The organism is Nocardia sp. NPDC003963, assembly GCF_053605105.1.
Genome location: NZ_JBSGIP010000002.1, coordinates 57502 through 115172 on the forward strand (window position 1 = coordinate 57502; position 57671 = coordinate 115172).

52 protein-coding genes (2 of these 52 only partly in view) are annotated in these 57671 nt (G+C 68.3%); 13 read left to right on the forward strand and 39 right to left on the reverse strand.

Annotated features, from left to right (window positions below; translation table 11 throughout):
- Positions 1-847: the 5' portion of an alpha/beta fold hydrolase gene (locus tag ACWEWT_RS08895; RefSeq protein ID WP_452557758.1), read on the reverse strand. Its footprint begins 122 nt before the window's first position; only the first 847 of its 969 coding nucleotides appear in the window; the start codon lies at positions 845-847; its stop codon lies beyond the left edge, outside the window.
- Positions 848-901: 54 nt separating this feature from the next.
- On the opposite strand from ACWEWT_RS08895, the gene ACWEWT_RS08900 reads away from it, so the two are divergent.
- Positions 902-1750 carry an SDR family NAD(P)-dependent oxidoreductase gene (locus tag ACWEWT_RS08900; RefSeq protein ID WP_452557759.1) on the forward strand — a complete coding sequence of 283 codons (849 nt, stop codon included), beginning with the start codon at positions 902-904 and terminating at the stop codon, positions 1748-1750.
- A gap of 9 nt (positions 1751-1759) precedes the next feature.
- Here the strand turns inward: ACWEWT_RS08900 and secG are convergent, their stop codons facing one another.
- The 3 genes from secG to ACWEWT_RS08915 all read right to left on the reverse strand — a co-directional run bounded on the left by secG (position 1760) and on the right by ACWEWT_RS08915 (position 5224).
- Positions 1760-1993, reverse strand: coding sequence for a preprotein translocase subunit SecG (secG, locus tag ACWEWT_RS08905; protein WP_062995774.1), 234 nt, complete (start codon positions 1991-1993; stop codon positions 1760-1762).
- Positions 1994-2136: 143 nt separating this feature from the next.
- Complete coding sequence (locus ACWEWT_RS08910) at positions 2137-3744, reverse strand: MFS transporter (RefSeq protein ID WP_452557760.1); 1608 nt, start codon at positions 3742-3744, stop codon at positions 2137-2139.
- A 148-nt stretch (positions 3745-3892) separates the two neighbouring features.
- Positions 3893-5224: an MFS transporter gene (locus tag ACWEWT_RS08915; protein WP_452557761.1), complete on the reverse strand. Its 1332-nt coding sequence runs from the start codon at positions 5222-5224 to the stop codon at positions 3893-3895.
- A 144-nt stretch (positions 5225-5368) separates the two neighbouring features.
- Here ACWEWT_RS08915 and ACWEWT_RS08920 point away from each other — a divergent pair, with 144 nt between their 5' ends.
- Complete coding sequence (locus tag ACWEWT_RS08920) at positions 5369-6157, forward strand: META domain-containing protein (RefSeq protein WP_452557762.1); 789 nt, start codon at positions 5369-5371, stop codon at positions 6155-6157.
- Positions 6158-6207: 50 nt separating this feature from the next.
- Here ACWEWT_RS08920 and ACWEWT_RS08925 read toward each other — a convergent pair whose 3' ends face one another.
- On the reverse strand, positions 6208-6750 hold the full coding sequence (locus tag ACWEWT_RS08925; protein ID WP_452557763.1) for a type VII secretion system-associated protein: 543 nt from the start codon (positions 6748-6750) through the stop codon (positions 6208-6210).
- A gap of 146 nt (positions 6751-6896) precedes the next feature.
- On the opposite strand from ACWEWT_RS08925, the gene ACWEWT_RS08930 reads away from it, so the two are divergent.
- Positions 6897-7922, forward strand: a complete 1026-nt coding sequence (locus ACWEWT_RS08930; protein ID WP_452557764.1) for a hypothetical protein — start codon at positions 6897-6899, stop codon at positions 7920-7922.
- An 85-nt stretch (positions 7923-8007) separates the two neighbouring features.
- Here the strand turns inward: ACWEWT_RS08930 and tpiA are convergent, their stop codons facing one another.
- The 7 genes from tpiA to uvrC form a co-directional block, all read right to left on the reverse strand.
- Positions 8008-8793: a triose-phosphate isomerase gene (tpiA, locus tag ACWEWT_RS08935; protein ID WP_452557765.1), complete on the reverse strand. Its 786-nt coding sequence runs from the start codon at positions 8791-8793 to the stop codon at positions 8008-8010.
- Positions 8794-10017: a phosphoglycerate kinase gene (locus ACWEWT_RS08940; protein WP_452557766.1), complete on the reverse strand. Its 1224-nt coding sequence runs from the start codon at positions 10015-10017 to the stop codon at positions 8794-8796.
- An 8-nt stretch (positions 10018-10025) separates the two neighbouring features.
- The gene (gene gap / locus ACWEWT_RS08945) at positions 10026-11045 is read right to left on the reverse strand and encodes a type I glyceraldehyde-3-phosphate dehydrogenase (RefSeq protein ID WP_452557767.1); all 1020 of its coding nucleotides are present in this window, start codon (positions 11043-11045) and stop codon (positions 10026-10028) included.
- Between the two features lie 161 nt (positions 11046-11206).
- Positions 11207-12184 (reverse strand): DNA-binding protein WhiA, encoded by a 978-nt coding sequence (gene whiA / locus ACWEWT_RS08950; RefSeq protein WP_174372421.1) that lies wholly within the window; start codon positions 12182-12184, stop codon positions 11207-11209.
- Positions 12181-13242, reverse strand: a complete 1062-nt coding sequence (locus ACWEWT_RS08955) for a gluconeogenesis factor YvcK family protein (RefSeq protein ID WP_452558079.1) — start codon at positions 13240-13242, stop codon at positions 12181-12183. Before ACWEWT_RS08955 ends, whiA begins: the two co-directional genes overlap by 4 nt.
- On the reverse strand, positions 13242-14117 hold the full coding sequence (rapZ, locus tag ACWEWT_RS08960) for an RNase adapter RapZ (RefSeq protein WP_452558080.1): 876 nt from the start codon (positions 14115-14117) through the stop codon (positions 13242-13244). The genes ACWEWT_RS08955 and rapZ overlap by 1 nt, the downstream gene beginning before the upstream one ends.
- A gap of 223 nt (positions 14118-14340) precedes the next feature.
- Positions 14341-16401, reverse strand: coding sequence for an excinuclease ABC subunit UvrC (uvrC, locus tag ACWEWT_RS08965; protein ID WP_452557768.1), 2061 nt, complete (start codon positions 16399-16401; stop codon positions 14341-14343).
- Positions 16402-16642: 241 nt separating this feature from the next.
- Here uvrC and ACWEWT_RS08970 point away from each other — a divergent pair, with 241 nt between their 5' ends.
- Both ACWEWT_RS08970 and ACWEWT_RS08975 read left to right on the forward strand, forming a co-directional pair.
- On the forward strand, positions 16643-18595 hold the full coding sequence (locus ACWEWT_RS08970) for a gamma-glutamyltransferase family protein (RefSeq protein WP_452557769.1): 1953 nt from the start codon (positions 16643-16645) through the stop codon (positions 18593-18595).
- A gap of 68 nt (positions 18596-18663) precedes the next feature.
- A complete protein-coding gene (locus tag ACWEWT_RS08975; protein WP_452557770.1) occupies positions 18664-20013 on the forward strand; it encodes a DUF1254 domain-containing protein in 1350 nt (449 codons plus the stop codon).
- Positions 20014-20095: 82 nt separating this feature from the next.
- Here ACWEWT_RS08975 and ACWEWT_RS08980 read toward each other — a convergent pair whose 3' ends face one another.
- The 4 genes from ACWEWT_RS08980 to ACWEWT_RS08995 form a co-directional block, all read right to left on the reverse strand.
- Positions 20096-20596, reverse strand: coding sequence for a PH domain-containing protein (locus ACWEWT_RS08980; protein ID WP_452557771.1), 501 nt, complete (start codon positions 20594-20596; stop codon positions 20096-20098).
- Positions 20597-20599: 3 nt separating this feature from the next.
- A complete protein-coding gene (ribH, locus tag ACWEWT_RS08985; RefSeq protein WP_452557772.1) occupies positions 20600-21079 on the reverse strand; it encodes a 6,7-dimethyl-8-ribityllumazine synthase in 480 nt (159 codons plus the stop codon).
- A gap of 28 nt (positions 21080-21107) precedes the next feature.
- Positions 21108-22352, reverse strand: coding sequence for a bifunctional 3,4-dihydroxy-2-butanone-4-phosphate synthase/GTP cyclohydrolase II (locus ACWEWT_RS08990; protein WP_452557773.1), 1245 nt, complete (start codon positions 22350-22352; stop codon positions 21108-21110).
- A 77-nt stretch (positions 22353-22429) separates the two neighbouring features.
- A complete protein-coding gene (locus ACWEWT_RS08995; RefSeq protein WP_452557774.1) occupies positions 22430-23050 on the reverse strand; it encodes a riboflavin synthase in 621 nt (206 codons plus the stop codon).
- A 665-nt stretch (positions 23051-23715) separates the two neighbouring features.
- Between ACWEWT_RS08995 and ACWEWT_RS09000 the strand changes: the two genes are divergently transcribed.
- Positions 23716-24177, forward strand: coding sequence for a hypothetical protein (locus tag ACWEWT_RS09000; RefSeq protein WP_452557775.1), 462 nt, complete (start codon positions 23716-23718; stop codon positions 24175-24177).
- A 41-nt stretch (positions 24178-24218) separates the two neighbouring features.
- Here ACWEWT_RS09000 and rpe read toward each other — a convergent pair whose 3' ends face one another.
- Entirely contained in the window at positions 24219-24887 is a 669-nt protein-coding gene (gene rpe / locus ACWEWT_RS09005) for a ribulose-phosphate 3-epimerase (protein ID WP_452558081.1), read from the reverse strand.
- A 483-nt stretch (positions 24888-25370) separates the two neighbouring features.
- Between rpe and ACWEWT_RS09010 the strand changes: the two genes are divergently transcribed.
- The 3 genes from ACWEWT_RS09010 to ACWEWT_RS09020 all read left to right on the forward strand — a co-directional run bounded on the left by ACWEWT_RS09010 (position 25371) and on the right by ACWEWT_RS09020 (position 29032).
- The gene (locus tag ACWEWT_RS09010) at positions 25371-25793 is read left to right on the forward strand and encodes an ATP-binding protein (RefSeq protein WP_452557776.1); all 423 of its coding nucleotides are present in this window, start codon (positions 25371-25373) and stop codon (positions 25791-25793) included.
- A gap of 116 nt (positions 25794-25909) precedes the next feature.
- Positions 25910-26683: a SigB/SigF/SigG family RNA polymerase sigma factor gene (locus ACWEWT_RS09015; protein WP_452558082.1), complete on the forward strand. Its 774-nt coding sequence runs from the start codon at positions 25910-25912 to the stop codon at positions 26681-26683.
- Between the two features lie 198 nt (positions 26684-26881).
- Positions 26882-29032 carry a molybdopterin oxidoreductase family protein gene (locus ACWEWT_RS09020; RefSeq protein ID WP_452557777.1) on the forward strand — a complete coding sequence of 717 codons (2151 nt, stop codon included), beginning with the start codon at positions 26882-26884 and terminating at the stop codon, positions 29030-29032.
- 504 nt (positions 29033-29536) lie between these two features.
- Here the strand turns inward: ACWEWT_RS09020 and ACWEWT_RS09025 are convergent.
- The 20 genes from ACWEWT_RS09025 to ACWEWT_RS09120 all read right to left on the reverse strand — a co-directional run bounded on the left by ACWEWT_RS09025 (position 29537) and on the right by ACWEWT_RS09120 (position 53093).
- Positions 29537-29893, reverse strand: coding sequence for an MmcQ/YjbR family DNA-binding protein (locus tag ACWEWT_RS09025; RefSeq protein WP_452557778.1), 357 nt, complete (start codon positions 29891-29893; stop codon positions 29537-29539).
- 67 nt (positions 29894-29960) lie between these two features.
- On the reverse strand, positions 29961-31301 hold the full coding sequence (locus ACWEWT_RS09030; RefSeq protein WP_452557779.1) for an RsmB/NOP family class I SAM-dependent RNA methyltransferase: 1341 nt from the start codon (positions 31299-31301) through the stop codon (positions 29961-29963).
- A 575-nt stretch (positions 31302-31876) separates the two neighbouring features.
- Entirely contained in the window at positions 31877-32797 is a 921-nt protein-coding gene (gene fmt / locus ACWEWT_RS09035) for a methionyl-tRNA formyltransferase (protein ID WP_452557780.1), read from the reverse strand.
- On the reverse strand, positions 32797-33339 hold the full coding sequence (gene def, locus ACWEWT_RS09040; RefSeq protein WP_452557781.1) for a peptide deformylase: 543 nt from the start codon (positions 33337-33339) through the stop codon (positions 32797-32799). Before def ends, fmt begins: the two co-directional genes overlap by 1 nt.
- A 304-nt stretch (positions 33340-33643) precedes the next feature.
- Complete coding sequence (locus ACWEWT_RS09045; RefSeq protein ID WP_452558083.1) at positions 33644-34612, reverse strand: esterase/lipase family protein; 969 nt, start codon at positions 34610-34612, stop codon at positions 33644-33646.
- A gap of 119 nt (positions 34613-34731) precedes the next feature.
- Positions 34732-35406, reverse strand: coding sequence for a PadR family transcriptional regulator (locus ACWEWT_RS09050; protein ID WP_452557782.1), 675 nt, complete (start codon positions 35404-35406; stop codon positions 34732-34734).
- Positions 35407-35757: 351 nt separating this feature from the next.
- Positions 35758-38118 (reverse strand): primosomal protein N', encoded by a 2361-nt coding sequence (locus ACWEWT_RS09055; RefSeq protein ID WP_452558084.1) that lies wholly within the window; start codon positions 38116-38118, stop codon positions 35758-35760.
- Positions 38119-38303: 185 nt separating this feature from the next.
- Positions 38304-39515: a methionine adenosyltransferase gene (gene metK, locus ACWEWT_RS09060; protein WP_452557783.1), complete on the reverse strand. Its 1212-nt coding sequence runs from the start codon at positions 39513-39515 to the stop codon at positions 38304-38306.
- Between the two features lie 264 nt (positions 39516-39779).
- A complete protein-coding gene (gene coaBC / locus ACWEWT_RS09065; protein WP_452557784.1) occupies positions 39780-41000 on the reverse strand; it encodes a bifunctional phosphopantothenoylcysteine decarboxylase/phosphopantothenate--cysteine ligase CoaBC in 1221 nt (406 codons plus the stop codon).
- Between the two features lie 46 nt (positions 41001-41046).
- Positions 41047-41325, reverse strand: coding sequence for a DNA-directed RNA polymerase subunit omega (rpoZ, locus tag ACWEWT_RS09070; protein WP_452557785.1), 279 nt, complete (start codon positions 41323-41325; stop codon positions 41047-41049).
- A gap of 61 nt (positions 41326-41386) precedes the next feature.
- Positions 41387-41959 (reverse strand): guanylate kinase, encoded by a 573-nt coding sequence (gmk, locus tag ACWEWT_RS09075; RefSeq protein WP_452557786.1) that lies wholly within the window; start codon positions 41957-41959, stop codon positions 41387-41389.
- A gap of 20 nt (positions 41960-41979) precedes the next feature.
- On the reverse strand, positions 41980-42300 hold the full coding sequence (gene mihF, locus ACWEWT_RS09080; RefSeq protein ID WP_039825551.1) for an integration host factor, actinobacterial type: 321 nt from the start codon (positions 42298-42300) through the stop codon (positions 41980-41982).
- A gap of 937 nt (positions 42301-43237) precedes the next feature.
- Positions 43238-44059, reverse strand: coding sequence for an orotidine-5'-phosphate decarboxylase (gene pyrF / locus ACWEWT_RS09085; protein WP_452557787.1), 822 nt, complete (start codon positions 44057-44059; stop codon positions 43238-43240).
- A 10-nt stretch (positions 44060-44069) separates the two neighbouring features.
- Entirely contained in the window at positions 44070-47426 is a 3357-nt protein-coding gene (gene carB / locus ACWEWT_RS09090) for a carbamoyl-phosphate synthase large subunit (RefSeq protein ID WP_452557788.1), read from the reverse strand.
- The gene (carA, locus tag ACWEWT_RS09095; protein ID WP_452557789.1) at positions 47426-48544 is read right to left on the reverse strand and encodes a glutamine-hydrolyzing carbamoyl-phosphate synthase small subunit; all 1119 of its coding nucleotides are present in this window, start codon (positions 48542-48544) and stop codon (positions 47426-47428) included. Before carA ends, carB begins: the two co-directional genes overlap by 1 nt.
- Positions 48541-49038, reverse strand: a complete 498-nt coding sequence (locus ACWEWT_RS09100) for a PH-like domain-containing protein (protein WP_452557790.1) — start codon at positions 49036-49038, stop codon at positions 48541-48543. Before ACWEWT_RS09100 ends, carA begins: the two co-directional genes overlap by 4 nt.
- Positions 49038-50423, reverse strand: a complete 1386-nt coding sequence (locus ACWEWT_RS09105; RefSeq protein WP_452557791.1) for a dihydroorotase — start codon at positions 50421-50423, stop codon at positions 49038-49040. Before ACWEWT_RS09105 ends, ACWEWT_RS09100 begins: the two co-directional genes overlap by 1 nt.
- A gap of 59 nt (positions 50424-50482) precedes the next feature.
- Positions 50483-51439, reverse strand: a complete 957-nt coding sequence (locus tag ACWEWT_RS09110; RefSeq protein ID WP_452557792.1) for an aspartate carbamoyltransferase catalytic subunit — start codon at positions 51437-51439, stop codon at positions 50483-50485.
- Positions 51436-52074, reverse strand: a complete 639-nt coding sequence (pyrR, locus tag ACWEWT_RS09115) for a bifunctional pyr operon transcriptional regulator/uracil phosphoribosyltransferase PyrR (RefSeq protein WP_452557793.1) — start codon at positions 52072-52074, stop codon at positions 51436-51438. The genes ACWEWT_RS09110 and pyrR overlap by 4 nt, the downstream gene beginning before the upstream one ends.
- A 176-nt stretch (positions 52075-52250) precedes the next feature.
- Entirely contained in the window at positions 52251-53093 is an 843-nt protein-coding gene (locus ACWEWT_RS09120) for an SAM-dependent methyltransferase (RefSeq protein WP_452557794.1), read from the reverse strand.
- A 101-nt stretch (positions 53094-53194) separates the two neighbouring features.
- On the opposite strand from ACWEWT_RS09120, the gene ACWEWT_RS09125 reads away from it, so the two are divergent.
- The gene (locus tag ACWEWT_RS09125) at positions 53195-53758 is read left to right on the forward strand and encodes a TetR/AcrR family transcriptional regulator (protein WP_452557795.1); all 564 of its coding nucleotides are present in this window, start codon (positions 53195-53197) and stop codon (positions 53756-53758) included.
- A 52-nt stretch (positions 53759-53810) separates the two neighbouring features.
- Here the strand turns inward: ACWEWT_RS09125 and ACWEWT_RS09130 are convergent, their stop codons facing one another.
- Positions 53811-54680, reverse strand: coding sequence for an alpha/beta hydrolase (locus ACWEWT_RS09130; RefSeq protein WP_452557796.1), 870 nt, complete (start codon positions 54678-54680; stop codon positions 53811-53813).
- A gap of 397 nt (positions 54681-55077) precedes the next feature.
- Between ACWEWT_RS09130 and ACWEWT_RS09135 the strand changes: the two genes are divergently transcribed.
- The 3 genes from ACWEWT_RS09135 to ACWEWT_RS09145 all read left to right on the forward strand — a co-directional run bounded on the left by ACWEWT_RS09135 (position 55078) and on the right by ACWEWT_RS09145 (position 57281).
- Positions 55078-55674, forward strand: a complete 597-nt coding sequence (locus ACWEWT_RS09135; RefSeq protein WP_452557797.1) for a TetR/AcrR family transcriptional regulator — start codon at positions 55078-55080, stop codon at positions 55672-55674.
- Positions 55675-56071: 397 nt separating this feature from the next.
- On the forward strand, positions 56072-56515 hold the full coding sequence (locus ACWEWT_RS09140; protein WP_452557798.1) for an STAS domain-containing protein: 444 nt from the start codon (positions 56072-56074) through the stop codon (positions 56513-56515).
- A 145-nt stretch (positions 56516-56660) separates the two neighbouring features.
- Complete coding sequence (locus tag ACWEWT_RS09145) at positions 56661-57281, forward strand: alpha-ketoglutarate-dependent dioxygenase AlkB (protein ID WP_452557799.1); 621 nt, start codon at positions 56661-56663, stop codon at positions 57279-57281.
- Positions 57282-57287: 6 nt separating this feature from the next.
- Here ACWEWT_RS09145 and ACWEWT_RS09150 read toward each other — a convergent pair whose 3' ends face one another.
- Positions 57288-57671, reverse strand: partial view of a helix-turn-helix domain-containing protein gene (locus ACWEWT_RS09150; protein ID WP_452557800.1) — the 3' portion only. 183 nt of this gene lie beyond the right edge of the window; 384 of the gene's 567 nt are visible here — the last part of the coding sequence; the start codon falls outside the window, past its right edge; its stop codon occupies positions 57288-57290.

The window sequence follows — 57671 nt, forward strand, 5'->3', positions numbered from 1 at the left end:
ACGCCCGCATCGTGGCGAGCGGATCGCGGCCGCTGAAACCTTCCATATCGGGATCGTTCTCGCCGTAGACGAAGTACACCGGCACCGTGGGTACCGCCTCGGCCCAGTCGGCCGTGAGTTCCCAGTTGCGGTCGATCGCGCGGTACCAGTTCAGGCCACCGGTGAAACCGGCGCTCTCGAAATCAGTGGCCAGCGTGTCGAATTCGGCCTCCGACAGCCAGGGCCAGGGCAGTTCCGGAGCCACCGGGAGGGCGTCGATGTAGCGGGTTCCCGGCGGGTTCTGCCAGACGTCGAGGTAGTGGAAATCGCCGCTCAACGCGTAGTAGACGCGGGAGAGGAACTCCCGCGGCCGCTCGGCCAGATGTGCGTCGGCGACACCGGGTTCCTGGAAGTACTGCAGATGCAGGAAATGCCGCTCGGCCATCTTTCCCCAGTAGTACCCGGGTGGTTTCGGGGCGCGTGGCGCGAAGGGATTGTTCAGGATCACCAGTCCGCGTACCCGCTCCGGCGCGCGTAGCGCGAGCTCCCACAGCAGCGCCGCGCCGAAATCGACACCCACGAAAACAGCCTGGTCGGCGTCGATATCGTCGAGCAGCGCGAGCAGATCGCCCACCACGGCCTCGTTGGTGTAGTCGTCGATCGATTCCGGTGCCCCGGTCCGGCCGGCACCGCGCAGGTCGGGGGCGATCGCCCGGTACCCGGCGGCGCCGGCCGCGGCGAGCTGGCGATGCCAGACATACCAGGTGTGTGGGAATCCGTGGCAGAAGATCACCGGGTGACCCCGGCCCTGTTCGGCTACGTGCATCCGCACGCCGCCGGTGTCGACGAACCGGTGTGTCGGCTCCACCGCACCTCCCGAATACTAGAACGCGTTACAGTTTCACGGTAACGTCCCGGGACTGTGAGCGGAACACCACACCCCCTGAAGAACCGCATCGCGGTGGTCACCGGCGCGAGTCGCGGTATCGGTAAAGGTATCGCGCTGGAGCTGGGCGCCGCCGGTGCGACCGTCTACGTGACCGGACGATCGGACAAGCCGGGCAGGCTCCCGGGCACCGTGGCCGAAACGGCCGCGCGGATCGACGAACTCGGCGGCACCGGCGTCCCCGTCGTCTGCGATCACGGTGACGACGATGCCGTCGCCGCTCTCTTCGAGCGGATCCGCGCCGACCACGACCGGCTCGATATCCTGGTCAACAACGTCTACAACTCCCCCGCCGCCGCCCGCTGGCTCGGCCGCAAATTCTGGGAGGTCCCGCCGAAGGCCTGGGACGAAACCTTCGAGATCGGCGTCCGGTCGCACTATGTGGCCGCCGTGTACGCCGCGCCGCTGCTGTCGAAGGGTGACGGGTTGCTCGTCAACGTCTCCTCACCCGGCTCCCGGCGGTATATGCACAATGCGGTGTACGGGGTCGCCAAAACCGCGCTCGACCGGATGACCGCGGATTTCGCCCACGATCTGGCCGATACCGAGGTCACCGCGGTCTCGATCTGGCCGGGGATCGTGGACACCGAACTCCTGCAGATGGCGCCCGCCGACGCGGAGGGCAACCGCGTGGTGACACTGCCCGGGGAAGGCAGCTTCGACCTGAATCAGGCGGAGAGCCCCCGGTTCGCGGGCCGGGCGGTGGTGGCGCTCGCCACCGACCCCGAACGCCGGAAGCGGTCCGGACAGGCCTGGAAGGTCGCCGATCTGGCCGGCGACTACGGATTCACCGATGTGGACGGGCGGGTCCCCCGCCACGACTGATCCGCCGGATCAGGCGAACTTGATCTCCAGCCCGATCCCCAGGATCGCGATGAACCAGACCAGGCCGGTGAAGATGGTGATGCGGTTGAGGTTCTTCTCGGCAACGGTCGACCCGGACAGGCTCGACTGCATCCCACCACCGAACAGGCTGGACAGACCCCCGCCCTTGGCCCGGTGCAGCAGCACCAGCAGCACCAGCAGCAGGCTGGTGACGATCAGGAGGATATCCAGGAACATCCGCATGCCGGACAGTCTAGAGGGTGGACCCGGACGAAACGTATTCGCAGTCCCCGCACGACCCGCAACCAGGCCGTGGCGCCCCGTCGTGCCCCCGTAACGGCCGGCGCACGGCCCCGGCACAACCGGAGCGAATGCGGACGTACCCGCTAGGCCCGCGGTTCCACCGATACCAGGTGGGTGAGCGTCTCGTCGTGCGCGAATTCCGATACCGCCCGCTCACGCATCAGATCCTGGGCGGTCAGCCGCACCTTGTGCTGCTGCATATGTTCCGACCAGGAGCGCACCACGAACGCCTCGACATAGCGGTCGGTACTGCCCACATCGCGGTACACCCGCCATTCCATCGCCCCGGTCCGCTGCCGTGAGCGACCCACGAAGCTCATTGCCGCGAGGAATTCCGGCACCTTGTCCGGGGGCACGTCGTAGTCCTTGAGAACCAGTACCGGGCCGTCGTCGGGGTCGGGTTCGACGACGAGCTGTGGTTCCGGCCAGTACGCGTGCGGTGTCAGATCGAAGCCGGGCGCGAACTGCCGCAGCGGCAGCCAGATGGTGCTCAGTGCGCATACGCCCAGACCGGCCGCCGCCACCAGGAGCGCGGTGACCGCGCCGTAGGCCCCCGCGACCAGCCCCCACACCACCGATCCGATCGCCTGTCCGGCCATGAAAACCAGCAGGTACACCGACAGTCCACGGGCCCGTACCCAGCCGGGGAGCAGCAATTGCATGGTGGCGTTCATGGTGGACAGGGTCAGCAGCCACGACGCGCCCGCGAAGACCAGCAGGAGCAGGACCAGCGCCTCCACCCGCAGCAGCGCGGTGCCGCAGCAGGCGGTACCGAACACCACCGCCGCCACCGCCACCTGCTGAGTCGGAGTGAGCAGCGCGCGCACCCGAGCCAGGCCGAGCGCACCGAGTACCGCGCCCACCCCGAGCGCGCCGAGCATCAGGCCGTACCCCGAGGAGCCGAGCCCCAGCTGGTTGCGGGCGATCACGGGCAGCAGCGACCACAGCGCGCTCGCCGGTGCCACGAACAGGGCAGTGCGCAGCAGGACGCGCCGGATCGCGGGCGCGGATTTGATGAAGCGGGTCCCCGCCTGCAGTGCCGCGAGCGGGCGTTCACTGGGCAGTTCCCGGGTCACTCGCGGCCGCCGCCAGAGCAGCAGGGCCCCGACGATTGCGGCGAACGAGACGGCATTGAGCGCGAATACCAGCGCGGGACCCGAGAGGGCCACGAGTACACCGGCGATAGCGGGCCCCACCGCGCGGCCGATATTCATATTCATACTGCCGAGCGCGGCGGCGGAAGGAATCTGGTCCCGGGGCACCAGCTCGGGTTGGATGGCCTGCCAGGCCGGTCCGACCAGCGCTTGGCCGCAGCCGAGCAGGAACAGCAGGGTGAGCAGGACCGAGGGGGTGGTGTGCCCGGCGGCGGTGGATACCGCCAGGGTGATCGCCAGGACCGCCATCGTGGATTGGGCTCCGAGCAGCAGGCGCCGGCGGTCGAGTAGATCGGCCAGCACGCCGGACGGGATGGCCAGGATCATCACCGGCAGCGTCGTCGCGGTCTGGACGAAGGAGACCAGCGCGGCGGCATTCGGTTCGTCGACCAGCACCCATTGCGCCCCGACCATCTGCATCCAGGTACCCAGATTGGAAACCAGCTGCGCGATCCACAACGCACGATAGACCCGCGACCGCAACGGCGCCCAAGTGGAAACAGGTTTCGATACGGCTGTGGTCACTCGGGACAGCATAGCCTCGCGCTCTGACCGGTCCGCCGCCCGAAGGGGCCCGTGACCGGTTCCCGGCAGGCCACGGACCGGGCGCATCGTGGCCCCGCGACAACACCCGCGGCGCCACGAGCGGGCGATCCGCACAGTGGCGCTGCGGCGAACCTTACGATCAGGCGGTGAGCCGGTCGTCTTCGCTGATGAAGAGCGTGGCGATCACGCTCACCACCGCGGTGGCCACCAGGTATCCGCAGGCCAGCCACGGCGTCGAACCACCCGCCGCGATCAGAGCGGTGACGATCATCGGGGTGAGGCCCGACGCGTAGATTCCGGAGAACTGGTAGACGAACGACAGGCCGGTGTAGCGCACCTCGGCCGGGAACAGTCCCGCGTACAACGTGCCCTGCGCGCCGTAGAACAGCGCATGCGCCACACCGAACACCGCGAGGATCGCGAGCGCGAAGACCACGATGTTCCCGGTTTCGAAAAGCGCGAACACCGGATACACCAGCAGCCCGTAGGCGGCGATACCGGCGATGTAGACCCGGCGCGGCCCGTATCGGTCGGCGAGCAGACCCGAGACCGGGATGAGCGCCGCCATCACCAGTGCGGCGACGGTAACCGCCACCAGCACCGGAACTTGCTCGAAACCGAGCTGCCCGGTGGCGAAGGTGATCGCGAAAACGCCCCACGTGTTGAATGCCGCGCCCTCGCCCCAGCGCGAGAGCAGCCCGAGCACGGTGTTGCGCCGGGACCGCACGTTACGGAACAGCTCGACCACGGGCACTTTCGATATCCGGTTGAGCCGGTTCACCTCTTGGAACGCGGGGGTTTCGTCGATCTCGAGTCGGACGACCAACCCGATCACCACCAGCACCAGGCTGGCGCCGAACGCGATCCGCCATCCGTAGTCGAGGAACGCCGCTTCGCTCAGCGTCGTCCGCAGCAGCGCGAACACACCGGTGCCCAGGGCGAGCCCGAGCGCCAGACCGACCTGCGGGTAGCTGCCGAACAATCCCACCTTCTTACGTGGGCTGTGTTCGACGGCCAGCAGCACCGCACCGGCCCATTCACCGCCGAGCGCGAACCCCTGCAGCATGCGCAGCAGCAGGAGCAGGATCGGCGCCGCGACACCGATCGCGGCGGCGGTGGGCAGGACACCCATCAGGGCAGTGGAAACACCCATGATCGCCATGGTCAGCGCCAGTGTTCGCTTCCGGCCGATCCGGTCACCGATATGCCCGAAGACCAGGCCGCCGATCGGCCGCATCACGAAACCGACCGCGAAGGTCGCGAACGACAGCATGGTTCCGACGAACGCACTGTTGTTCGGGAAGAAGAGCTTGTCGAACACCAGGCTCGCCGCGGTGGCGTAGAGGAAGAAGTCGTACCACTCGACGGTGGTGCCGATCAGGCTCGCCGCGACCGCTTTCCGGGTATCGGCGGCGGCGAGCCCACCCTCGGCCGTACGGGTGGGCGCAGGCCCCGTTTCCAGTAGTGACATCGTGTTCCCTTCGCTCCCGCATCGACGCCGAGCGAGGATATGGGGACAACAGCCCAGGTAGGAAGCGTTGTAATCAACGAGATTCGAGCGACGGGCGGGTCGGGCCGCACCAGTCGTGGCGACCTGCCGGGTAGCATCGCCGTCATGCCGGGACGAGCGCTCCGATTCGGTGCGGCGATATCGCTGCTCCTGCTGGCCGCGACAGCATGCTCGCACAACGAGCCGGCGCCGCCCGAACCCACTCCGATGGGCCGTACCTATATATCCACCGAGGTCACGGGTACGCCCATCCCCGGCGGCGGTCCGCTCACTCTGACGTTCGCCGACGACCGGATCTCGGCGGCGGCCGGATGCAACACCCACAGTGGTGCGGTGGATCTGCGCGACAACGTCCTGCACGTCTCCGACCTCGCCAGTACCCTCGTCGGCTGTCCGGGCGATCGCGCCGGATCCGATGCCTGGATCGGCGATCTGCTGCGCGCCGATCCCACCTGGCAGCTCGATCGGGATCGGCTGACCCTGACCGGCAAGGAGACGACGGTTGTACTGGTGGACAAGAAAGCGCTCCGACCGGACCGCCCGATCCGCGGTACGGAATGGGTGGTGACCACCCTGCTCACCCCTGACGCGCAGATCTCCTCGGTGACCGTCGACCAGGTACGGCCCACCCTCACCATCGGCGCCGACGATGCACTCACCGGCTTCGCCGGCTGCAACCGACTCTCCGGCCGCGCCGTGGTCACCGAGACAACACCCGGGGCCGATATCGCCTTCACCGCCGCCACCACGCGGATGATGTGCGCGCCGGAGATCATGGAAGTCGAACAGGCGGTCCTGGCCACCCTGGACGGTACCGCGCAGGCCACAGTCGACGCCGATACCCTGACCCTGCGCAACCCGAACGGTCACGGCCTGACGCTACGCGCGCAGTAACAACACTCGATCCACTCGGATGCCGGGCGACGGGGCCCACCGAGCGGTTGTTACCGGTTCTCCTCGTCGACCGGCGCCGAACTCAGCGCCGCGGCGTGCAACCGCAGCGGCGCCGCGCCTGCCGGGTTGAACAGGACATCCATACCGGGCGGGATCGCGGCCGGGAGATCCCGGCCCTGGATCGGCAGCCACCGGTCGACATCGATACGGTCCTTCTGCAGTTCGGCGGTGGCGACGACGACGCACGCTGTCTTGTCGGGGGCCCTGCCCGGCAGCGGGTGACCGGACTCGTCGCAGCCGATCTCCACCACCGACTCCCGTAGCATCCGCAGCAGATCGGTACCGAGCGGTTCGCCGGCCGCGATCCGGCGTAGCACGGCATCGAGCGGGTCCGTCGGCACGTCCGGTCCGCTGGGACGGTAGTGCGGGTTCGGCCGGAACGGTCCGGGACGCCCGTCCGCGCGCAACTCCCACCCGCCCACCACGGCCCCCACCGGCGGCGGGCCGGACAGGACGGTACCGTCCCACCCGGGGTCGATCAGGACGAACCAGTTGTTGTCATGCGCGACTGCCTCCGGTGGTATCTCACCCACGGGTATACGTCCTCGGATCTCGTTGTATGCCGGCCCTGCCCCACCACCACAGCAACCCCACGCGAGTGGCGGACCCCTTACAGGCCAACAAAATTGGCAAATTCTAGCATTTCACTTCCTGGGTGGGAACCCCTCATAATCGACGCATGAACGGGCCGCACGACAGGCCGATCCCCAGCCTCAGGGCGGCCGCGACGATGCGGGAGGCGGCCGAAGCGATCGCCCGCGCCACCGAGAAGGAGATCCGGGGGCTCCACGAGCGGTACACGTCCTACAGCGGAACAGTGCGCAATGCCGGATCGGGTCTGGAGAACGCGGCCACGCCGGGTCCCTCTCTCTCCCAGATCGTTTCGGATCCGGGTTCGCGTGGACCGTGGCTGATCGGGTGGGACGGGCGATACCGGCATTTCACCTTCGAATCCCGTCAGATCCGCAGTATGCCGCTCGTGGATCACACCGGGCGGGTCATCGGGGTCTCTTTCCCGACCAGAGTCACCGGCCAGTCCAAACCCGACCGCGAGCACTACGCCGCATGGTCGCGGATGCCCGACCGGCGCAGCGATACCGAATTCGTCCCCGAGGCCCGGAGAGCAAGTGGGCGGAACCGGGAGAGCTGGGAAGAACTCGGACCCCCGGTCCGTGCCCCCTGGGCCGACAGCGCGCGCGACGGGCTGCTCTATGTCCACGCCCACGCGACCCGACGCGGTTTCGAGATCGAAGCCAATGTCGGAACCGACGACGCCCCGGACTGGCGGATACTGCTCGCTCCCGGCCGCTTCTTCGGACATGTCCTGGCCGCGAACCGGCACTTCCGGGAGGCTTCCCTGGCCTCGCCCCGCCGGCCGGCGCTGATGCTGGCCTGCGATGCCGGAAATCCCGAATACGGGCACGCGGCGCAGGCCGCGGAGGTACTGCACGACGCGGGCATGCGCCACGATGTCTACGCGACGGTCGGGGTCAACCGGGCACGGGTGATCGAAGAGGACGGCGTGTCATGGCTCGGCGTGGAGGTGCCGGACGGCACTTCGCCCACCGACGCCGTGGTCACCATCCGCGCACCCGACGAGGCTGTATCGGCGGCGGCCGAGCACGATCCGCCCCTCTCCTCGGTGGTCGCCGTGCCCGCCGAATTGCGCGAGGGGACCCGGGTACTACCGGCGAACCCGAGCTGATATCGAACGACCGTCCCACGCGCGCGGGAGCAGACGACGAGGCCCGCCGGTCGGAAACCGGCGGGCCTCGTCGAGGATCGATCGATCAGGGCAGTGGTCCACCCGCCGCGATGGCGGACAGGGTGGCGAATTCGTCGCCCTTGAGCGACGCCCCGCCCACCAGGGCCCCGTCGATATCGGTCTGCTTGCTCAGCTCGCCGACATTCTTCGCGTTCACCGAGCCGCCGTAGAGCACGCGAACGGTCTCGGCGACCTGCGCGCCGGCCAGCTGCACCAGTTCGCCGCGGATCGCACCGCACACCTCCTGCGCGTCGGCAGGTGTCGCGACTTTGCCGGTACCGATCGCCCAGACGGGTTCGTAGGCGATCACCACCTTCGCGATCTCCTCGGCGGACAGGCCCTTCAGCGAACCCCGCAACTGTTCGAGGTTGTACTCGACATGGGTACCCGCGTCGCGCACGTTCAGCCCCTCACCGATGCAGACGATCGGTGTGATGTCGTGCTTCAGTGCCTGCTTGGCCTTCGCCAGCACGGTGGCGTCGTCCTCGTTGTGGTACTGGCGGCGCTCGGAATGCCCGACCACCGCGAACGCGCAACCCAGCTTCGCCAGCATGGCCGCGCTGATCTCACCGGTGTAGGCGCCCGATTCGTGCACCGATACATCTTGCGCACCGTAGGTGACGCGGAGTTTGTCGCCCTCGACCAGCGTCTGCACACTGCGGATATCGACGAACGGCGGGATCACCGTGACATCGACCTTGTCGAAGTACTTGTCGGGCAGCGCGAACGCGATCTTCTGCACCAGGGCGATGGCCTCGAGGTGATTGAGGTTCATCTTCCAGTTGCCCGCGATCAGCGGTTTCCGGGCCATCTATGCGCCCTCCGCTTCCTCGAGCACGCTGATACCGGGCAGCGTCTTCCCTTCCAGGTACTCCAGCGAGGCACCGCCGCCGGTGGAGATATGCGAGAAATCGCTCTCCGGGATACCGAGCGCCCGCACGGCCGCGGCGGAATCGCCGCCACCGACCACGGTGAACGCGCCCTTGCCGGTGGCCGTGGCAATGGCCTCGGCGACCCCGCGGGTTCCGGCCGCGAACTTCTCGAACTCGAACACGCCCATCGGGCCGTTCCAGAACACGGTGCGCGCCTCGGTGAGCAACACCGCGAAACGCTCCACCGATTCGGGGCCGATGTCCAGGCCCAGCCAGCCGTCCGGGATCTCGTGCGCCGGAACGACCTTCGACTCCGCGTCGGCGGAGAAGGAATCGGCGACCACGATATCGCGCGGCAGATGGATGACATCGGCGTAGCGATCCAGCAAACCCTTGCAGGTATCGATCATCTCCTCCTGCAAGAGCGAGGAGCCGACCGAAAGCCCTTCGGCGGCAAGGAAGGTGAAGCACATGCCGCCACCGATGACCAGGGTGTCGACCTTGGGGGCCAACGCCTCGATCACGGCCAGCTTGTCCGACACCTTGGACCCGCCCAGCACCACCGCGTACGGGCGGTCGGTGGATTCGGTGAGCTTGGCCAGCACCTCGGCCTCCGCCGCGACGAGCGTGCCCGCGTAGTGCGGCAGCAGTTTCGCCACGTCGTACACCGAGGCCTGCTTGCGATGCACCACACCGAACCCGTCGGAGACGAACGCGCCGTCGTCACCGACCAGTTCCACCAGCGCGGCGGCCAGTTTCGCGCGCTCGGCGTCGTCCTTGCCGGTCTCCCGCGGATCGAAGCGGATGTTCTCCAACAGCAGCACATCACCGTCGGTCAGGCCCTCGGACCGCGCCAGCGCGTCCTGACCCACCACATCACCGGCGAGCTGCACATTGCGGCCCAGTTCGGCGGCGAGCCGGGTCGCCACCGGAGCCAGTGACAGGGCCGGGTCCGGGGCGCCCTTCGGACGACCGAGATGCGCGGTGACGACCACCTTCGCACCGGCTTCCACCAGCGCCCGGATGGTCGGCACCGATGCCACGATCCGGCCCGGATCGGTGATCTGCCCGTTGTCCAGCGGAACGTTGAGGTCGGAGCGCACCAGCACCCCGCGCCCCTCGACGCCCTCGGCGAGGAGATCTTCCAGAGTTTTGACAGTCACGCCGTTCCTCAGAGGGATTTGCCGACGAGGCCGATGAGGTCGGCGAGGCGGTTGGAGTAACCCCACTCGTTGTCGTACCAGGAGTAGACCTTCACCTGGTCGTCGATCACCTTGGTGAGCGGCGCGTCGTAGATCGACGAGTGCGGGTCGGTGACGATATCGCTGGACACGATCGGGTCCACGCTGTACTTCAGGATGCCCTTCAGCGGCCCCTCGGCAGCGGCCTTGAACGCGGCGTTGATCTCGTCGACGCTCGCCTTCTTGGCGAGATCGGCCGTCAGGTCGGTGATCGAGCCGGTGGGAATCGGCACCCGCAGCGAGTAACCGTCGAGCTTACCGTTGAGCTCCGGCAGCACGAGGCCGATGGCCTTGGCCGCACCGGTGCCGGTCGGCACGATGTTCACCGCGGCGGCGCGGGCCCGGCGCAGATCCTTGTGCGGGCCGTCCTGCAGGTTCTGGTCCTGCGTGTAGGCGTGAATAGTGGTCATCAGACCCTTGACGATGCCGAACTCGTCGTGCAGGACCTTGGCCAGCGGGCCGAGGCAGTTGGTGGTGCACGAGGCGTTGGAGATGATGTTCTGGCTGCCGTCGTACTTGTCGTCGTTGACACCCATCACGATGGTGATGTCCTCGCCCTTGGCCGGGGCGGAGATGATGACCTTCTTGGCGCCGGCGGCCAGATGCCCCTTGGCCTTGGTGGCGTCGGTGAAGATACCGGTGGACTCGACCACCACGTCCACCCCCAGATCGCCCCACGGCAGCGCCGCCGGGCCTTCCTTGATGGCCAGCGCCTTGATGCGCTGATCGCCCACCACAATGGTGTCCTCACCCTCGAGCGACACATCCTGGGGCAGCCGGCCCAGGATCGAGTCGTACTTCAGCAGGGTGGCGAGGGTCGCGTTGTCGGTGAGGTCGTTGACCGCCACGATCTCGATATCGGTGGTGCCGAGCGCCTTCTGCGCCTCCACCGCCCGGAAGAAGTTGCGTCCGATACGGCCGAAGCCGTTGATACCTACCCGGACAGTCACGTTATCGCTCCTCAGCTGTCAAGCGGATCGTTCCGATGCCCTGTTCACCCTAATGCCTCGCGGTCACCTCTCCGACAGGCACCTGGCGTTGGTGAGCACCGGGTATCCACGCACCGGCCGGACGGATGATCGACGGCCGTCCGGCCGGGCCGCGGAAGACCTCAGGCGTCGTCGAGAAGCTCCGCCGTGACCGCCGATTCCGTATCCGGCACCCCCAGTTCTTTCGCCCGCCGGTCGGCCATCGACAGCAGGCGCCGGATCCGGCCCGCTACCGCGTCCTTGGTCATCGGTGGATCGGCCAGCTGGCCGAGTTCTTCGAGGGAGGCCTGCCGGTGCTCGACCCGCAGCTTCCCCGCCGCGGCCAGGTGGTCCGGTACGTCTTCGCCGAGCAGTTCCAGGGCCCGTTCCACCCGGGCCGCCGCGGCGACCGCGGCGCGCGCCGAGCGGCGCAGGTTGGCGTCGTCGAAATTGGCGAGCCGGTTGGCGGTGGCGCGGACTTCCCGCCGCATCCGCCGTTCTTCCCAGGTGAGCCGGGTGTCCTGGGCGCCCATGCGGGTGAGGAGGGCGCCGATCGCCTCACCGTCGCGGACCACGACCCGGTCGGTGCCACGCACTTCCCGTGCTTTGGCCGAGATCCCGAGCCGCCGTGCGGCACCGACCAGCGCCAGGGCGGCTTCGGGTCCGGGGCAGCTCACCTCGAGGGCCGAGGAGCGGCCGGGTTCGGTGAGCGAACCATGGGCCAGGAAGGCGCCACGCCACGCGGCTTCCGCGTCCGCGACGCTACCGCCGACGACCTGGGCGGGTAGGCCGCGCACCGGACGGCCACGCACATCCAGCAGACCGGTCTGCCGGGCCAGCGCTTCGCCCTCCTTCGCGACCCGGACCACGTAGCGGGAGGATTTGCGCAGGCCACCGGCACTGAGCACATGCACATCCGACCCGTATCCGTAGAGTTCGAAGATCTCCCGCCGTAGCCGCCGGGCGATGGAACCCATATCGACTTCGGCTTCCACTATCACCCGCCCACCGACGATATGGAGGCCGCCGGCGAAACGCAGCAGGGCGGACAGTTCGGCTTTGCGCGCACTCACCTGTGTTACGGCGAGCCGGCTCAGCTCGTCTTTCACTTCGGCTGTCATCGCCACGAGACGTGCTCCTTTCCACCCAACCCGGACCGCACATCCTGACCCATGTGCCGTCCCTCGACTCGAAACCCCGGCAACTGTGGCCGAGGCTCGTGGATCAGTTGATCCAGTGCGGCGGCGAGCTTTCCGGAGTCGTGCCGGTCGGTTCCCGCGTCGGCGACATCGGAAAAGACTACTCGCGCCCGTAATTGACCGGCAGCTCTGGCCACATGCTCACGCTCCCGCCCTTCCGGCACACACCCGGAATCGACCAGAACCTCGTCGACCGCGAAATCCGGTGCGTGCTGGGACAATACATGCAGATGCCGTTCGGCGGAGAACCCCGCGGTCTCACCCGGCTGCGCGGCGAGGTTCAGGATCAGCACTTTACGCGCCCGGGTGCGCACGAGTGCGTCGCGCAACCCCGGTACCAGCAGATGCGGTATGACACTGGTGAACCAGGAACCCGGCCCGAGGATCACCGCGTCCGCCCGTTCGATGGCAGCGGTGGCTTCGCCGCAGGACGGCGGATCGGCGGGCAGCAGCCGCACCCGCCGCACCTTGCCCGGTGTCGTGGCGACCGCGACCTGGCCACGGATACAGCGGCTCACCCGTGGATCGGCTTCCAGCCCGGATACATCCGCTTCGATATCCAACGGGATATTCGACATGGGCAGCACTCGACCGCTGATACCCAGTAGCTCACCCACCTTGTCGAGCGCGGCCACCGGGTCGCCGAGTACTTCGGTGAGACCGGCCAGCAACAGGTTGCCGACGGAATGCCCGGCCAGCGCGCCGGTACCGCCGAACCGGTGCTGCACGGTGCGGGTGAGCACCCCGTCGGCGTCGGCGGCTAGCGCCGCGAGCGCCATCCGCAGATCTCCGGGGGGCGGTACCCCCAGTTCGGCGCGTAACCGCCCGGACGAGCCGCCGTCGTCGGCGACCGTCACCACCGCACTGATCCGGCGGGTGATCCGCCGGATCGCGGACAGGGTCGCGTACAGGCCGTGGCCGCCGCCGAGCGCGACGACCGCGGGACCGGATGGGTCTGCGGATTCGTTCTCCGAGTTCATCATTCACGCCCCAGATCCCGGTGCAGCACTCGTACCGCGTCCACCGGCCCGTCCGCGCCCTCCTCGATCCGGCTACCGGTGATCTTGCCGAGGGCCTCGGCGATCGCGACGCTGCGATGTCTACCGCCGGTGCAGCCCACTGCGACCGTCATGTAACGCTTCCCCTCTTGGCGATAACCCTGGGTGGTCAGCTCGATCAGGTGGTCACAGGTCCGCAGATAGTCGTCGGCGCCCGGACGCGACAGCACATAGTCGCTGACCACCGTTTCCTGACCGCTGTGCTGACGGAGTTCAGGTACCCAGTGCGGGTTGGGCAGGAAACGCACATCCAGCACCATGTCCGCGTCCAGCGGGACACCGTACTTGAATCCGAACGATTGAACGGTCAACTGCAGCGCCGCCGGCGTGCCGCCGCCGTAGACCTCCTCCAATTTCCGGTGCAATTGGTGGATGGACAGTTCGGTGGTGTCGATGACCACATCCGCGGCGGCCTTCATACCGGCCAGCCGGACCCGTTCGGCCGCGATCCCCGCCGAGAGCGTCCCGTCGGCGCTGTCGTTCTGCAGCGGGTGGCGGCGCCGGGCGAAACCGAACCGGCGGATCAGCACATCGTCGGACGCCTCGAGGAACAGGATCCGGGTGGGCACCCCCCGCGTACGCAACTGCTCGATGACCGCCGGCATATCGCCGGTGAAGAAGCGGCTGCGCACATCCATCACGATCGCCAGCCGCCGGATCGGCGGATCGGCGGAGGAACCCAGCTCCACCATGCGGCCGATCAGTTCCGGCGGCAGGTTGTCGGTGACGTACCAGCCCAGATCCTCGAGTACCCGCGCGGCCGTGCCCCGCCCCGCACCGGACAGGCCGGTCACCATCACGACTTCGACCGGGGTGCCCGCGCCGGATCCGGCACCCGGCACCACCTTCGTACTGTTGTTCGATTCGACGCGAGTCATGTACCACCCGGATCTTGTTCGGGAATGCGTTTCGGTCACCTTGCTGTAGGGCCGCGTCCCGGCTGCTACCGCGGGACGCAGGAACAAACGTACGTGACCGGCGCCGGTCGCCGCGCAGTTGCGGCGGGCGCCGCGCCGGACGCTATCGCTCGTGCAATGCCGCCAGTACCGCCTCGGCGGTGGCGCGACCGATACCGGGAACCTCGATGATCTCTTCGACGGTGGCCTCCTTCAGCCGCGCGACCGAGCCGAAATGGGTCACCAGCGCGGTCCGCCGGGTTTCACCGAGGCCGCGGACGGTGTCCAGCGCAGAGGCCGTCATCCGCCGGGACCGTTTGCTCCGATGGAAGGTGATGGCGAAGCGGTGTGCTTCGTCACGTACCCGCTGGAGCAGGTAGAGGGCCTCGCTGGTGCGCGGCAGCACCACGGGATCGGGCTCACCGGGGACCCACACCTCCTCCAGTCGTTTGGCCAGGCCGACGACGGCGATATCGGTGATGCCGAATTCCTCGAGCACCTCCGCGGCGGCCGCGACCTGAGGTGCGCCACCGTCGACGACGTAGAGGTTCGGCGGATAGGCGAATCTGCGCGGCCGGCCGGTCTTCGGATCGATACCGGGCCGGGTCACGATCTCCGCCTCGGCGTCCACCGGCTCGGCGCCGGCACCGTTCTCCACGGCGGGCGAGCCGAACTCCTCGACCGGCACCGAACCCGCGAGATCCGCCTGTTCGGTGGTATCGCGCTCGCGCCGCAACCGCGCGAAGCGGCGCCTGGTCACCTCCGCGATACTGGCGACATCGTCGGAGCGCCCGTCACCGGCGGCCTCGCGGATGGCGTAGTGGCGGTAATCGGATTTCTTGGGCAGTCCGTCCTCGAACACCACCAGCGAGGCCACCACATCGGTGCCCTGTACATGGCTGATATCCACACATTCGATCCGCAGCGGGGCGGTATCGAGATCGAGGGCGTCCTGGATGTCCTGGAGCGCCACCGAACGCGACGTCAGGTCACCGGCCCGGCGGAGTTTGTGCTGGGCCAGGGCTTCCTTCGCATTACGTGCCACGGTCTCGGCGAGGGCTTTCTTGTCACCACGCTGCGGGACCCGCAGCCGCACCGACGCACCCCGCAGCGTCGACAACCAGCGCTGCACCTCCTCGGCGTCGGCCGGTAGTTCGGGGACCAGTACCTCCCGCGGCACCACGGCCGCGGGCTGCTCGCCGGCGGTCTGTTCGGCCACCGCGGCCTGCTCCCCGTAGAACTGGGTGAGGAACTGTTCCACCAGCGCGGCCAGCTCACCACCGTGTTCGGCGGTATCGGCGGCGTCACCGGATTTGTCCACCACCCAGCCGCGCTGGCCGCGCACCCGGCCGTCCCGCACATGGAAGATCTGTACGGCGACCTCGAGGTCGTCCCCGGCGAAGGCGATCACATCGGCGTCGGTGCCGTCGCCCAGGACCACCGCCTGTTTCTCCAGCGCCCGGCGCAGCGCCTGCACATCGTCGCGCAGCCGCGCCGCGGTCTCGAAATCGAGGTCCTCGGCGGCGGTCTGCATCCGGCGTTCCAGATCCTTGACCATCCGATCGGTGCGACCGGCCAGGAAATCGCAGAAATCGTCGACGATCTGCCGATGCTCGGCCGCGGAGACACGTCCCACGCACGGGGCCGAACATTTGTCGATATAGCCGAGCAGACAGGGCCGGCCCATCTGGCTGTGCCGTTTGAAGACCCCGGCCGAACAGGTACGCGCGGGGAAGACCCGGAGCAGGAGATCCAGGGTCTCCCGGATCGCCCAGGCATGAGCGTAGGGGCCGAAATACCGGACCCCTTTCTTCCGCGCCCCCCGGTAGACGAACAGCCGCGGATACTCCTCGTTCAGGGTGACCGCCAGCACCGGATAGGACTTGTCGTCGCGGTAGCGGACGTTGAACCGCGGATCGAATTCCTTGATCCAGTTGTATTCGAGCTGCAGCGCTTCCACCTCGGTGGACACCACGGTCCATTCGACGCTCGCGGCGGTGGTGACCATCTGGCGGGTCCGTGGATGCAGCGCGGTGATATCGGCGAAGTACGAGTTGAGCCTGTTACGCAGGCTTTTCGCCTTACCCACATAGATGACCCGGCCGTAGGAGTCCCGGAATTTGTAGACACCGGGTTCGAGCGGAATTGAGCCGGGCTGCGGCCGGTACGTCGCGGGATCTGCCACGTATCCAGCGTAGTAGCGGCCTCGGACACACTCGGCCGCCGGTCGGCGGGCTCCGGGGACAGCGGGAGGACGAACGGGGCGGCCGGCCCCGGCGCGGGGCGGATCACCGGGTCGCGCCGGACCACCTGCCGGGGCGGCCGCGTCGCGCCGCCGCATCCGCGGCCCGGCGGTTCCGTACGCGAATCCCCCGGGCCGGGCGCGTTCGGCCGCCACTGCCGCCCGGTCCCGCTAGAGTTCGAATATGCGCCCGATACAACGGATTCGGTACGCGCTGGCAGTAACGGCGCTGCTCGTGGCAGGCTCGCTCAGCGGATGTTCCGACGATACCGGGTCCGCCGGCCCGTGTACCCCGATGCCGAACGGCACTCCGGTGACCGCCGCACCGCAGGCGGGCTCGGCCGCCCCCACCTCCCGGGATCTCGCGACGAACCCGGAGATCGCCTCGGGTTACCGCAGCGAGATGACCGCCGTCCGCACCAGCGGCTACGCCGTATCCACCGCGAACTCCCACGCGACCCGTGCTGCCTGCGAGGTGTTGCGCGCCGGCGGTACCGCGGCGGATGCGCTGATCACCGCGCAGACCGTGCTGGGGCTCACCGAACCGCAGGCTTCCGGGCTCGGCGGTGGCGCGTTCCTGCTCTACTACGACGCCGAGCACGAGACCCTGGACGCCTACGACGGCCGGGAGACCGCACCGGCGCAGGCCACCGAGAACTATCTGCGCTGGATCAGCGATACCGACCGTACCGAACCGAAACCGGATACCCGGGCCAGTGGTCGGTCGGTCGGTGTTCCGGGTGTGGTCCGTATGCTCGAGCTTGCCCATTCCGAGCACGGTCATATCCCGTGGCGGGAACTGTTCGACCCGGCCGTCTCGATGGCCGATCAGGGGTTCGAGATCAGTCCGCGACTGGCCGGCCAGATCGCGGATTCCGCGGCCGAACTGGCCCGCGACCCGGCCGCGGCCGAATACTTCCTGAACCCGGACGGCTCGCCGCGGGCCGCGGGCACCGTACTCACCAATCCGGCCCTGTCGAAGACATTGAACACCGTGGCCACCGAGGGGGCGGACGGGTTCTACACCGGAACGATCGCCCAGGACATCGTCGCCGCGGCCGGTTCACCGGCCGGGGGGCGCACCCCGAGCCTCATGGAAGCGGCCGACCTCGACTCCTACCGGGCGGTGAAACGCACCCCGCTGTGCACCGGCTACCGCGGGCACGAGATCTGCGGAATGCCGGGCCCGTCCTCCGGTGGTATCACGGTGGCCGCCACACTGGGCATCCTGGAGAATTTCGATCTCCCCGCCATGCCACCGGAGCGGTTGGACCGGAACGGCGGTGTCCCGCAGGCCGAGGCGGTCCATCTCGTCGCCGAGGCCGAACGCCTGGCCTACGCCGATCGTGACAAATTCGTCGCCGATCCGGATTACGTTCCGCTGCCCGGCAATTCACCGGAAACCCTGGTGAACCCGGAGTACCTGGACACACGGGCCGAACTCATCGACCCGCGCAAGACGATGGGCACCGCGCAGCCCGGTGATTTCGGGGCCGCGCCGGTGGGTATCGGCCCCCAGCAACCCGAGCACGGCACCAGCCATATCTCGGTGGTCGACTCCTACGGCAACGCCGCGGCCATGACCACGACGGTGGAATCCGCGTTCGGCTCCTTCCATATGGTCGACGGGTTCCTGCTGAACAATCAGCTGACCGATTTCGCGACCGATCCACTCGGCGCCGACGGAAAACCGGTCGCGAACCGGATAGAACCGGGTAAACGCCCACGCAGTTCCATGAGCCCGACCCTGGTGTTCGAAGGCGGGGACGGCGCCGAGCGGGGTGCGCTCACCCATGTGGTCGGATCGCCGGGCGGTTCGGTCATCATCCAGTTCGTGGTGAAAACCCTTGTCGGCATGCTGGACTGGGGGCTGGACCCGCAGCAGGCGATATCCGCGGTGGCGTTCGGTGCGGCGAATACGCCCGTCACCAATATCGGCGGCGAGCATCCGGCGATCGACGCGACCGACGACGGCGCCCACGATCCGCTGGTCACCCGGTTACGCGAACGCGGCCATCAGGTATCGGTGGACCCGCAGACCAGCGGGCTCAGTGTGCTCGGCCGCGACGGTGACACCGGCTGGGTGGGCGGGGCCGACCCCCGGCGCGAAGGCGAGGTACTCGGCGACACTCGCTGACCGGCCGTCGGCGGATCACCCGCTCCGGGCGATCCGCCGCACGACGACCCCGTGCTCCCCTGGTGGCCATGTCGAACACCGATGCCGCCGGGATGTCCGGAGCCGAACTCACCACGCTGGCGGCCGACGCGTTCGTCTACGGCTTCCCCCTCGTCTTCGATCTCCAGCAGATCGCGCGATTCACCAGCGAAGGTATGGGCAGCTTGCCTCCGGCACCGCTGAACGAGTTCAGCCACGCCACCGCGCTGGCCGGTCCGCGGGACACCTTCGTCTCCGTCAACAACGACACCGTCTACTCGATCGCGAATATCACCACCGCGGGCGGCCCGGTTCGGCTCGATGTCCCGGATACGGCCGGCCGCTACTACGTGCTGCAGTTCGTCGACACCTGGACGAACAACTTCGCCTATATCGGCCGCCGGGCCACCGGCAGCCTGGCGGCGTCGTATCTACTGGTACCGCCCGAATGGGACGGGATGCCCGCGGAGGGCGTGACCGTGATCGAATGCCCCACCTCCGTCGTGACCATCGTCGGCCGGTGGGCGGTGGACGGGGACGCCGATCTCCCGGCGGTTCGCGCCCTACAGGAGGGTCTGCGCTCGACGCCGCCGGGTTCCGGGCCGGGTCTGCCCGCTCGCACCCCCGGGGTACCCGCCGACCTCGGTTTCTTCGAACAGCTCCGCGTCGGTATGCGTGCTTTTCCCCCGGCCGAACGCGATCGCCGCTATCAGCAGCGTTTCGAACCACTCGGGTTGCTGGAGGCCGACACGCCCTATGCCGATCTCGACCCCGTCCGGGCCACGGCACTGCGGAAAGGACTGGCGGCGGGTCGGCAGCGGCTGGAAACGGAGCTGACCCACGGCAGCGTCCCGCGGCAGAACGGCTGGAATCAGAGCTACCACCTGTTCGACTACAACCTGGATTTCTTCGGGATCGGCACCCGGGACGACCCGCACTGGAGACTTCCCGACGATCCGGACCGCTATCTGCTGCGGGCCGCCGCGGCCCGCGGCGGTCTCTGGGGTAACCACGGCTACGAGGCGGCCTACGCGATGATCTACACCGATAGCGAGGGCCGGCCGCTGGAGGGCACCCACCGCTACGAACTGTGCTTCGCCGAACCGCCACCGTGTGCCGCGTTCTGGTCGGTGACCATGTACGACACACCCGATTTCCATCTGGTGGACAACCCGATCTTCCGGTACTCCCTGGGCGACCGCACCCCCGGGCTGCGCACCGGTCCGGACGGATCGCTCGTCGTGGCACTACAGCACGACACACCGGCCGACCCGGATCGGCGGGCGAACTGGTTACCCACCCCGGCCGACGCTTTCCGTCCACTATTGCGTATCTACGAACCGCACGAGACAGTACTCGACGGAACCTACGAACTCCCGCCGATCATCAGAGTCGACTGACGGCCGTGGCGCCCGGACCGCTCACCGCTCGAGCGGTCCCGCCACCCCGGTACCCCGGGCCATGCACCCTGAGATGCGACGGTCAGTCGGATACGCCGTATTTCGCGCCCAATTCGCGGAGCCGGTCCAGGGCCGCCGCGGCATGTTCACCGTCGTTGGACCGCACGGCCAGCATCGGCACGTAATCGTCGTTCACCAGCTCGAGCCGCGCCCACGCCTTACGGTCGGGGAACGAGACACCGCGAATATATTTCCACTCGAATTCGTTGTCCCCGAGGACATTACGCACCACCACGCCGCGGCGGCCCGCGCGTACCCGGGGCCTGGTGAGCAGTAGCGTCGCCACGGCACCGAAGAACCCGATGGCTGCCATCGCGAACTGGTCCACCACCCGGAAGTTCACGCCCGTGTAGCCGACCCGCAGGAAGATCCCGAGCAGGACGAACGCCACCAGCAGGAACGCCGCGACGATCGCCGCTGTACGCCGCGATTTACGGGGGCGCACATCCAGCTCCCATTCGGGGGACGTCCCCGCACCACCGTCGGACACGTCACCCCGCCGCCAGATCCGCACCACCGGCACGGCTCAGCCTGCCGAACGCAGGCCGCGCAGAGTGAGCGCGGCGTCCAGTGCGGCAGCGGCGGCCTGTTCGCCCTTGTTCTCCGCCGAATCCGGCAGTCCGGCCCGGTCGAGGGCCTGCGCTTCGTTGTCGGTGGTGAGCACACCGTTGGCGACCGGGGTGCTCTCGTCCAGCGAGACCCGGGTCAGGCCGGCGGTCACCGAATCACAGACGTAGTCGAAATGCGGGGTGCCCCCGCGGATGACCACACCCAGCGCGACCACGGCGTCGTGGGTGCGGGCCAGCTCCTGGGCCAGCACCGGCAGCTCCATCGCCCCGGCGCAGCGCGCGACGGTGAGGTGGCGCACCCCGGCCTCGGCGGCGACCTTCTCGGCATTGGCGACGAGGGTGTCGCAGATCTCGGTATGCCAGCGCGAGGCCACGATCGCCAGCCGCAGATCCTTGGCGTCGGCGAGCGCGAAGCTCGGTACTCCGGTGCCGCTCATCGTTTTCCGCCTCTCGATGCCGCTGTCGTCACTGCGCCGTCTCCCCCAGATCCAGATCGTCGAGACCCACCAGGTCGTGACCCATCCGGTCGCGTTTGGTGCGCAGATAACGCAGGTTCTCGGCATTGGCCCGGACCGGCATGGGCACCCGTTCGGTGATGCGCAGCCCGTAACCGTCGAGCCCGACCCGTTTGGCCGGATTGTTGGTCAGCAGCCGCATGGAACGCAGGCCCAGGTCGACCAGGATCTGCGCGCCGGTCCCGTAGTCGCGGGCGTCGGCGGGCAGGCCGAGTTCGATATTGGCGTCGACGGTGTCGTGCCCGGAGTCCTGCAGCTGATAGGCCTGGAGTTTGTGCATGAGGCCGATACCGCGACCCTCGTGCCCGCGCATGTAGAGCACCACACCGCGCCCCTCGGCGGCCACCATCTCCAGGGCCGCGTCCAGCTGCGGCCCGCAGTCGCAGCGCAGCGAACCGAAGACATCGCCGGTGAGGCATTCCGAGTGCACCCGGACCAGGACGTCGTCGCCGTCGCCGACATCCCCGCGGACCAGCGCGACGTGTTCGACATCGTCGTAGATGCTCTGGTAGCCGACGGCGGTGAACTCGCCGTGCACGGTGGGGATACGTGCCTGCGCGACCCGCACGACATGCTTCTCGTGCTTACGCCGCCAGGCGATCATCTCGGCGATCGAGATCAGCGCCAGTTCGTGTTCGTCGGCGAAGACCCGCAGCTCGTCGGTGCGGGCCATATGCCCGTCTTCCTTCTGACTGACGATCTCGCAGATCACGCCCGCCGGCCGCAGCCCGGCCATCCGCGCCAGATCGACAGCGGCCTCGGTATGACCGGGCCTGCGCAGCACACCGCCGTCCTTGGCGCGCAGCGGCACCACATGCCCCGGGCGGGTGAAATCGTTCGGTTTGGCATCACCGTCGGCCAGCAGCCGGATGGTGGTGGCTCGATCCGCACCGGAGATACCGGTGGTCACGCCCTCTTTCGCATCCACCGATACGGTGTAGGCGGTGCCGTGCTTGTCCTGGTTCACCGCGTACATCGGGGGCAGGCCCAGCCGATCGCAGTCGTCACCGGTGAGCGGGACGCAGATGTAACCCGAGGTGTAGCGGATCATGAACGCCACGAGTTCCGGGGTGGCCTTCTCCGCGGCGAAGATGAGGTCGCCCTCGTTCTCCCGGTCCTCGTCGTCGACCACGACGACCGGTTTACCGGCCGCGATATCGGCGACCGCGCGCTCGATGCTGTCGAACCTGGTCACGTCTGCAATGCTCCATCTCGATAGGTCCCGATCACACTACTGGGTCTGTTCGGCCGGTCCGGGTGCGGCCGGAGTCGTCAGCCGCGCTGCTGGAGGCGTTCGACATACTTGGCGATCACATCGACCTCGAGATTCACGATCGTGCCCGGTGTGGACGCACCCAGATCGGTGAGGCTCAGGGTGGTCGGGATCAACGAGACCTCGAACCAGTCCCGGGTACCGTCGGCGGCCGGGGTATCGGTCCGGCCGAGCCCGGAGACGGTGAGCGAGATGCCGTTCACGGTGATGGAACCCTTCTCCACCACATACCTGGCGATCGCGTCGGGCAGCGATACCCGGACCACCTCCCAGTTGTCCTCCGGTGTCCGGGCCAGGATGGTGCCGGTGCCGTCCACGTGCCCCTGCACGATATGGCCACCGAGGCGGCTGTTCACCGCGGCCGCGCGCTCCAGATTGACCCGTGAACCGGGTTCGAGACCGCCGATACTCGACCGGCGCAGCGTTTCACCCATCACATCGACTGTGAACGCCTCGTCGAGGACATCGACGACAGTGAGACAGACACCGTTGACCGCGATCGAGTCACCGTGCCCCGCATCGGAGGTGACCAGCTTCCCGCGGATCGTCAGCCGTGCCGCGTCGGTCAGCTGTTCGCGGGCGACGATCTCGCCCAGTTCCTCGACGATGCCCGTGAACATGTCTTCTCCCGTTTTCGCGTCGGTGTTCCGCATACGGAACGGCGGGAGAGGTACCGAGTATTCCCAGCTCGCCGTCCACCCTCAGACTAGTGGCCCGTTCACGGGCCCGGCCATGACGTCGGCCACCCACCGGACACTGCGATCCCGGCAGCAGGAAGCAGACGGGGCAAATCCGGAAATTTTACTGTTCAGAGACCGTGGTCACATTTCCCCGATATTCACCCATACCACTTACGACGGGCCGCAATCCGGTCCGGACCGGACCCGTCAACCGTCGCTTTCCCCGAACGAGACCGCATCGAAACCCGAAATGTTTCTCGATTTGCACGCTCACAACAGCTGACGCAATATTGTGAGGTGACCGGTTCACCCACCTCGACCGACCCGTGGTGCGGCCGGACGCAGTATTCGTACGAGGACGGCCACCGCCGCGGAACACCGTGCGCCACAAGCCTTCACAACGACAGCTGGATCCGCCCGAAGACAGCCCGGGCCGGGTACACCCCGCCCCGCTGTGGCGATCCGGCGTCTCTCGGCCCAGCGACAGTGTTGTCCGGGCAGCGGATCCCCCCGGTGGCCACACCGGCCGGATCCGTCCGATATCCGCCCCGGCGGATCTCATAGCCCCAGCCAGGCACGCCACCACTCGAGGAAGCCGAACCGCAATGACCACTTTCACCGAAACCGCCCTGGAACGACACTGCCGGCGGTACCGGGAGAAGGATCTGCTGCCGGCGGTGGTCGATCCGGTATCCGCACGGATCCTGCTGCACGTGGGCGCCACCTACGGTGCGGTCACCATGCCGACCGAACTCGGCGAGCCGGTACTGACCCGACTGCGGTCGGCCGGGATCGCCGGTCCGGTATTCGCCCACCCCCGGGCCCGGCGCTGGACCTTCCTCACCGGCCCCACCCGGCACGACGAATTCACGGCCACCGCGGCCGCCGAACTCTTCCGGCTCTACACCACTGTCGCCGGCACCGGCAGCCAGATCGTTTTGCCGTCCGCCGAGGACGAGGCCAGCGGATATCGGCTATGGGTGGCCGGACCGGACGCGCTGGGCACCCGCCCACCCCAGCACGCGGTGATCGACGCGACCCGCGAGAGCGCCCGCGGCCTCCGCTAGCCCGGACCGCCCTTCACCGCGACCGGCGGTATCCGGCCCCACTACACGACGTGATGCGCCGGTCGGCAGGCTTCGGCCTGCCGGCGCAGTTTCTCCACGGTGGCGCCGGGATCCGCGGTGTTGTAGACGGCCGAACCCGCCACGAAACAATCGATCCCCGCGGCCGCCGCCTGCTCGATGGTGTCGGCATTGATCCCGCCGTCGATCTCCACTACCAGCCGCAACTCGCCCGCGTCCACCAGACGCCGCACGATCCGGGCCTTTTCCAGCACCTCCGGAATGAACGACTGCCCGCCGAACCCGGGCTCCACACTCATCACCAGCAGGGTGTCGAAATCGCGCAGGATCTCCAGATAGGGCTCGATCGGGGTATTCGGCTTCACCGACAGTCCCGCCTTGGCCCCGGCGGCCCGGATATCGCGGGCCACGGCCACGGGATCCTCGGTCGCCTCGGCGTGAAAAGTCACGTTGTAGGCACCCGCCTCCGCGTACGGCGGCGCCCACCGGCCCGGATTCTCGATCATCAGATGGCAGTCCAGCGGAATATCGGTGGCCTTCAGCAGGCTCTCCACCACCGGTAGACCCAATGTCAGATTCGGGACGAAATGCGCGTCCATCACATCGACGTGCAACCAGTCGGCGGTCGACACCGCATCGGCCTCATCGGCCAGCCGGGCGAAATCCGCGGACAGAATCGACGGGGCGATCATCGGCACCGTGGGACGGGTGAACGTGGGCTCGGACGCAGTCACAGCCGGAGTGTATGGCTGTGTCTGTTTCCCCGCCTTCGGCGGGGTGGTCGGGGCCCTGTTGACCCCGGTTCTTCACTCCGCCGCTCAGTCGCTTCGCTCCTTCGCTCTGTCGCTCCGGAACCGGGGCGGGCCCCGACCATGTATGCGGACCATCCGGGGCAGGAGGGGTGGGTGGATCGGAAATTCGTCGCGGAGTGCGGCGTGCACGACTTCGCCGGTGTTCGACGGTGAACTGCCTCTGCACGAGCCCTCCCCGCCGCCGCATACCGTCGGGCGCCCTTGTTTCCTTGAGATCGGACGGTTCCGGTGGGTGCTTCCGGCCGCGGAAGGTGGTATTCGCTGGGGGTCGCGGCCGTCGGCGACCGCGTATCGCGGCCGGGTTCGGCCTGCGGGCGTGACCCGCTCCCCTCTTTGCGGGGGTTCGCCCATACACTCGGCTGCGTGATCAATACTTCGGCGGAACAAGGGCTCCACGGTGCCCCGGTGGAGATTCGGGTGGCGGCATCGGTGACACAGTTGCCGATCGTGCGCGGTCTCGCCGAGACCCTGGTCCTGCTCAGTGATTTCACGTTGGACGAGGTCGCCGATATCCGGCTGGCGGTGGACGAGGCGTGCTCGACGCTCATCGGCCTGGCGGCGCCGGATACGAGCCTGCAGTGTGTGTTCAGCATCGGTGAGACCGAACTGCGGGTACAGGTAGCCGGGGTGGCGGCACGGGAGGGGCTGCCGGACGCGCGGAGTTTCGGCTGGCATGTACTGCGCACGTTGACCGATTCGGTGGACACCCGGCAGGAGCCCTTCGATCAGCAGGTTTCCGGATATCCGACAGCGGTCGAGTTCCGTCGGGTCCGGGGGAAAGCGTAGTGACCGAGCAGGAGAAGCCGCTCGAATCTCCCGGAGACGAGCAGCAGCCGGATTCGGCGAACGAAACCGACACCGCCGAAGCCGACGCCGAAGCCGATACCGAAACCCGGGCAGAACTGGAGAATTCGTCCTCGGCTGGTGGGTACGACGATGTCGCGGACCTGTTCGTCCGGCTGGCCGGGACCGAACCGGATTCGACGGAGCAGGCGTCGCTGCGCAACGAATTGATCGCGCGCTGCATTCCGCTGGCCGACCATATCGCCCGCAAGTTCAGCGGCCGCGGCGAACCGTTCGACGATCTCACCCAGGTCGCCCGGGTGGGCCTGGTGCACGCGGTGGACCGTTTCGATGTCTCGCGCGGATCGAACTTCCTGTCGTTCGCGGTACCCACCATCATGGGCGAAGTCCGCCGGTACTTCCGCGACAACACCTGGGCCATGCGGGTGCCGCGCCGGGTCAAGGAGACGCATCTGCGGATCGGCGCGGCGGTGGATTCGCTGTCGCAGTCGCTGGGGCGCTCGCCGACGGCCAAGGAGATCGCCGCCGAACTGGATGTGGATCCGGACGAGGTGACCCAGGCCGTCATCGCCGGTAACGCCTACCAGCCGACCTCGATCGACGCGGCCTCGGTGGGCCGCGATACCGATGCCTCGCTACTGGACACTCTCGGTGAGGAAGAGGCCCAGTTCGACCGGGTCGAGGAATACGTCGCTATCCGGCCGCTGCTGGCCGGGCTGCCCGAACGGGAGCGCCGCATTCTGACCATGCGGTTCTTCGAATCGATGACCCAGACACAGATCGCACAGCAGATGGGTATCTCGCAGATGCACGTCTCGCGCATTCTCGCCAAAACGCTGGCGCGGTTGCGCGAACAATCGTCACGGGAGTAGCCCGCGCACCTGTTGTGCCCACTTCGCCGGTCGGTCTACTCTCATTCATGAGAGCATGAGTGGGAATTTGTCTCAACCGGCCATCACCGAACAGCCCACTTTTCTCACCAGAGCAACCGATCAGCCCGGATCAGCCCGTAATCCGGCGCTCCTGCGGGTCGCGCGTCGACGACGACGCGGCGGAAGGTGAAGTGAGTTATGACCGCTGAAACCATCGCCCGGCAATGCACCCTCTGCGAGGCGCACTGCGGCATCCTGGTGACCGTCGAGGATACGAAAGTCGCCAAGGTCGAAGGTAATCCCGACGATGTGCTGTCCAAGGGCTACATCTGCCCCAAAGCCACCGCCATGGCCGGCCTGCACGACGATCCGGACCGGCTGCGCACCCCGGTACGCAGGGTCGGCGACGAGTTCGAGCCCATCGGCTGGGACCAGGCGTTCCACGAGATCGGCACCCGCCTGCGGCAGGTCCGCCGCGACCACGGACCGCATTCGGTGGGTATGTACCTGGGCAACCCGGCCGCGCACAATTCGGCGATCATGTACGCCTTCGCACTCCGTATGGCACTCATGACCCGCAATTTCTATACGGCCTCGTCGATCGACCAGTTCCCGCAGGAATTCGTGGCCTGGCAGATGTACGGATCGAATTTCCTGATGCCCATCGCCGATATCGACCGCACCGACCGGATGGTGATCATCGGCGCCAATCCCGCGGTATCCAACGGATCGGTCACCACCATGCCCGGCGCTCGCGACCGCATCAAAGCGGTACGCGCCCGCGGCGGCACGATCGTCGTGATCGACCCCCGGCGCACCGAAACCGCCCGCCTGGCCGATGAACACGTCTCCGTTCTGCCCGGCGGCGATCCGTACCTCCTGCTGGCCGTACTGCACGTGCTGATCACCGAGGATCTGTGCGACCGGACCGCAGTGCGTACCCAGTGCTCCGGTCTGGACGAGCTACGGGAACTGGTCGCCGATTTCACACCCGAGGACGCCGCCCCCCACGCCGGCGTGGACGCCGAGACGATCCGCCGGCTGGCCCGCGAGCACGCGGCCGCGAAATCAGCGGTGGTGTACGCCCGGATCGGCGTATGCCAGACCCTGACCGGCACTGTCACCCACTGGCTGGTCAACACCATCAACGCGCTCACCGGGAATCTGGACCGGCCGGGCGGCCAGATGTACGCCACCCCGGCGGTGGATCTGCTGCCGCTGGCGCGCCGGATGTCGCCGCACTACGGCGCCTGGACAGACCGTTCCGGAAAGTACAAATCGTTCCGGTTCGAACTGCCGGTCGCGGCACTGGCCTCGGAAATCCTCGACGAGGGCCCGGACAAGATCCGTGCCATGATCACCTACGCCGGCAATCCGGTCCTGTCCACCCCACAGCGCGGACAGCTCGACAAGGCGCTGGGATCGCTGGATTTCTATGTGGCGGTGGATATGTACATCACCGAAACCACTCGGCACGCCGACATCATCCTGCCGCCGCTCTCGCCACTGGAACGCGAAGACCTCGACATCCTGCTCACCATGTTCAGCGTGCACAACAATATTCGCTTCAACACACGAGCGATCGCACCGGAGAACGACGGTCTCGAGGACTGGGAGATCATGGCGCGGTTGACCACCGAGATCCTGCCGCTCCCACTGCGCTCGCTCAGCGGCCGTGCGCTCAACGCGGTATTCGCCCGATTCAGCCCGCTACGCGCGGCGGCACTCGGTATGGCGGTCGGCCCACACGGTGTCCTGCGTCGCGGACGTAAGGGCGTCACGTTGAAGAAGGTGCGCGCAGCACGCGGTGGTATCGACCTGGGCCCGCTGCAACCGCGCCTGCACTCGCTCATCGCCACCCCCGACCACAAGGTCCGGCTGGCACCGAGGCAGTTCGTCACCGAGGCACACCGGCTGCTCGCCGAGGCACGCGCGGGCGGCGCGGACCGCGACCAGGGCTTCGACCTGCGCCTCATCGGCCGCCGCCACCTGCGCAGCAACAATTCCTGGCTACACAATGTGCCGTCGATGGTGAAGGGGCGCGACCGCTGCACCGCGCTCATGCACCCCCGGGACGCGGACGCCCGCGGACTGTCCGACGGCGGACGGGTCACGGTGAGCTCACCCATCGGCTCCATCGTGGTCCCGGTGGAGATCAGCGACGATATCCGGCCGGGTACGGTCGCCATCCCGCACGGCTGGGGCCACGGCGAACCGGGTGTGGGCTGGACGGTCGCGGCCGCGGTACCGGGCGCGAACGTCAACCTGCTGCACGACCCGGAACAGGTCGACCGCATCTCCGGCAATGCCGCCGTGAACAGCACCTGGGTGAAGGTCCACGCTGTGTGATCGGCCCCGCCTTCGGCGGGGCGGGTGGGGCCCTATTAACCCCGGTTCTTCACTCCTTCGCTCCAGAACCGGGGCGGGCCCCACCTGCGAATGTGGACCATTCGGGGTAGGCGGAAGGTGGTGCCGAGCCATGCCCCGAGCAGCCGGGTGGGACCCACCGATCCGTAGCAGCTACCGATCTGCTGACGGCACCGACAGACACGAACCGGTCGCCACGGCTCCGGAACTCCGGAAGACGCGACTCCTGGACCGGCTCGGCGTCGCCGCGTATGTGGACGCGCTGATCGATCACGCAATGTTCGATGCCACCTCCGACCAGCAGCGGATACTCGAAACGGCCCGAACCGCTGTCAGAGACGAGCACCGACCCTCCAGGCAGACCGTCTGGAGCGGGAGCGCGGTGTGGGCGGCAACGACACCGGAACAGTCCGGGAGTTCACACACCGCCGGTGCCGGACGTTCGTCGCCGGAAACGACCTCCGCGCGGTCGGGTGCCTCGGGCGTCTACTCGTTGTCGCCGGCGCGCTCCCGGGCACGGCGCAACCGAGCCGGGGCCACCAGCCACCAGGCGGCGTCCAGGAGTTCCCGTAGCTGCTCCGGATCGACGCGATCGAGATCGATGAGGATGTAGGGGTAGCCGTCGTAGTGCGGGGTGGTGTAGAAAGCGCGGTCACCGGAGGTGAGCAGCGCCTCCTTCTCCGCCATCTCGCAACGTAGCGCCAGACCGCCCTCGGCCTCGGTGCGCAATCGCGCGAAACTCTTGCCGGCGGCTTTGAGCGCGGGGGTGCGGTAAGAGGTCGATTCGGCGACCTCCGGCAGTTCCGTGGCCAGTCGTACCACGTTCGACCAGGTGATACCCATGGGTCAAGTGTGCCGGGCGCGGGCGCGGCAGGCTTGGAAATCCGTCGCCGATCGCCCGCGCCGACGGCTACGAGGGTTTGCGCAGGGCGGCCGCGAACATGGCGTCGGTTCCGTGCCGGTGCGGCCACAACTGCACCGCGGGCCCCGTACCGAGGCCGGTCACACCGGGCAGCAGCGGGCGGGTGTCCAGCTGTTCGGCGCCGGTACGGCGGACCGTATCCGCTACCACGGCAACGGTTTCCGGCAGGTGGGGCGAACACGTCGAATACACCATGACACCGCCCGGGCGCAGCAGGTCCCAGGCCGCGGTCAGCAGTTCCCGCTGCAGCGTGACCAGATCGGCGATATCTCCGGGGGTGCGCCGCCAGCGGGCCTCCGGACGCCGGCGCAGCGCGCCCAGACCGGTACAGGGGGCATCGACCAGGATGCGGTCGTAGCCGGGGGTCAGGCCGCTGTCGCGGCCGTCGGCGATATGCACCTGTACCGGCAATCCTTTGGTCGCCGTGCGGACGAGTTCGGCCCGGTGCCGGGCCGGTTCCACCGCGTCCACCCGGTATCCGTCGATATCGGCCAGCGCGCCGAGCAGTACGGTCTTACCGCCGGGCCCCGCGCAGAGGTCCAGCCAGCGGCCCCCGTCGGCACCGTGCAGAGCCGCCCGGGTGAGCGCGAGAGCCACGAGCTGGCTGCCCTCGTCCTGGACCGCGGCCATCGACTCACGCACCGGTTCCAGCGCACCGGGATCGCCGCCCTCCAGGTACACCGCATACGGTGACCAGCGCCCTTCCTCACCGCCGGTGACCAGGGCGAGTTCCTCCGCGGTGATATCCCCGGGGCGGGCCACCAGATGCACGAGCGGGCGCGCGTCGTCGGCAGCGAGCAGGTCGGACAGTTCACCGGCGTCGGCGCCCAGCGCATCGGCGAACGCCTGGGCGATCCACACCGGATGGGCGTATTCGAAGGCGAGCCGACCGATGGGATCGGCCGGGGCCAGCCGTTCGACCCATTCGCGCGGGTCCCGCTCGGCGACCCGGCGCAGGACCGCGTTGACGAATCCGGCTCGGCTCGAACCGGATTCGGCCCGCGCGAGCTCTACCGAGGTGTGCACGGCGGCATGGGGTTCCACCCGGGTGCGCAACAGCTGGTAGGCCCCGAGTCGCAGAATATCGAGCAGCGAACCGTCGATCTCGTCGATCGTGCGTCCGGCGCAGTCGGCGATCACCGCGTCCAGCACGCCCAAGGCCCGGCAGGCACCATAACCGAGTTCGGTGGCCAGGGCGGCATCGCGTCCCTCCACGCGGTACTCGCGCAGCAGTCCGGGCAGAACCAGATTGGCATAGGCATCGCGGTCGCGTACGGCACGCAGGGTCTCCAGCGCGACAGTGCGCGCCGGATCCGCCGGTGTGGGCACCGGCCTGCTCGTCCGCGCGGGGCCACTCCCCCGGCCGGCCCGGTCCCGGCCCGCCCCCGGCCCGTCGGCCCGCCCGGCACCACCGCGGCGCTGCGCGGGCGCCGGACCGGTCCGCTCGCCACGGCGGTCGTCCCGGCCGCCACCGGTGCGGCGCCGGCCTTGATCCGCTCCGTCGGCACCGGTTTTTCGGCGGGCGCCCCTATCCCCCGGACCCGCACCGCGCCGGCCGCGGGACTCGTCTGTGTCCCGCTCGGGACGGCGGGCCCCACCGGCATCGTGACCGGTTCCGGTGCCGCCGCGCTGTGGCCGGGGAGCACCGCCGGTATCGGGCCTGTCCCGCCGCGGCGATCCTTCTCCCGCGTTGTCCCGCGGCCGGCCGGCGCGGCGCGGCGCGTCCGCGCGGTCACTCTGCCGGGTACCTTCCGAACGATCCTCCCGGCGGGAATCCGCCGGCCGCCCGCTCTGGCGCGAACCCGGCGGACGTTCCCGCGATTCACCGCCGGCTGCTTCGGACTCCGGGCGCCGGGGTTCGCCGTGGCGGCGGAAGCCCCGGGGCCGGTCGCCGCCCGAGCCGGTCATTCGACCACCGCGCCGGGCGCCAGGCGGGCACCGCGCGCCCAATCGAGCGCGGCCATCATCCGTTTTCCCTGCGGTTGTACCTGGTCGAGCCGCACCGCCGTGGTGGCGGTCCCGATGAAGACACCGCTCTTGCGTACCTCGATCTGCCGTTCCGGCAGCACCTCTTCGACCAGTTCCACCGGCCCGAGTTTCACTCGCGTCCCGGCCACGACGGTCCAGGCCCCCGGGAACGGGGTGACCGCGCGGATCGCGCGACCGACCGCCAGCGCGGGCTGGTCCCAGCGCACCTGCGCCGCCTCGACGGTGATCTTGGGCGCGTAGGAGACTCCGTCGGCGGGTTGCGGAACCGCCTGCAGCGTCGCGTCCTCGACTCCGTCGAGAGTTTGTTCCAGCAGCGCCGCGCCGCTGTCGGCCAGCCGGGCCAGCAGATCCGCGGCCGTATCGGTGACCCCGATCCGCTCGGTGACCACCCCGTAGACCGGTCCGGTGTCCAGACCGGTCTCGATCAGGAAGGTGGACGCCCCGGTGATCTCGTCACCGGCCGCGATCGCTGCCTGGACCGGCGCCGCCCCGCGCCAGGCGGGCAACAGCGAGAAATGCAGGTTGATCCAGCCGTGTTTCGGGATCTCGAGCACCCGGGCCGGCAGCAGTGCGCCGTAGGCCACCACCGGGCAGCAGTCGGGCGCCAACTCCGTGAGCGCCGCGACGAATTCCGGTTCACCGGGCTTACCGGGGGTGAGAACCGGGATACCGTGCTCGTCGGCGAGCTGACCGACCGGCGAGCGCTTCAGCTTGCGGCCGCGCCCGGCGACCGCATCGGGGCGCGTCACCACGGCGACCACTTCGTGCCGGGAGCCCAGCAGCCGGCGCAGTGAGGGAACCGCCGGTTCGGGAGTGCCGGCGAAGACGATCCGCATCAGCGGTCCCGCTCGGCGAGTGCGCGGCTGGGCCGGACGGTCAGCCCGGCGATGAACCAGTCGGATTCACGAATCGTGCGCATGGCCTGCTTCCGGTCGGGGGGATCGAGCCGATCGATGAACAGCGTGCCGTCCAGATGATCGGTTTCGTGCTGAACACACCGCGCCAGCAGACCTTCGGCCTCGAATTCGACCGCGTTACCGTCCATATCGACACCGGTCGCCCGTACCCGCAGCGCCCGCCGTGTGTCGTGGTTGACGCCCGGAATCGACAGACAGCCCTCGGGGCCGATCTGTTCCTCCTCGTCCAGCGCGGTCCAGCTCGGGTTGATCAGATGCCCGCGCGCATCGCGGGTGTCGTAGACGAAGACCCGCAGGCCGACACCGATCTGCGGGGCCGCCATCCCGACCCCGCCGTCGTCGTACATCGTATCGGTCAGATCGGTCACCAACTGCCGCAGTTCGGGCCCGAACTCGGTGACCTCTGCCGCGCGGGCTCGCAGGATGGGATCGCCGAAGAGGCGGACGGACTGGACGGTCACGGTAGCTCCCGAAGACATGTGGCAGGGCGGAAAGTCCTCATTCTAGGTAGCCCTTTACGGCCACGTTCACAGCGTCACCCTCGCCGAGTTCCACACAACCCTGTACCGGTCCCCGCGGGGAGGTCGCGGTCGCCCGGTCCGGAGCGGCGGAGCCGGGCAGACCGAACAGATGGGCCCCGGTCCCGGAGCATCGGAGCGGAGGAGCGCAGCGACCGATCCCCGGAGAAGCGGGGTCCGACAGGGCCCGCCTCACCGGAGGCCGCGCAGAAACGAACACAGCCGGCCCCGGCGCCGAGCGTCGCGATCAGATATTGCCGCCGATGATCACCTCTGGGATCCCGGTGCCCAGCGCGACCGGTACGCAGACCGGTTCGGGCGCGTGCGCGGGGTCCAGGACCTGGAGCAGGAGTTGGTAGACGTACGGGTCGTAGACCATGTGGAAGTGGCCGGTGAGATCGACCGGGCAGCGGTCCTGCAGGACGATATTGACGGCTCCGGGCCCGCGCAGGGCGATGTTCTCGAACGGCTGGATCACTTCGTCGACGCGGCTGCCCACCGTGGTGTACCGCACCCCGGGCACAGTATCGCCGCCCGCGTTGAGTGCCAGCATGAACGGCGATCCCTGCACCTGCTGGACCGCCGCCACCGAAACCGCCTTCGCCGCCAGGTCGAGCGCCCCCGGGATCTGCTGGGCCGGCGGTACCAGTCCGTACAGGACGCCACCGTAGGTGGGTGAGGCGAGGCCCACCCAGTTGTGAACCTTCGGCGCGCCGCCGAGTTTGTTGGTGTAGTAGCGGGTCACATTGGCGCCCTGGGAGAACCCCACGAGATCGACCTGCGGGGCGCCTGTCGCGCCGCGGACACCGTCGACGAACTGGGCGACCTGATAGGCGCTGAGCACGATGTCCTCGGTGCCGTAGGTTCCGGCGCCGGGTACACCGCCGTAGTTCAGCGCGAAGACGCAGAAACCTTCGTCCACCAGCTGTGGTCCGATGACCGACCAGTCCGTGTAGACGCTCGCGTCGGTGCCGTGCGCGAGGATCACCGGACGCGGATGGGCCGCGTCCGGGACACATCCGAAATCATTGACACCGCGCGGCACCGCATTCGGATGGGATTTCGTATAGAGCACCGCACCCAGGTGGTCGGGTTGCGGTGGAGCCGGGTCGGTGGGGATCACCGGGGGGAGATATCCGGCCGGCTGAGCGGTGCCCTCGACCGTTCCGAAAAGCACCGACCCAGCCAGTGCGACCGCCACGGTCACCGCCCGCAGGACGAACCTGCCGCGTTGTGAACCGTCCCACCCCTTCGGCCATAGATATTGTTTCACTCCCTAATCTTCTACCCTGCCGACTCGCCGGAAAACCGGTGGCCGAGGTTTTGATCACCCCGTTACTTTCCGGATTCCTCGTCACCGGCGAGGATGCGGTACAACGCTTTCCGCGCCTCGGTGAGCACGTCCGCCGCCTTGGCGGCCTGCTCCGGCGTACCCGCGGCGGCCACCTGGGCGACCGCGCCCATGAGCGGGGGGACCAGGGCGCGCAGATCGCTGGTGTGCTCGCCGACGCCCGCCTTGACATCGGCCCACGGATCGCCGAGTTCCGCGCGGTGCTCGGTGACATGAGCGGTGCCTGTCTCGGTCAGTTCGGCGGTTTTCCGGCCGGCCACCTTCTCGATGGTGATCAGACCTTCGTCCTCCAGCTGGGACAGGGCCGGATAGATGGATCCCGGGCTGGGCCGCCAGAGGTCGTCGCTGCGTTCGCGGATCTGCTGGATCAGCTCGTAGCCGTGCATGGGCCGCTCGGTGAGCAGCAGCAGGATCGCCGCTCGTACGTCACCGCGCCGGCCGCGTCCACCGCGACCCCGGCCACGACCGAAGCCCGGACCGAATCCGGGCCCGAAACCCGGGCCGAACCCAGGTCCGAAACCTCCGCCGAAGCCGGGTCCGAATCCGGGTGGGCCACCTTGCCGGAACTGCGGCCCACCGGGACCGAAGCCGCCCGGACGGGGCCCGCGGCCGCGGCGGCCGCGACCCTTACGAAATTCTGCGTTCTCGATGTTCTCCATAGCAGCCTCCTGAGCTACTCGATCGGTTTGTGTAGCATCGACGATATATCGACAATCTATCCAACGCAACCCGCTGCCCGGAAAATTCCATGACCGGCGGTCGGAGGCAGGGGAGAGAAACAGCACCAGGACTCGACGGGAGCAGCAGCATCTCGCGACTACGCGGGCCGCGCGTGATCGCTGCCTGTCGGTGCGGCGGAATCCCGGCCACCTCGGCAGCGTCCGGGGCACGGCGAACAACGAACCCGAACCGTGATCCGAGGCGGCCGCCGTGCACCCCGGGATGTAACCGAATCGCTCAGGTCCCCGCGACGCGCGACGGCGGTAGCAGCGATCACGCCGCCGGGCAGGTCAGCCGATGTTCAACGGGTCTATCTGTACGCGCGGCGGCGATTCCGCCCGCTGGCTGCTACGAATCGACTGGGCGGCGACGAGTGCGCGCGCCAGGGCCGCACCACGCGCGCGCGGCACCCGCAGCAGTATTCGTTCGACCTCGGCGCCGGGCTCGTCACCGCTGTTACGAGCACCCGACGGCGGCCGGGCCCCGGGCGGTAGTGGCACCGGACCCAGGATCTCGACCTCCGCCGGAAGTTCGGCGGCGGCCAGCAGACCCGAGATCCCGTCCGGGGTACCGTCGACCGCCGCCATCCGCACGGCCGGGGGGAACCCGACCTCGGTCCGCTGGGCCAGCTCGGCGGACGCGTGCCCGGCCGGATCCCAGCGCAGCAGCGCCTGCACGGTCGGCACGGTGGGATCGGCCATCACCAGTACCTGGCCGTCCGGCCGGACCAGAGCCGCGGCACTCAGCCAGCGCCGCAGCGTATCCTCGGCGGCGCGCAGATCGGCGCGGCCGAGCAGCGCCCAGCTGTCGAGCAGCAGACCCACACCGTAACCGCCGTCGAGCAGCGGTTCGGCACCGACGGTGGCCACCACCACCTGCGGTCCGGGCGGCACGGTATCCAGCAGTGCGGCACCGCTGGACCCACGGATCGGCACGCCGGGGAAAGCTCGGCCCAATTCTTCGGCGGTCCGGGCCGCACCGATCACCACGGCCCGCAGCACCCGCCCACCACAGGCCGGACAGCGGAACGCCGCCTCGGTGCGCCCGCACCAACGACACACGGGGCTGTGGGCGGCCCCCGGGTCGGCGGCGGTGCGATCCGACCCGGGCAGCGACAACGGTCCCACGCACCGGCGGCAACGCGCGGGTGTGCGGCATGTGGTACAGGCCAGCGCCGGAACGTAGCCGCGACGCGGTACCTGCACCAGCACTCCGGACCCGGCCGCGAGGGCCCGGCGCGCGGCGGCGAAAGCGGCGGCGGGGATGCGGATCGCCCGCGCCATCGGGTCACGCTCCAATGCGGCGTCGGTATCCCCGGGGGCGCTGATCCGCGGCGCGGCCGCGCGCAACGTCGCCCGGTCGGCGAGTAGATCGTGGGCCCAGCCGGATTCCACAACCGCCTGGATCTCGGCGGTCCGAGCGAACCCGGCCGCGACGAAGGCCGCACCGGTGTCGTGTGCCCGCAGCATGGCGACCTCACGCGCGTGTGGATACGGAGCGCGCGGTTCGGCGTAGGTATCGTCACCGTCGTCCCAGATCGCCACGAGCCCGAGATCGGCCGCCGGCGCGAACACCGCACTGCGGGTACCCACCACCACCCGCGCGGTACCACGGAGTACGGCCAGCCAGCGCCGGTACCGGGCCGCCGGCCCCAGCCCGGCCGACAGTCCCACCGCCGAATCACCCACCAGCCGTTCGCATTCCCGCAGCACACGATCGAGATCGCGCTGATCGGGAACCATCAGGATGGCACTGCGGCCGCCGGCGGCCACCACCGCCGCGAGTTCGGCCAAGCGCCGTGCCCAGTCTTCCCCCGGCAGTGCCTGCCAGGCCGCACGCGGACCTCGGTGACTCGCCAGAGCGGTGAGGAATGCCTCCCCGTGCCGGTATCGGCGCCACGCGAGAGTATCGGTGCCGGATACGGACACGGACCCGGGGGATTCCGAAACATGCTGTCCGGCAACGTCGGAGCCGGGTCCCCCGGCCTGTCCCGCCGTAACCCGCGCCGGAGGGGGCGTGATGTTCTCGGTCGCATCGGCGGGCTGCGCAGGGGTGTCGTCAGCATCCGCGTCCGGCTGCCGCTGCACAGCAATCGGAGCCCGGACGGTATCGGCAGGACGTACAGGTCCGGCGAGCTCGCGGGACACTGTCCCGCTCCCCTGCCGACCCTGCTCCGCTTGCTCGGCTCGCGCGGACGACGCGGTTTCCCCGGCTGGCGCGGACGGCGCGGTCCGCTCGACCTGCTCGACCTGCTCGGACGATCGACCGTCCCGGGCATCCGGCACGGTGTCTTCCCGCGCACGGTTCTTCGCCGAGCCCCCGTTCTCCACGCGGGCGTGCCGCGGTGGAACCGCCAGGCGCAGCACATCGGCGCGGGTTCCGGCACACCGGGCCGCCACGGTCGTCGCGAGTCGCAAGATCTCCGGAGTGAGTACCCGCTCGGGGGATACCACCCGCTCCAGCCGGACCAGTTTGCCCGGATGATCGGATTCCGCGTGCCGGGACAGCAGGTATCCGTCCACCAGCCGACCGGCGAACCGGACCCTGACCCGAACTCCCGGCCGGGCGATCTCGTCGAGTTCCGGCGGTACCAGATAGTCGAAATCGCGATCCAGATGAGCCGGAGTGAGCAGCGGGAGTACCCGGGCCACCGGGTTCTCGACCGGCTCGGACGCCGCGGCCGCGGGCTTGTCCGAATGCCCGGACTCGTCCGATACCGCCGGCTTCTCCACGGGCGCGCCCCGGCGGCGCGGCGGCCCCGAGTCGGCCGACACCCCCGCGGACGCGTGGTCGGCGGGGGTGTCGGTCGGCGGTCGATCCACGCGGGACGTGGAACCTACAGCCCGGCGGCGGCGCGCAGTTTGTCCGCGCGGTCGGTACGCTCCCAGGGCAGGTCGATATCAGTGCGGCCGAAATGCCCGTAGGCGGCGGTCGGCGCGTAGATCGGGCGCAACAGGTCCAGATCGCGGATGATCGCGCCCGGGCGCAGATCGAACACCTCGGTGATCGCCGCCGAGATCTTGACCGGATCTACCTTCTCGGTACCGAAGGTCTCCACGAACAGGCCGACCGGCGCCGATTTACCGATCGCGTAGGCCACCTGCGCCTCTACCCGGTCGGCCAGACCCGCGGCGACCACATTCTTGGCGACCCACCGCATGGCGTAGGCGGCCGAGCGGTCCACCTTCGAGGGATCTTTACCGGAGAACGCGCCGCCGCCGTGCCGGGCCATCCCGCCGTAGGTGTCGACGATGATCTTGCGGCCGGTCAGGCCGGCGTCGCCCATCGGGCCGCCGAGCACGAACTTCCCGGTCGGGTTCACCAGCAGGCGGACATCGGAGATATCCAGATCGGGGATCGCGATATCGGCCAGGACGGCATCGACGACCTTCTCCCGGATATCGGGGGCCAGCAGGTTGTCCAGATCGATATCGGCGGCGTGCTGAGTGGACAGGACCACGGTATCCAGCCGCACGGCCTTGTCACCGTCGTATTCGATGGTGACCTGGGTTTTGCCGTCCGGCCGTAGATACGGCAGCACACCGGTTTTGCGCACCTCGGTGAGCTTGCGCGAGAGGCGGTGGGCCAGCGCGATCGGCAGCGGCATGAGTTCGGGGGTGTCGGTATTGGCGTAACCGAACATCAGACCCTGATCGCCGGCGCCCTGCTGCTCGATCTCGTCGTCGGAGCCGCCGACCCGCGCCTCGTGCGAGGTATCGACGCCCTGCGCGATATCGGGCGACTGCGCGCCGATCGCGATGTTGACACCGCAGGAGTTCCCGTCGAATCCCTTTGCCGAGGAGTCGTAACCGATCTCGAGGATCTTCTCCCGGACGATATGCGGGATATCCGCGTAGGCCTCGGTGGTGACCTCACCGGCGACATGCACCTGACCGGTGGTCACCATGGTTTCCACGGCAACCCGGCTGCGGGGGTCCTGTGCCAGAAGTGAGTCGAGGATGGAATCGCTGATGGCGTCACAGATCTTGTCCGGGTGACCCTCGGTCACGGACTCACTGGTGAATAGCCGGCTACCGGACGTGCGCACAGTTTCCCTCTTCCTCAACGGTTACTCGTGTCCGGGAGGGACCGTAGCGCACGGCTCCGGTCACGCCCCTGGACTCTCAGACTATTAGAACGGGCGGCGTAATTGGGGTTTCGGACACCGATCCGGACAGGTTTCCGAACGATTCGCGCCCGGTCGCGTCCGCGCGGCGACACCGACCCGAAGCGGGCTGGATCGTATCGCGCCGGAGCTCACAACCGGGACCACACGCCGCGGAGATACGTTCGGCGGGCGACTGCCCGGACCTCAGCTCAGCAGCGGGCCCAGCGCGTCCAGGACGCGGCTGGCCAGCAGAGCCTTCGACCCGTGGTCGAGCGCCTGTTCGCTGCCGTCCGCGCGGAGCAGCCAGCCGTCGTTGGTATCGACCTCGAACGCCTTGCCGTCGCCCACCGCGTTCACCACCAGCAGATCACAGCCCTTACGGGCCAGTTTGGCCCGCGCGTGGGTGATCACATCGCCGTCGGCGTCGCCGGTCTCGGCGGCGAACCCGACAATGGCCGTACCGGGCAATCGACCGTCCCGGCGCGCCTGGACCAGACCGGCGAGGATATCCTCGGTCTTGGACAGGGCGATGGTATCGGGTTCGGCCTTACCTTTTTTGATCTTGGCCGCGGCCACGGTGGTCGGCCGGAAATCGGCGACCGCGGCGGCCATGATCACCGCGTCCGCCCCGACAGCGTGTTTGTCGACGGCGGTTTTGAGCTGTTCGGCAGTGGTGATGTGAACCAGCTCGACCGCGGCCGGTGGCGCCATCTCGATGGTGTTCCCGGCGATGAGCGTGACCTGGGCACCCCGCTGGGCGGCGACCCGGGCGAGCGCGTACCCCTGTTTACCGGAACTGCGGTTACCGAGGAAACGGACCGGATCCAGCGGTTCCCGGGTGCCGCCCGCGGTGATCACCACTCGTCTGCCCACCAGATCGCGCGGCACCGCGTCGATGCGTTCGAACAGCAGGGAGGCGAGACCGAAGATCTCCTCGGGTTCGGGCAGCCGGCCCGGACCGGTATCGGTACCGGTCAGCCGGCCGGACGCGGGTTCCATCACGGTGGCACCGTGCGCGCGCAGGGCCGCGACATTCGCGACGGTGGCCGCATGCTCCCACATCTCGGTATGCATGGCGGGCGCGAACAGCACGGGACATCGGGCCGTGAGCAGGGTCGCGGTGAGCAGATCGTCGGCGCGGCCGTGCGCCGCCCGCGCCATGAGGTCTGCGGTGGCGGGGGCGATGACGACGAGTTCCGCCTCCTGGCCCAGCCGCACATGCGGCACCTCCGGCACATCGGCGAAGACTCCGGTGTGCACCGGATGGCCGGACAGCGCCTCGAAGGTCGCCTTACCCACGAACTGCAGTGCCGCGTCGGTGGGGATCACCCGGACGGTATGGCCGGTCTCGGTGAACCGCCGCACCAGCGCGCACGCCTTGTACGCGGCGATTCCGCCGCCCACCCCGACAACTACCCGCGCCATAGCGCGCCTCCTGCCCTATCGGCTTTCCACCCGGCCGGCTAGCGGGTCATTCGCCTTCGGTGTGTTCGAGCAGATCGCTGTGGATCTCCCGCATCGCCACCGACAGCGGCTTCTCCTGCGGCAGCGGCTCCACCAGCGGGCCGACGTACTCGAGGATGCCGTCACCCAGCTGGTTGTAGTAGTCGTTGATCTGACGGGCGCGTTTGGCCGCGTAGATCACCAGGCTGTACTTGGACGAGGTGCGGTCGAGCAACTCGTCGATCGGCGGGTTGGTGAGGCCGATCGGGGTGTCGTAGGCGGGCGTGGCGGTGTCCGTACTGCTCACTGAGGAAGCTCCTGCGGGGTCGGGGCTCGGCTACACGGCGGCTCTCGGGCCGCGTAGCGGGCTACGAATTGGAATTCGTGCTGACGAACAACGATACCAACTGCGCACAGGCGCTGGTCACGGTGTCGTTCACGATCACGGTGTCGAACTCGTCACGTGCGGCCAGTTCCACCCGTGCGGTCTCCAGCCGCCGTTCGATGACCTCCGGCGATTCGGTGCCGCGGCTGCGCAGCCGGTCCACCAGTTCCGCCCAGCTGGGCGGCGCGAGGAACACCAGCACGGCCTCCGGCATCGCCTGCCGGATCGACCGCGCTCCTTCGAGGTCGACCTCGATGAGTACCGGCAGCCCCTCCGACAATGCGGCGCGTACCGGCGCGGCCGGTGTACCGGACCGCTGCAGCCCGCCGTGGATATCCGCCCATTCGAGCAGATCACCGGCCTCGATCATCGAGTCGAACTCGGCCCGGCTGACGAACCGGTAGTCGCGACCGTCGACTTCACCGGGACGCGGGTCCCGGGTCGTCGCCGAGACACTGAAAACCAGTTCCGGCAGCCGTTCGCGGACGCATCGCACCACAGTGGACTTGCCCACGGCCGAGGGGCCGACCAGTACAACCAGCCGACCCTTCGTCATGTTCTCGATCACCGAGGTTGTCAGGCGCCGAGATCGAATTTGGCGAGCAGCGCCTTGCGCTGCCGATCACCGAGACCACGCAGCCGTCGGGTCGGCGCGATCTCGAGCTCGTTCATGATCTCCTCCGCCTTGACCTTGCCGACCTTGGGCAGGGCTTCCAGCAGTGCGCGCACCTTCATCTTGCCGATGATCTCATTGGTCTCGGCCTGGCCGAGGACCTCTTTCAGATCGGTGCCGCCGCGCTTCAGGCGATCCTTGAGCTCTGCCCGCTCACGGCGAGCGGCAGCCGCCTTCTCCAGAGCAGCGGCGCGCTGCTCATCAGTCAGCTGGGGAAGGGCCACGGTTCCTCCGTCTCATGGTTCTGCATCAAAACCTGCCGAACTACCCGGCAGTCTCAGCGACCGTACCCACGACGCCCTCGGATTGCGAACCCACCCCCCAGGTCAGGGCATGAATCGGACCCGGTATCGCCCCCTTGCCGACCCGCCCGCATCCCCGCTTGCCGTAACTGCGGGTCCCATGGGGTCCACCACGAAATACCCTGCCATCAGCGCCTTTTCACGCAACTTCAGGAGTTGCGGCGCGATAACCACACTGTTGATCCACCACCCGGCTACCTCCCAGCCGCCCTACCAGGAATTTTCTCGGAAATTTTCGCCCGAGCACCTGTTGAACACCTCCGAGAGGTACCAGCGAGCCGGATCCGGGTTCCCCGAGCGTCGGATCAACGCTCCGAAAGCACTCATACCGCCCGCGAGTTTACAGCGTACAGAGACAACTCGATACCCGATACGAGAATGAACGGAGCCGCAGATCCTCCCCAGCGCGCGGCTCTCCTCTGTGCCCGACTCTCCCTCAGCGCCCGGCCGTTCGCTGCGCTCGACTATCCCACCACCCAGATTTCCCAGCGCGCGGGTCCGCATGCCGACCGGGCCGTCAATGCCCACGTAACCCGCATGAGTCGAGTTTTACGAGACACCTCCAAGGGTTGAGGCCCGTCCCGCCCTTGGCCGGAGGTGCTCAATGGTCACGTTCCGTGGATGGCCGACCGCACGTCGCATGCGCCGAAGGCGCGAGTCTCGGAGCCTGAACGGCGGGACACCAGGGGGCCTCAACCCCCGCGACGCCGAAGGCGGCGCCAAAAACACCCGAGCAATCCACGACCATGGCAGCAGGCCCGGAAAGCCGGCCCCGAGACAGCCGGGCCCACCACACCAACAGGCTTCTCCATCCACAGCGCGGCCCTCCCCGCCCTGTGTTCACAGCCCTCCGCACAGTTCAGCGCAGAAAGGCGAACTCCTCCTGGAACTCCGCCAGACGTCCGCGCAGGGCGGTGACCGAAGGCCCCGCCCGGAGCACATCCCGCGAAACATTCGGCAGCGCCGACCGCCACAGCGGTTCCGGGAGCAGCGCCCGGACCTTCGCCGCCGTACCGCCCTGCGCCCCGACTCCCGGTAGCAGGATCGGGCCGTTGAGCATCGTGAGATCCGGCGTCTCCGTGAGTGTCGCCCCGACCACCACGCCCACCGAACCCGGCTTCCCGGCCGGGTTCAGCTGGGCCGCGTCGTCGACCACGCTCTGCGCGATGGTGCGGCCGCCCACCGTCGCCTGCTGGATCTGCGCGGCTTCCGGGTTGGAAGTGGCGGCCAGGACGAAGACACCGCGCTGGTTGGCGTGTGCCAGGTCGAGGGCGGAGCGCAGCGAGCCGAAGCCGAGGTAGGGCGAGACGGTGACCGCGTCCGCGCCCAGAGGGCCGTCGGCGAGCCAGGTGTGGGCGTAGGCGTCCATGGTGGAGCCGATATCGCCGCGTTTGGCGTCGGCGAGCACCAGGGTGCCGGAGGCGCGCAATACCTCGATGGTGCGTTCGAGCACCCCGATCCCCGCCGACCCGTACGCCTCGAAGAAGGCGACCTGTGGTTTGACCACAGCCACCGTGCCGTCGAAGGCTTCGACACAGGTTTCGGCGAATGCCTCGAGGCCGTCCGCATCACCGGACAGGCCCCAGGCGTCGAGCAGGGCGGGGTGCGGGTCGATCCCGACGCAGATCGGCCCGTGCGTGCTCTTGGCCGCGGCCAGCCGCTCACCGAAGGTGGTCGTCATCTCCGGCCCCTCAGCCGCGCAGTGCCGAGTGGAGTTCCTGCAGGGAGCGCACGCCGAGACCGCCGTTGATACTGGCCTCGATGCCCTGGACGGCCGCCGCGGCGCCCTGGACCGTGGTGATGCAGGGGATGTTCACCCCGACCGCCGCGCTGCGGATCTCGTAGCCGTCCACCCGCGGACCAGAGTTGCCGTAGGGGGTGTTGAAGACCATATCGACCTCACCGTCGCGGATCTGGTCCACGATGGACGGCTGGGGCGGCGCGCCGGCGCCGGATACGGAGACCGGATCGGAGTGTTTGCGCACCTGTTCGCAGGGGATCCCGTTGCGGCGCAGCATTTCCGCGGTGCCGGCCGTCGCCAGGATCCGGAAGCCGAGGTCGTGCAGACGTTTCACCGGGAACACCATGGCGCGTTTGTCACGGTTGGCGATGGAGACGAATACGGTGCCCTCGGTGGGCAGCGACCCGTAGGCCGCCGATTGACTCTTGGCGAACGCGGTGCCGAAATCGGCGTCGATCCCCATGACCTCGCCGGTGGATTTCATCTCCGGCGAGAGCAGCGAATCCACCTGGCTGCCGTCGGCGCTGCGGAAACGATGGAACGGCAGCACCGCTTCCTTGACCGCCACCGGCGCGTCCAGCGGAACGTGCCCGCCGTCGCCCTCGGGCAGCATGCCTTCGGCGCGCAGTTCGGCGATGGTGGTACCGAGCATGATCCGGGCGGCCGCCTTGGCCAGTGGTACGGCGGTGGCCTTGGAGACGAACGGGACGGTGCGGCTGGCGCGCGGATTGGCTTCCAGGACGTAGAGCACATCGTCCTTGAGCGCGTACTGCACGTTCAGCAGCCCCTTGACGCCGATCCCCTTGGCCAGCGCGATGGTGGAGCGGCGTACCGCCTCGATATCGCTGCGGCCCAGCGTGATCGGCGGCAGCGCGCAGGCCGAGTCGCCGGAATGGATACCGGCTTCCTCGATATGTTCCATGACACCGCCGAGGAATACCTCGTCGCCGTCGCAGAGCGCGTCGACATCGATTTCGATGGCGTCTTCCAGGAAGCGGTCCACCAGCACCGGATGTTCGGGGCTGAGTTCGGTGGCGCGGGAGATATAGCCCTCCAGGGACTCTTCGTCGTAGACGATCTCCATCCCGCGTCCGCCGAGCACATAGGACGGGCGCACCAGCACCGGGTAGCCGATATCGGCCGCGATCTTGCGAGCCTGTTCGAAGGTGGTGGCGGTGCCGTATTTGGGGGCGGGCAGCCCGGCGGCGACCAGGACGTCACCGAATTCACCGCGGTCCTCGGCGAGGTCGATGGCGGCGGCGCTGGTGCCGACCACCGGCACGCCGGCGGCGGTGAGCCGCTCCGCGAGGCCCAGCGGGGTCTGCCCACCGAGCTGCACGATCACCCCGGCGACGGTGCCGGATTCGGATTCGGCGTGGTACACCTCGAGCACATCCTCGAAGGTGAGGGGCTCGAAGTAGAGGCGATCGGCGGTGTCGTAGTCGGTGGACACCGTTTCCGGGTTGCAGTTGACCATGACCGTCTCGAATCCGGCGCCCGACAGTGTCTGCGCGGCGTGCACGCACGAGTAGTCGAATTCGATGCCCTGGCCGATGCGGTTCGGCCCGGAACCCAGGATGATCACCTTGTCCCGGTCGGGCTGCGGGGCCACTTCGGACTCGGCCGCGGGGTCGAGCTCATAGGCCGAATAGTGGTAGGGGGTCTTGGCCTCGAACTCGGCGGCGCAGGTATCGACGGTTTTGAAGACCGGGCGCACCCCGAGCCTATGCCGCAGGGCACGTACCCCGGTCTCCCCGGCCAGTTCCGGCCGCAGCGCGGCGATCTGGCGGTCCGACAGGCCGTAGTACTTGGCCCGGCGCAGCAGCGATTCGTCCAGGACAGGGGTCTCCAGCAGTTCGGCGCGCAGCGCCACCAGCCCGGCGATCTCGGCGACGAACCAGGGGTCGATACCGGACGCGACGGCGACGTCTTCGATGCTCGCGCCGAAGCGCAGCGCCCGTTCCACCTGGTAGATACGGCCCTCGGTCGGGATCCGCAGATCCGCGAGGATCTCCGCGATCGCGGTGTCGATATCGGCCTGATCCGTGGAGGCCGGAGCCCACTTCCCGTCCGCCGCGGTCCAGAACCCGGCGGCTTTGGTCTCCAGCGAGCGCAGCACCTTGCCGAGGGCCTCGGAGAAGTTGCGGCCCAGCGACATCGCCTCGCCCACCGATTTCATGGTGGTGGTCAGCGTGGGATCGGCGCCCGGGAACTTCTCGAACGCGAACCGCGGCGCCTTCACCACCACATAGTCCAGGGTGGGTTCGAAACAGGCCGGGGTTTCCTCGGTGATGTCGTTGACGATCTCGTCGAGCGTGTAGCCGATGGCCAGTTTGGCCGCGATCTTGGCGATCGGGAAACCGGTGGCCTTGGACGCCAGCGCCGAGGACCGCGAAACCCGCGGGTTCATCTCGATGACGATGAGCCGGCCGTCGGCGGGATCCACCGCGAACTGGATATTGCAGCCGCCGGTGTCCACCCCGACCTCGCGCAGAATCGCGATACCGAGATCGCGCATCTTCTGGTACTCGCGGTCGGTGAGGGTGAGCGCGGGCGCGACGGTCATGGAATCGCCGGTGTGCACCCCCATCGGGTCCACGTTCTCGATGGAGCAGACGATCACGACATTGTCGCGACCGTCGCGCATCAGCTCGAGTTCGTATTCCTTCCAGCCGAGGATGGACTCCTCGATCAGGACATTGGCGGTCGGCGAGGCGGCCAGGCCGCCGCCGGCGATCCGGTCCAGATCCGTATCGTCGTAAGCCATTCCGGAGCCGAGCCCGCCCATGGTGAACGAGGGCCGGACCACCACCGGGAAGCCCAATTCGTTCACGGTGTCGCGGACTTCGTCCATCGTGTAGCAGACGCGCGAGCGGGCACTCTCCCCACCGACGCTCGCCACGATGTCCTTGAACTTCTGCCGGTCCTCACCGCGCTGGATGGCCTCGAAATCGGCGCCGATGAGCTCGACCCCGTACTTCTCCAGCACTCCGCGCTCGTGCAGGGCGACCGCGGTGTTCAGCGCGGTCTGCCCGCCCAGGGTGGCCAGCAGCGCGTCGGGACGTTCCTTCTCGATGACCTTTTCGACGAATTCCGGGGTGATCGGCTCCACGTAGGTGGAATCGGCGAATTCCGGATCGGTCATGATGGTCGCGGGATTGGAGTTGACCAGCGAGACCCGCAGTCCCTCGGACCGCAGCACCCGGCAGGCCTGAGTGCCCGAGTAGTCGAACTCGCACGCCTGACCGATGACGATCGGGCCCGAACCGATGACCAGAATATGTTCGAGGTCGGTACGGCGTGGCATCAGGCTCCCTCCATAAGACCGGCGAACCGGTCGAACAAGTACGCGGCGTCATGGGGTCCGGCGGCCGCTTCCGGGTGGTATTGCACGGAGAAGGCGCGGCCGTCGATCAGGCGCACCCCTTCCACGACGCCGTCGTTGGCGCAGACATGGCTGACCTCGGCTTTGCCGAACGGGGTGTCGAACTGCTCGCCCTGCTCACCTTCCAGCGCGAACCCGTGGTTCTGCGCGGTGATGGAGATGCGGCCGGTGCCGTGTTCGACGACCGGGATGTTGATACCCCGGTGCCCGAATTTCATCTTGTAGGTGCCGCGGCCGAGAGCACGGCCCAGGATCTGGTTACCGAAGCAGATACCGAACAGCGGCAGGCCCTCGTCGAGCAGACCCCGGGTCAAGTCGACGGCGGAATCGGCCGTGGCCGGATCGCCGGGACCGTTGGACAGGAACGCGCCGTCCGGTTTCAGTTCCAGGATCTGGTCCAGACTCGCCGACGAGGGCACCACGTGCACCCGCATCCCGCGTTCGGCGAACATCCGCGGGGTGTTGGATTTGATACCGAGATCGACGGCGACCACCGTGAACCGCGGGGTACCGGCGGGGTCGATGGTGTAGACCTGCTCGGTGCTGACCTCACCGGCGAGATCGGCGCCCAGCATGGACCGCTGACCGGTCACCCGGCCGACGAGCTCCGCGGTATCCGCGAGTGCCGATCCGGAGAAGATCCCGGCCTTCATCGACCCGCGGCTGCGCAGATGCCGTACGATCGCGCGGGTGTCGATCCCGGCGATCCCGACGATGTTCTGCTGTTCCAGCTGTCCCGGCAGAGTTCCGGTGGCGCGCCAGTTCGAGGCGCGGCGCGCGGGATCGCGGACCGCGTAACCGGCCACCCAGATCCGCTGCGATTCGTCGTCCTCGTCGTTCCAGCCGGTGTTGCCGATCTGCGGGGCGGTGGCCACCACGATCTGCCGGTGATAGCTCGGATCGGTCAGCGTTTCCTGGTACCCGGTCATGGCGGTGCAGAACACCGCTTCGCCGAGGGTCTGTCCCACTGCACCGTAGGCGTTGCCGCGGAACACCCGTCCGTCTTCCAGGACCAGGGCTGCGGCCGTTGTCGTCGTCATTTCTCGTCGTCTCCCGTCGTTGCCCGCGCCCAGGCCGGATATACCGTTTTGTCGTCGCCGCGGAACCCGGTGTCGATCTCGGTTCCGGTCGGCAGCGTCCAGCGGATCACCAGTACTCCGCCCTCGCTCATGACCTTGCCCGCGTGCCCGCGTTCGGTCCGGATCGCGGAAATGGATTCCGCCGGGATCCAGATCGCCGACGCGCCCTGTCGTTCCAGCAGGATTCCGTGTTCGAACCGGGTGAGTTCCGCGGTCGCGCGGAAGCCCAGGTCGCCGACCGCGATCCGGTCCTGCCAGCTCGGCGCGATGGTGCTACCGAGGTAGAGGCCGGTGGTCGGTTCGAGGACCTGCGCCCCGGTCTCCCCCGGTACCGGGGGCAGCTCGCCGATACGTTCGGTCTGCCGGGCGCCGCGATTGCGCCAGCCCCGATACATCAGGTAGACGAACAGTGCCCAGAGCAGGACACATCCGACAACCCACAGTGTTCGTTCCATCAGCGTTCTCCTGCTCGTACACCCGCGGGCGTGGCGGCCACACCGTCGCGGGCGGTGACCCGGCCGCGCAGCAGCGTGGTGGTGATCCGCCCCGGCAATGTCATCGCCTGATACGGGGTATTGCTCGCGATACTCGCGAGTTCCGCACCCTCGACCGTCCAGGTGGCTTCCGGGTCGACCAGCACCAGGTTGGCCGGTTCGCCCTCGGCGATCGGGCGGCCGTGGTCGTCCAGTCCGACGATTTCGGCGGGCCGTTCGCTCATCACCCGCGCGACCCCGCGCCAATCCAGCAGACCGGGCCGCACCATGGTTTCCACCACGATCGACAATGCTGTCTCCAGCCCGAGCATCCCCGGGCGGGCGGCCGCGAATTCACAGCATTTGTCCTGTTCGGCGTGCGGCGCGTGATCGGTGGCCACACAGTCCACGATGCCCGCGGCCAGCGCCTGCCGCAGCGCCTCGGCATCGGAACCCTCGCGCAGCGGCGGGTTCACCTTGTTCACCGCGTCATAGGTTTCGAGGCGGGCGTCGGTCAACAGCAGATGATGCGGCGTGACCTCGGCTGTAATCGAAATACCTTGCGCTTTCGCCCATTTCACCAATTCCACGGTGCCGGCTGTGGAAGCGTGGCAGATGTGGACCCGTGCGCCCGCGTCCCGGGCCAGCAGCGCGTCCCGGGCCACGATGGATTCCTCGGCCGCCCGCGGCCATCCCGCCAGACCGAGCCGGGCCGCGGTCGGACCCTCGTGCGCGACAGCGCCCGCGGTGAGCCGGGGCTCCTCCGCGTGCTGCGCGATGAGCACCCCGAGCGAGCGTGCGTACTCCAGCGCCCGGCGCATGATCAGCGGATCGTGGACACAGTGCCCGTCGTCGGAGAACATCCGCACCGCACCGGCACCGGTGGCCATCGTGCCCATCTCGGCGAGCTGGGCACCGGCCAGTCCCACGGTCACCGCACCGACCGGGTACACATCGACCAGGCCGACTTCCTGGCCGCGCCGCCACACATGGTCGGTGACCACCTGGGTATCGGCTACCGGCGAGGTGTTGGCCATGGCGAATACCGCGGTGTAGCCACCGAGTGCGGCGGCGGCCGATCCGGACTCGATGGTCTCGGTATCCTCACGGCCGGGTTCGCGCAGGTGGGTGTGCAGATCCACGAATCCGGGCAGCAGTACCTGCCCGGAGCCGTCCACGGTCTCGGCGTCGCCGGCGGACAGGCCGGTACCGATCCGCTGGATCACCCCGCCGGAGATCAGCACATCGACGGGTTCGCCCTCGCCGTAGAGCCGCGCTCCGGTGATCAGGACCGACGGTGCAGCCGAGCCGGCGAGCTCGGACAAGCGTCCCGCATCGTCACGTCCGGCCGCCCCGGACTCGTTCATGCTGTGTCCTCCTGGCGTGCGCGAGGGCCCTCCGTGGTTACGCTCCGCTCCCGACCCGCTCACGCCGCGGCCTCCTGCACTCCGACCAGCAGACGGAACAACACCGCCATCCGCATATGGACTCCGTTCGTCACCTGTTGCAATACGGCGGCGCGTGGCGAATCGGCGACCGCGGACGCGATCTCCATACCGCGCAGCATCGGGCCCGGATGCAGCACCACCGCATGCTCCTCGAGCAGCGCCAGGCGTCGTTCCGACAGGCCGTACCGGATCGAGTACTCCCGCGCCGACGGGAAGAACCCGCCGTTCATCCGTTCCGCCTGGACCCGCAGCATGAGTACGGCGTCGGCGCCCGGAAGTTCGGAGTCCAGATCGACCGAGACCCGCACCGGCCAGTCCTCGACTCCCACCGGCAGCAGTGTGCGCGGTGCCACGAGCACCACCTCCGCGCCGAGTGTGGACAGGAGGAAGGCATTGGACCGGGCCACCCGGCTGTGCAGGATATCGCCGACGATCACCACCCGCTTGCCGGCGATATCGCCGAGCCGCTGGCGCAGGGTCAGCGCGTCCAGCAGGGCCTGGGTGGGGTGCTGATGGGTGCCGTCACCGGCGTTGATCACCGCGGGGACAGCGCTGCCGGATTGCCGCGACCAGTCCTCGAACCAGCGGGTGATCTGATGGGCGGCGCCGGAGGCGGGATGGCGCACGATGAGCGCGTCGGCACCCGCGGCGTGCAGGGTGAGCGCGGTATCGCGCAACGATTCGCCCTTGGCGACCGAGGAACTGCTCGCGCTCACATTGATCACATCGGCGCTCATCCATTTGCCCGCGACCTCGAAGGAGACCCGGGTGCGGGTGGAGTTCTCGAAGAACACGGTCATCACGGTGCGGCCGCGCAGGGTGGGGAGTTTGTGTACCTCACGGCCCAGCAGCGCTTGTTCGAAACGTTCGGCCTCGTCGAGCAGCCCGGTCGCGGTGTCGTGATCCAGATCGGTCACGGTCAGCAGATGTCTCACTGTCCCTCCCCGTGGTGCAGGAAAACACCGTCGCGGCCGTCGTGTTCGGTCAGCAGCACCGAGACGTCCTCGGTGCGCGAAGTGGGCACGTTCTTACCGACGAAATCGGCGCGTATGGGCAGTTCCCGGTGGCCGCGGTCGACCAGTACCGCGAGCTGGACGGAGCGCGGGCGGCCCAGATCCCGCAGGGCGTCGAGAGCGGAGCGTACGGTGCGGCCGGAGAAGAGCACATCGTCGACGAGGACGACCAGCGCGTCCTCGACCCCGCCTTCCGGGACCGAGGTGCGTTCCAGCGGACGATGCGGTTTGCTGCGCAGATCGTCGCGATAGAGCGTGATGTCGAGCGAGCCGAGCGCGGGCCGCACACCGGAGAACTCCTCGATCTTGTCGGTGAGCCGGTGCGCGAGCGTGGTGCCGCGGGTCGGAATACCGATCAGGACCACCCGGGGCGTACCGGGGTCACCCGAATCGAGAGCGGTGCGTTCGATGATCTGGTGCGCGATCCGCGCGATGGTGCGGCCGACATCGGAGGCGGACAGTAGTTCGCGCCCTGTCGCCACCCATTCCGGCGTATGCCGTTCGGGAGATGGCGTTGCCTCGGCAGCGCCGGGCGTCCGTTCTTCGGGCACGGCCATACCGACCTCCTTCCCCGCCTCACTGGACGGTCCGTTAAAGGATGTCTTACGCCGAGCAGCCTATCAGCCGCCGAAACAGCCCTTTCACCAGGTGAGGACGGGGTAGATATGTGAGCACGGCCACGGGCGGCGCCGTTCGCCGGGGTATGAGCGCCGTTACCGGATGTGGTGACCGGTCATTCGCGTACCGCGAGCACGGTGCCCATTCCGGGCACATCGCCCATACCCGGGCGCCCGTACGGAGCGACGAGGTCCTTCCACGCGTGAAAGGTAGTACGCCAACCGTTCTCGGTGAACCACGATTCCGCATCCGGACCGAGTCCGTTGACCGGCCGCGCGGCGTCGGAGTCCCCGGACACCAGCTCCCGCAGCGCCCGGTATCGCGGCGCGGCATCCTCGACCACGAACCGGCCGATGCCGAACCGGCTCCCCGGTGCCGACAGTTCGGTCACGGTGCCGGCCACCGCGTACGCGTCCGCGCGGGACAGATAACCGAGCACGCCCTCGTCTACCCACAGGGTGGGGATATCGGGACGGAAACCCCGATACGACAGCACCGACCCCCAGTCACCGCGCAGATCGGCCGCGGCCACGCGGCGCACGCATTCCGGACGCGCTCCGTGCGCGGCGAGCAACGGTTCCTTGAATTCGAACAGCTCGGGTAGATCCAGTTCGAACAACACCGTCCCGGCCGGCAGTCCGAGCCGGAACGCCCGGGTGTCCAGTCCGGCGCCGAGCAGCACGATCTGCCCGCACCCCGCCGCCACCGCCGCCGCGAAACTCTCGTCCACGACCTGGACCGCGAGGGAACGCCCTTCATAGAACTGGTCGGCCAAACCCTCGAGCCGCGACCACCGGTCCGGGTCGAATGCGGTCCGGGCCGCCGCGACGAACACCTCGGCCAGCGGATCGTCGTAGAGCCGGTCCGGCCGGCGGCTCTCGCGGGCGCGGATGAGCGCGACTCCGATCGCGGTCATCGCGACGCCGGCGGTCGGAACATGCACAGGTGATTCGGTCATCGGCGGCCTCCCGGCAAACTTACCTGTCGCCCGGCTAGTAACCGGTTGCACTGCAGACGTTAGGCTCTGCCCTGCGGCACCGTCAACCAGAAGGAGCAGCTGTGGGCGTTCGGCGCAGCGATACCCGCGACCGCATCCGCGCGGTGGCGATGGAACTGTTCTCCGAACAGGGCTACGAGAAGACCTCACTACGCCAGATCGCCGAACGGCTGGGCGTCACCAAAGCCGCGCTTTACTACCACTTCCGGACCAAAGAGGATATTGTCGCCAGCCTCTCCGACGATGTCCGCAGCGGAATAGACGAGCTGGTCACCTGGGCCGAAACCGCCCCTCCGGGGCGAGCCCGCGCCGAGGAGATCCTGGACCGCTACGGCGCGTTGCTGCACAGCACGGGGCGCGACATGGTGCGGTTCATGCACGAGAACCAACCGGCCTTCCGGGAACTCGGTTTCGGGGTGAGCCTGCGCTATCAGTTCCGCCTGCTCGCCGATCTGATGACCGAACCCGCCCGGGCTCCACTCGATGTCTTCCACGCCCGCCAGGCACTGCTGGCCATCAGCTGGAGTACCGCGATGATGGGCGACCTCCCACTGTCCGATGACGAATGTCACCGCGCCGCTGTGGAAATCGCCCGCGAGCTGCTACGTCACTGCCGGTTCGACTGACCGTTCACCGACAGCGTGAGCCACCCGGCCATATCGGCGGCGCTCTCGACCGTCACCCGGCCGTATGCGCGAGGACCGCATCGGCCAGTTCCTCGTGGATCTCCGGCGGCAGCGTATGGCCCATACCCGCCACGATCTTCAGCCGTGCCCCCCGAATCCGCTCGGCGATGATCGCACCGTGCCCGGGCTTGACCGGCTCGTGACTGCCTTCGACGACCAGCGTGGCGGCCCGTACCCGATCCAGCGCCCCCACCGGCTCGAAGTCCGGCGCGGCCGCCGCGGCCAGCCGGTGGTTGACCACCGCCGCCAGGTCCCGGGCCCGGTCGTGAATCCGCTCCTGGAGGCGGCGCGCGGCCTCCTCGTCGAACGGGAGCCCGGTGCCGTGCAGTAAGCGCTGTTCGGCGAGCATCCCGTCGATCCGGGACCGCCGGTCCTCCGGCGGGGCGGCAGCCATCAACTCACGGTAGAAGGATACGAACTCGGGCGTCGGCTCGGGCAGGCTTCCCGCGGGCTGCGGTTGCCCCAGCAGTGCCCGCATGAGCACCTGACCTTCCCCGCCACCGAGCGGCGAGGAACCGATGACGGTCAGCGAACGCACCCGCTCCGGCCGCTCCACCGCAACGAACTGGGCGAGCAGCCCGCCTGCCGAATGCCCCACCAGATGGGCGCTCTCCAGGCCGTGGGCGTCCAGCACCCGGTACACATCGTTCTTGATGTCCTCCCATGTGTACGGCTCTGCCGCGAAGTCGACAGTGTCCGATATCCCGGTGTCACGATGGTCGTACCGGATCACCCGCCGGCCTCCGGTGACGAGCCGGCCGAGGAACTCGTCCGGCCACAGGATGCCCTGCGACATCGAACCCATGATCAACAGAATCGGCGCATCCATAACGGTGCCGAACTCTTCACTCCAGATCTTCACATCACGCATAATTCGAGCGATTCCTCTTCTGTAGGACTTCCCGTCGCGCCGGTTCCACTTCCCGCACCCGTTCCGGGTCGTTCGAACTCCCTGGCGCCGGGTCGAACGAAACCTCTGGACGGCCCTACCGGGCGCCGCGCCCACCGTGCCGTGACCACCCGTTCCGCGCGGTCACGGCCACTCGCGGGGGTATCGGGCGAGCGGTGAATCGCTGCTGATCGTTGCGGATCGGGAAGGTGCTGTGCCGCTTTCGCATATCGGTACTGCCTTTCGTGAGACCGGCGAGCCGGCGCTGCGGCGGTGGGCGGTCGGCGAGCTCGCCCATTCTTACCGCATCATATGTAGTACTCTGTCCGAAGTGGTTTGAACCGTAGTACTACAGATGGAGTGGTGTCAAGTGGTCCGCACGAACCCCGAACGCCGGCAGGCGTTGCTGGACGCATCGATCGAGGTCCTGGCCCGAGAAGGAGCCCGCGGACTGACCTTCCGCGCAGTGGACAAGGAGGCCGGAGTCCCCGCCGGGACCGCATCCAACTACTTCGCCAACCGCGACGACCTGCTCGTTCAGGTCGGACACCGGTATTACGAACGGCTGATCCCCGACGAATCGACCATGGCCAAGCTGCACGGTCCGCGCTCCCGCGAAACCGTCACCGAACTGATGACCGAAGTCGTCGGCCGCGTCACCCGCTTCCGCAGCGGCTACCTCGCCCTGCTCGAACTCCGACTGGAAGCGACCCGGCGGCCCGAACTCCAGAACTTGCTCACCGAACGAGTACGGGCGGACCTGGACTTCAATATTCGCAACCACCTGGACAACGACATGCCGGGCGACGAGAACACCGTCGTCCTCCTGTTCCTCGCCCTGAACTGGCTCACCCTCGAACGACTCACGCTCCCCGGCGTTTTCACCGAGGAACGAGCCGAGGAACTGGTACGTATCGCGGTCGAGCGCGCGATCCCCGCCACCGATCGCGCCGCGGGACACACATAGAGCAGCTCGCGCGATGGCGCGGTCGACGGTTCACGCACCCACATCTTCGCCCGCCGACGACCACGGACACCGCCGGCACCCACCGGCAACGGTTCACAAGTGGACCATCCGATCGTGCGCCCGCTCGAGCACTTCTCCCACCAGCGTTCGTTCCGGCCGGTCACGGTACGGACAGCCCTCGTACGGGAGATCGTTCCAGCGGCGAACGAGCGAGCGGGCATAGGCTGGGCGTACACGAACTCGGAGTCTGCCTCGAAGAACGGAGGGCCGACCCGATCACGATGCCCGACGGGCATCTCGACCTGATCGCGGGTGCGTTATGAACAGCGGTTCGAAATCTTCCCGGTCACCGAAATCCATATCGTCCAGATCGCCGCGGGATCAGCTGGATTTCCGGGTGCAGTTCCGTGGCGATATCGTCGTCCTGTCGATGCGCGGCGAAGCGGATGCATTCACCCTGCCGCTGTGGCGACAGGCCCTACGCGAAGCCGCCGCGGCGGCGGACGCGGGCCGCGGCGCCCTGATCATCGACACCACCCGGCTCGATTTCCTGTCACTGAGCACTCTCGCCGCACTGGCCGCGGATACGGACGGCCATATCGCCGAAATGGGTGAGATATGCCTGGTCACGCCGAACCCCAGGATCGCCTCCATCTGCTCCTGCGACGCGTACACCTCCCGCCTACCCCTCCGCTCGACCTTGACCGGCGCGCTGACCCTGTTCGAGCAGAACAAACGCCGACGGTTCCCGTCCGGCCCGTCCCGGCGATACCGGGTACCGCAGATCACCGCGGAGGACCGCGCCCCGATTCCGGAGGCTCAGGCTCGTCATCGGACCTGACCCGATCACCGACCGGCGCCCCCGCGCCGGGATCCGGCGCGTGCCGCCGAACATACCCGCGGGCCGGATATCTCCGCGGGCCCGGCGGACCCACCACCCGCGCCCGATGGGAACATACGTTCGAATACTTGGGTACTCTGTCGGCATGGCATTGCAGGGATCGCTGTTCGACGGGTTCGGCGAGATGGAACTCTCCCCGCTCACCGGCATCGAGCGCACCCGCCTCGACCACGGCGCCTGGGTCGATCTGCGCCCGGGCTGGCTGCGCGGCGCCGACGATCTGTTCGACCGCCTCGTCACGACCGTGCCGTGGCAGGCCGAACGCCGGTCCATGTACGACCGGATCGTCGATGTGCCGCGGCTGCTCTGCTTCTACGGCGAATCCGACCCGCTCCCCGATCCGGTCCTGACCGACGCACGTGAATCGCTGAGCAAGTACTACGGAGCGGAACTGGGCGAACCGTTCCGCACCGCGGGTTTCTGCTATTACCGCGACGGCCGCGACAGCGTGGCCTGGCACGGCGACACCATCGGGCGCGGCGCCACCCACGACACCATGGTCGCCATACTCACCCTCGGCGCGCCGCGCTCACTCCTGCTACGCCCCCGTACCGGCGGCCCCAGCCTGCGCTTCCACCCGGGGCACGGCGATCTCTTCGTCATGGGCGGCTCGTGCCAGCGCACCTGGGAGCACGCGGTCCCCAAGACCCGCCGGGTGACCGGTCCACGGATCAGCGTTCAATTCCGTCCGCGCAACGTCCGGTGAGCCGGCCTACGGTGCGTGCAGTACCGCACGCACCTGCTGATCGACTGCCGCCAGCAGCCGTTCGGTCGAGCCGCCGCGGACCAGCTCGGGAACGGTCGGACCGGCCAGACTGTCCAGCAGGAGCCGGCCGACCGTCTCCGCGTCCAGATCGGGGCGCGCCTCGCGGAGCAGCGCGGTGATGTGCGCACGCCAGAACAGGTGGAATTCCTCGGTGCGCGGATGCGGCGGGACCGAGCGGTAGACCTCCATCAGCGCCAGATTGTCGATCACCAGTCGCGCCATCGCGTCGAAGAAGGCGAGCAAGCGATCCGCGGGCGGCGCACCGGGACCCAACGGCGGCGGCCCTTCGGCAACAGCCTCCATCAGGGTGACCGCGCTCTCGGCGACCAT

Excerpts from the sequence above, each read along its gene's own strand:
- carA (WP_452557789.1), bottom strand. The coding sequence starts at position 48,544 with ATGACGACGACAACGGCCGCAGCCCTGGTCCTGGAAGACGGACGGGTG.
- ACWEWT_RS08970 (WP_452557769.1), top strand. The coding sequence starts at position 16,643 with ATGCGCCCGATACAACGGATTCGGTACGCGCTGGCAGTAACGGCGCTG.
- ACWEWT_RS08910 (WP_452557760.1), bottom strand. The coding sequence starts at position 3,744 with ATGCTGTCCCGAGTGACCACAGCCGTATCGAAACCTGTTTCCACTTGG.
- rpe (WP_452558081.1), bottom strand. The coding sequence starts at position 24,887 with ATGATCGCCCCGTCGATTCTGTCCGCGGATTTCGCCCGGCTGGCCGAT.
- pyrF (WP_452557787.1), bottom strand. The coding sequence starts at position 44,059 with ATGACGACCACCTTCGGTGAGCGGCTGGCCGCGGCCAAGAGCACGCAC.
- ACWEWT_RS08995 (WP_452557774.1), bottom strand. The coding sequence starts at position 23,050 with ATGTTCACGGGCATCGTCGAGGAACTGGGCGAGATCGTCGCCCGCGAA.
- whiA (WP_174372421.1), bottom strand. The coding sequence starts at position 12,184 with ATGACAGCCGAAGTGAAAGACGAGCTGAGCCGGCTCGCCGTAACACAG.
- ACWEWT_RS08920 (WP_452557762.1), top strand. The coding sequence starts at position 5,369 with ATGCCGGGACGAGCGCTCCGATTCGGTGCGGCGATATCGCTGCTCCTG.
- ACWEWT_RS08955 (WP_452558079.1), bottom strand. The coding sequence starts at position 13,242 with ATGAACTCGGAGAACGAATCCGCAGACCCATCCGGTCCCGCGGTCGTC.
- ACWEWT_RS09105 (WP_452557791.1), bottom strand. The coding sequence starts at position 50,423 with ATGAACGAGTCCGGGGCGGCCGGACGTGACGATGCGGGACGCTTGTCC.
- ACWEWT_RS09145 (WP_452557799.1), top strand. The coding sequence starts at position 56,661 with ATGGCATTGCAGGGATCGCTGTTCGACGGGTTCGGCGAGATGGAACTC.
- rapZ (WP_452558080.1), bottom strand. The coding sequence starts at position 14,117 with ATGGTGACCGGCCTGTCCGGTGCGGGGCGGGGCACGGCCGCGCGGGTA.
- ribH (WP_452557772.1), bottom strand. The coding sequence starts at position 21,079 with ATGAGCGGCACCGGAGTACCGAGCTTCGCGCTCGCCGACGCCAAGGAT.
- ACWEWT_RS08975 (WP_452557770.1), top strand. The coding sequence starts at position 18,664 with ATGTCGAACACCGATGCCGCCGGGATGTCCGGAGCCGAACTCACCACG.
- ACWEWT_RS09000 (WP_452557775.1), top strand. The coding sequence starts at position 23,716 with ATGACCACTTTCACCGAAACCGCCCTGGAACGACACTGCCGGCGGTAC.
- tpiA (WP_452557765.1), bottom strand. The coding sequence starts at position 8,793 with ATGGCCCGGAAACCGCTGATCGCGGGCAACTGGAAGATGAACCTCAAT.
- ACWEWT_RS09100 (WP_452557790.1), bottom strand. The coding sequence starts at position 49,038 with ATGGAACGAACACTGTGGGTTGTCGGATGTGTCCTGCTCTGGGCACTG.
- ACWEWT_RS08930 (WP_452557764.1), top strand. The coding sequence starts at position 6,897 with ATGAACGGGCCGCACGACAGGCCGATCCCCAGCCTCAGGGCGGCCGCG.
- ACWEWT_RS09050 (WP_452557782.1), bottom strand. The coding sequence starts at position 35,406 with ATGGAGAACATCGAGAACGCAGAATTTCGTAAGGGTCGCGGCCGCCGC.
- ACWEWT_RS09120 (WP_452557794.1), bottom strand. The coding sequence starts at position 53,093 with ATGACCGAATCACCTGTGCATGTTCCGACCGCCGGCGTCGCGATGACC.
- secG (WP_062995774.1), bottom strand. The coding sequence starts at position 1,993 with ATGCGGATGTTCCTGGATATCCTCCTGATCGTCACCAGCCTGCTGCTG.
- gmk (WP_452557786.1), bottom strand. The coding sequence starts at position 41,959 with ATGACGAAGGGTCGGCTGGTTGTACTGGTCGGCCCCTCGGCCGTGGGC.
- ACWEWT_RS09025 (WP_452557778.1), bottom strand. The coding sequence starts at position 29,893 with ATGGGTATCACCTGGTCGAACGTGGTACGACTGGCCACGGAACTGCCG.
- coaBC (WP_452557784.1), bottom strand. The coding sequence starts at position 41,000 with ATGGCGCGGGTAGTTGTCGGGGTGGGCGGCGGAATCGCCGCGTACAAG.
- ACWEWT_RS08915 (WP_452557761.1), bottom strand. The coding sequence starts at position 5,224 with ATGTCACTACTGGAAACGGGGCCTGCGCCCACCCGTACGGCCGAGGGT.
- fmt (WP_452557780.1), bottom strand. The coding sequence starts at position 32,797 with ATGCGGATCGTCTTCGCCGGCACTCCCGAACCGGCGGTTCCCTCACTG.
- pyrR (WP_452557793.1), bottom strand. The coding sequence starts at position 52,074 with ATGGCCGTGCCCGAAGAACGGACGCCCGGCGCTGCCGAGGCAACGCCA.
- ACWEWT_RS09020 (WP_452557777.1), top strand. The coding sequence starts at position 26,882 with ATGACCGCTGAAACCATCGCCCGGCAATGCACCCTCTGCGAGGCGCAC.
- carB (WP_452557788.1), bottom strand. The coding sequence starts at position 47,426 with ATGCCACGCCGTACCGACCTCGAACATATTCTGGTCATCGGTTCGGGC.